A 57,671-nucleotide genomic window follows, 5' to 3' on the forward strand; every position below is an offset into this window, starting at 1 on the left:
GCGTGGGGCTGAAGCGCGCCCACCGCCACGTCGAGGCCGGCGACACTGGTCAAGCCGTTGTTACGGCCAATCCCGAAAAGATCCGAAGCGACATACATTAGCAGTTTCCCAAACAAGGGTGCTCCAGCACCACAACGTGGGAAGCATGGGTCACCGTTCGAAAATTGCGAAAAGCAATGAGCCAATATTATAAGATGAATTAATATCCTATAATACAAGCATTAGGGTATTGCTGTTTGCATAAATTTAATATGCTATTTGCAGAAGAATTCATGCGATTTCATCCAGGCTTTTAAAGCGTTTCATATCAAATGTGTGTCGCATTTAAGCAACGGAAGCAGGTGAAGTTTCGGTAACGTATTCGGCTCCGGACCCATAAGTTTGGCTTGGCGGGCGTGCCTGTGATTCCTTCGGGGTGAAGGAGGCGCCAAGGGCCGAGTTTTGATTGACGGAGGATCAGTTTGCGAAGATCGCTTCGCATCTGCCGATCGACACCCGGGGCAAGGTGCGCGTCGATGACCGACGCGTGATCAGCAGGATCAGCGACGAGTTGAAGTCCGGCGGGCGTTAGACTGACACCCCGCGTGAGATGTACGGCCCGAAAAAGACCCTGTACAATCACTTCGTGCGCGGGGCGGCCAAGGGGGTCTGGGGTGATCTCTTCAAGACCCAGACCCGGGCCGGTGGACCGCCCTCCCCGGTGCTGATCGACTCCTCGGTCGTGAAGGCGAATCGCTGCGCCTCCGGTGTAAAAAAGGGGGGGGGGGGGGCCAAAGCCAAGCCATTGGCCGCTCGCGGGGTGGACGCACGACCAAAATCCACGCCCTCACCGGCCGGTTCTGCCGCCCGCTCGCCTTCCTGTTGACGGGCGGACAGGTGGCCGACTGCAAGGCAGGAGCGCAACTTTTGGAGCGCGCGTCAGCGTGCCGGATCATGTTGGCCGACAAGGGCTACGACAGCGACGCCATCCATCGACAGATCGAAGTGACGGGGGCGGCGCCCAACATCCCGCCCAAGTCCAACCGGCGATGGAAGCCGTGTTTCTCTCCCGTCCTGTACAAGGAACGCAACGCCATCAAGCGCATGTTCGGGCGCCTCAAGGACTTCCGCCGCATCGCCACACGATACGACCGGTCGGCTATCAACTACCTGACTGCCGTCTGCATCGCCGCTACCGTCAGCTTCTGATCATGAGTTTCGAGTCGAACACTACCCTGATCTGGTCCAGAGTGTCGGGTTTCTATGACCGTAATCATCTGCCGGAGATAACCTCTTTCAGAAGAATCCCGACATACCCAAGCAAGGCTTCAATATGACGGATGGCGCCGCACCGGCCGTGCCAGCATTCGCACGGCTTGATTCGGCTTCAGTGTCTTCGAGGAGGAGCGCAGGGACGCCGATGGCGAGCACAGATGGGCCCGCTGTTCAGGGTATCGCATCTTCACCGAATGATGGCGGACCAGGCAACCGTCTGATAAGCGGCAGGCCGAAGGTTCAAGTCCTTCAACCGGCAACACTTTTTCGAGCCCGAGGTGAAACTTCCGTTTCCGGTTTCAGCTCGGGCTCAGAAAATGGCATCAGAGCCCGCCGCGCGTCGGTCCCATAATGGATGGGACCGACGCGTGCGATTCTGCCGAGAGAAACGGCGGGAATGCTGCCGCCGTGCTGTGGAAGAAGCCGTAGCCATGGCGATCACCGGGAGCCGGACGTGGCCTGATCGCCGCGACTCGGCGCGACGACGCGGCCAGGGACGACGGCGTCTTCGTCGGGCGGATCGACCGCGTGGAGATCGCTACGGGGCCAGCCCGGCTTTGGGCGGCGCATGGGATTCCCGCTGCACCACGGCACTGTCGGATGCGCGCTGAGCGGCCATGAGGCGACGAAGCAGGCTGTGGCGCACCCTGGTGAAGGCGGCCTGAGCGATGTGGCTGAACACGCAGACGCCCCGCCATCCATGACGGCCGCTGGGATTCGCCGAGACCTCGCCTGCGATCAGGGGAAGTTCGAACGCAAAGGGAAGAGTCGGCCATGAACGCGCATGAGGGGATCGCGACCTGAGGGCGTTCGCAACGGTCGATCGGCTCATCGGCGCGCAGACGAGGCCGGTATTCCTGAGGGTCAGGACTTCCTGGCGGCCAGGTATTCCTGGCGGTCGCGCACCGGGGCGAAGGCCTTCTGCATGACCGGGGGCACGAACTTGGGCTCTCAACCGCTGGGCTGACGCGGAACGTGTCTGACTGGACGGACGACATCCAGAGGGGGCACTGGTCATCTCGGGCCGGGCGACCGGGATCGCTGCGAGAACCCCGTCCATCGCGCCCGGGAGGTGCTGCGGCGGAGGCCGAAGGGACAAGCGTTCTGCGCGAACATGCGGGCCTCTCGCGATGGCGCTTCTCGGGAGTAAACCTGGGCTCAGATCCGAAAAAGCCCCACGCGGCGGGTGCCGGCGGGGCTGAGCAGGGTTCGGGCGCGTGAAGTGGCGTCACAGGCGGGTCTGCCGAATGCATCTCCTCAGCCCCGCGGCCCACGAAGCCGTATCCGGGATCACGAAGCGACGGGCCTCGACGCAGTCCGCGATATCGGGGCGGGTCCGGAGCACCCTGCGGATGCCCATCACGGCCACGCCCATGCCGACGGCGGCGCACGGAACGCGGCTCAAGGCTCGATGCGAAGGGGTGCCAGGATATCGGGAGAATGCGACCGAGACACGAACCGCGGACAAGGCGCGCTTGGCTCGTCAGGCTTCCATCTCTCCCGCACCGGTCGACATGGCGCAGGAAGAACCGCGGAAAATATCATGATTTCAGTGCGTTAGAAATCATGTGGTGCCCAGGAAAGGACTCGAACCTTCACCTCTTGCAAGACTGGTACCTGAAACCAGCGCGTCTACCAATTCCGCCACCTGGGCTCGCCGGGGCCGCTTGCGGCGCCGACGCGGGTTTCGTTTAGGCGGGGCGGGGCCGGTCGTCAATCCGGATCGCAGCGGATTTTTCGGCCGGCCCGTCGATTGTGGTTCAGGCCTCGCGGCGCCACTCGCGGATGTCGACGAATCGGCCGGCCACGGCCGCCGCCGCTGCCATGGCGGGGGAGACGAGGTGGGTGCGGCCGCGGTGGCCCTGGCGGCCCTCGAAGTTGCGGTTCGAGGTCGAGGCGCAGCGTTCGTTCGGGCTCAGGCGGTCGGCGTTCATGCCGAGGCACATGGAGCAGCCCGGCTCGCGCCAGTCGAAGCCGGCCGCCTTGAGGATGCGGTCGAGGCCCTCCGCCTCGGCCTGCTGCTTCACCAGGCCGGAGCCCGGCACCACCATGGCGGAGACGTTGGCGTGGACCTTCCGGCCCTCCACCATCTGGGCCACCGCCCGCAGGTCCTCGATGCGGCCGTTGGTGCAGGAGCCGATGAAGACCCGGTCGAGGGTGATGTCGGTGATCTTGGTGCCGGGGGTCAGGCCCATGTAGCTCAGGGCCTGCTCCTTCGACTGGCGCTTGTTCTCGTCCGCGATCCGCGACGGATCGGGCACGGCGCCGGAGATCGAGACCACGTCCTCGGGGCTGGTGCCCCAGCTGACGATGGGCGGCAGGTTGGCGGCGTCCAGGCGCACCTCGCGGTCGAAATGGGCGCCTTCGTCGGTGACGAGGCTCTCCCAGTAGGCCCTGGCGCGGGCGAAGGCCTCGCCCTGGGGCGCCTTCGGCCGGCCCTCGACATAGGCGTAGGTGGTGGCGTCCGGCGCCACCAGGCCGGCGCGGGCGCCGCCCTCGATCGACATGTTGCAGATGGTCATCCGGCCCTCCATCGAGAGGGCGCGGATGGCCGAGCCGGCATACTCGATGACGTAGCCGGTGCCGCCGGCGGTGCCGATCTCGCCGATGATCGCCAGGATGATGTCCTTGGCCGTCACGCCCGGCGGCAGGGTGCCGTCGACGCTGACGCGCATGTTCTTCGCCTTCTTCTGCAGCAGCGTCTGGGTGGCGAGCACGTGCTCCACCTCCGAGGTGCCGATGCCGTGGGCGAGCGCCCCGAAGGCGCCGTGGGTCGAGGTGTGGCTGTCGCCGCAGACGATGGTCTGGCCCGGCAGGGTGAAGCCCTGCTCCGGCCCGATCACGTGGACGATGCCCTGGCGGCGGTCGAGGGCGTCGTAGAACTCGATGCCGAAGTCGCGCACGTTCTCGGCCAGCGCCTCGAGCTGGATGCGGCTCTCCGGATCTTCGATGCCGAAGCGGCGGTCGGAGGTCTGCACGTTGTGATCGACCACCGCGAGGGTCTTCTCGGGGTGGCGCACCCGGCGCCCGGCCACGCGCAGGCCCTCGAAGGCCTGGGGGCTGGTGACCTCGTGGACGAGGTGGCGGTCGATGTAGAGGAGCGTGGAGCCGTCGGGCTCGACATCGACGACGTGGTCGTCCCAGATCTTGTCGTAGAGGGTGCGCGGCGCGGTCATGGCGTGGCTGTTCTGGTTGTTCGTCGGGAAACGGAGGTCGGTCTCCCTTTAGTAGTGTTCCAAGGCGTGCAGCGAAAGTGGGGGCCCGGCTGCGCCCGGCGGATGGCAGCCCGGAGGCGCCCGCATGGGGCGGCGCGCGGGCCGCCGAAGGTCACTGGACCGGTCCGGACCCGCGGCCTAAAGCTGTCGGCGCGGAGCCGCCCAGGCTTCGACCGGATCCCGATCGTCGCCGAGCCCCCCATGCCGCCCATCGACATCCTGATGCTCAAGGCGATGCATCCCGACGTCATGGATGCCGTCGCCGAGCGCTTCACCCTGCACCGGCTCGACACCGTCCCCGATCCGCAAGCCTTCCTGGCCGAGACCGGCCCGCGCATCCGCGGCCTCGCCACGGGGGCCCAGGCGCCGGTGGACCAAGCCCTGCTGGCGCGCCTGCCCGGCCTCGAGATCGTGGCGAGCTTCGGCGTCGGCTACGACACCATCGACACGGCGGCGGCGGCCGCCCAAGGCGTCGTCGTGACGAACACCCCGGACGTCCTCACCGACGAGGTGGCCGACCTCGCGCTGGGCCTGCTCCTGGCCACCGTGCGCCAGATCCCCCAGGCCGAGCGCCACCTGCGCGCCGGGCACTGGCCGCAGCGGACCTATCCGCTGACCCCGACCCTGCGCGGGCGCACCGTGGGCATCCTCGGCCTCGGGCGGATCGGTCGGGCCATCGCCCGGCGCCTGGAGGGCTTCGGCGTCGCCATCGCCTACCACGGCCGCCGGCCGCAGGCGGACGTCGCTTACGCCTACCACCCCACCCTGCGGGGCCTCGCCGAGGCCTCCGACGTTCTGATGGTGGTGGCGCCCGGCGGGCCGGAGACCAACGGGATCGTCGATGCGGCGGTGCTGGAGGCGCTGGGGCCGCAGGGCCTCCTCGTCAACGTCGCCCGCGGCAGCCTCATCGACGAGGCGGCGCTGATCGGGGCCCTCCAGGCGGGCACCATCCTGGGGGCCGGCCTCGACGTCTTCGCCCGCGAGCCGCACGTGCCCCCCGAGCTCGTGGCCATGGACCACGTGGTGCTCCTGCCCCATGTGGGCTCGGCCTCGGTGGAGACCCGGGCGGCCATGGGCCGGCTCGTGGTGGACAACCTCGTCGCCTGGTTCGACGGACGCGGCCCCCTCACCCCGGTGCCGGAGACGCCCTGGACGGCCCAGGCATGATCGGCCCAGAGAGGATCGACCGAGGCATGATCGGCGGAGGCATGAGCCGCGCTTGCCGCATCGCCGCCCTGGCCCTGGCGCTGGCGACACCGGCCCTGGCGCAGGAGACCGCCCCGCCCCAGGAGGCGCCCGCATCGAGCGCCGCGCCGGCGCCCGCCGCGCCCGAAGTGCCCTTCGTCGAGACCCTGCCCCGCGACATCGCCGGGGTGCCGGGCACCTGGGACCTGTCGCGGGACGGCAGCACCCGGCGCTGCGTCCTGACCCTAGCGGGCGCGAGCGGTCCGGCCGGCCGGCGTCTGTCCTTCCCGGCCGGGTGCCGGCGGGCCCTGCCGATCCTCAACGGCGTTGCCGGCTGGCTCTTCACCGACGGCAACCTGCGCCTGGTCGACAAGGACGTCCGGCCGGTGCTGCAGTTCAGCGCCCGGGTCGATGCCCGCAGCCTCGTGGCCGCCGCGGGCGACGAGCATTTCAGCCTGGTGCCGCTCCAGATCGTCGCGATGGTGCCGCCGACCGACGCGGTGCCCACCAGCCCCGGCGCCGGCTACGCCGGTGCCGGCTCTGCCGGTGCCGGCAGCGCCGCCCCGGACGCGCGCAGCGCCCCGGCGCCCGAGGCCGCGCCGGCGGGCGACGCCCCGGCCCCCGGCACCTACGCCCTCGACCGCTACCGCGAACAGGACGTCTGCCGCATCGAGCTGACGCCCGGCACCGCGCCGGCGCCGGTGCGCATCCTCGACCATTGCCGCGACGGCGGCCTGACGGTGTTCGATCCGGTCTCCTGGCGCTTCGCCAACGGGCACCTCACCCTCAACGCCCGCCGCGGCCACATCGTGAACCTGGTCGCCACCGGGGACGGGCGCTGGCGCCGCGACCCGGAGGTCGGCACCACCTTCGTGCTGCGCCGGGTGGAGCCCGCCGCCCCGTGAGCCCCCTCCCCTGAACCCCGAATCCAGTCCCTTGCCCCGCCGATCACCCCCGATGCCGCTGACCGTCGCCGCCCTCTACCAGTTCGTCGCCCTGCCGGACGTCGCCACCCTGCAGGCGCCGCTCCAGGCCCTGTGCACGGAACTCGGGATCACCGGCACCCTGCTGCTGGCACCGGAGGGCCTGAACGGCACGGTGGCGGGCCCGGACGCGGCCATCGACGCCTTCCTCGCCGCGCTGCGCGAAGGCCCGCTCTTCGGCGGCCGCCTCGCCGGCCTCGACGTCAAGCGCTCGCAGGCCGAAGCGCCGCCGTTCCGGCAGCTCAAGGTCCGGCTGAAGCGCGAGATCGTCACCTTCGACGACGGCGCCACCGACGCGGCCACGGGCGCTGGCACCCCCGTGGCGCCGGAGGCCTGGAACGCCCTTCTCGACACGCCCGGCCTGCTCCTGATCGACACCCGCAACGCCTTCGAGGTGGCGCTGGGCAGCTTCCCCGGCGCGGTCGATCCGGGCATCACCCGGTTCAGCGCCTTCCGCGCTTATGTCGACGGCCTCGATCCGGCGGCGCATCCCCGCGTGGCGATGTTCTGCACCGGCGGCATCCGCTGCGAGAAGGCCGGGGCCTACATGCGCGCGAAGGGCTTTCCCGACGTGCGCCACCTCGAAGGCGGCATCCTGCGCTACCTGGAGACGGTGCCGGAGGCCGAGAACCGCTGGACGGGCGACTGCTTCGTGTTCGACGGCCGGATCGCCCTCGGCCCCGCCCTGGTGGAGCGGCCCGACCACGCGCCCGAGACGTTGATGTCCGAGCCCCGGATATCCGAGCCCCTGATCTCCGAGACGCCGCGATGACCGATCTCTCCGCCCGCATCGACGCCCTGGAGATGCGCCTCACCGAGCAGGACGTGGTGATCGACGACCTCAACGCCACGATCACGGCCCAGTGGCGCCAGATCGACGCCCTCACCCGGCAGATGGCCAAGCTCGTGGAGGAGGTGGAGCAGGCCTCCCACCGCCCGGCCTCCGGCGCCCCGGAGCCGCCTCCACCGCATTATTGACGGGACGGTCGCCGCGGGATCCCTCTCCCCCCCTGCGGGAGAGGGTGGCCCGCGAAGCGGGTCGGGAGAGGGGAGCGCTGTTTCCGGAGAGGTCGACCCCTCTCCCGCCTGCTCCGCAGGCACCCTCCCCCGCAGAGGGGGGAGGGATGATCCGCGATGCGCGACGGCCCGACGTCCCCTACCCCACGACGCTCGCCTGGCTGACGAACTTCGTGGTCAGGTAGGCCTCCAGGGCCTCCGAGCCGCCCTCGCTGCCGTAGCCGGAATCCTTGACGCCGCCGAAGGGCGTCTCGGGGAAGGCGAGGCCGTGGTGGTTGATGCCCACCATGCCGCTCTGGACCCGCGCCGCGACCTCGACGGCGCGGAAGGCCGAGCGGGTATAGGCGTAGGCGGCCAGGCCGTAGGGGAGCCGGTTGGCCTCGGCATAGGCATCCGCGTCGTCGGAGAAGCGCTGGATCAGCGCCACCGGGCCGAAGGGCTCCTCGTTCATGATGCGGGCGGTGGCCGGCACGTCGCAGAGCACCGTCGGCGCGAAGAAGTTGCCGCGGTTGCCGATGCGCTGGCCGCCGGTGCGCAGCTCGGCGCCCTGCGCCACCGCGTCGGCGCAGAGGCTCTCCATCGCCTCCAGGCGCCGGGCGTGGATGAGCGGACCCATGGTGGTCTCGGGGTCGAGCCCGTCGCCGACCTTGCGCCCCTCGGCGAAGGCCACGAAGCCATCGCGGAACCGGTCGTAGACGGATTCGTGCACCAGCATCCGGGTCGGGGCGACGCAGACCTGGCCGGCATTGCGGAACTTGTTGGCTCCGAGCACCGCCACGGCGGTCTCGACGTCGGCGTCCCCGAACACGATCGCGGGCGCGTGGCCGCCGAGCTCCATCGTCGCCCGCTTCATGTGCCGGCCCGCCAGCGCAGCGAGCTCCTTGCCCACCGGGGTCGAGCCCGTGAACGACATCTTGGCGATGACGGGGTGCGGGATGAGGTAGCCGGAGATCGCGGCCGGATCGCCGTAGACCAGGGAGAGCACGTCGCCCGGGACGCCGGCGTCGAGGAAGGCCCGGATCATCGCCGCGCAGCTCGCCGGGGTGTCCTCGGGTCCCTTCAGGATCACCGAGCAGCCGGCGCAGAGGGCGGCCGCCACCTTGCGCACCGCCTGGTTGATGGGGAAGTTCCAGGGCGTGAACGCCGCCACCGGGCCGACCGGCTCGCGCAGAACCATCTGCACGACGCCGTCGGCGCGGGCCGGGATGATCCGGCCGTAGGCGCGGCGGCCCTCTTCCGCGAACCAGTCGGTGACGTCGGCCCCCGCCAGGATCTCCACCCGCGCCTCGGCCAGGGGCTTGCCCTGCTCCAGGGTCATGAGGCGGGCGATGTCCTCCACACGCGTCCGCAGGAGGTCGGCGGCCCGGCGCAGCACCTTGGCGCGCTCGTAGGCCGAGACCTTCCGCCAGGCGGCGAAGCCCCGTTCGGCCGCCGCCAGCGCCCGGTCGAGATCGGCCCGCGTCGCCACCGCCAGGGTGCCGAGGGTTTCGCCGGTGGCCGGGTTCAGCACCGGCAGGGTCTCCGCGCCGGCCCCGTCGGTCCAGGCCCCGGCGATGTGCAGCGTCACGTTCGGATACGTCATCGGCGTCTCCCGCATGGCAATCGAGCGGGGTTGTCCGCCCTTCGCACGCAGGCCGCAACCCTTATCCGGGAGGGCCGGGGCGTCGTCAGGCGGCGATGCGCGCGGCCACGGCCTCGGGGCCGGTGACGATCACCGGGCCGCCGCGGCGGGCCTGGAGCGTGCCGCCCTTGGGGACGACCTTCCAGCCGTCGCGGCAGCCGTCGATCGGCTCGGAGACGACGACGAGGCCGGTCTCGGTCTGGCGGTAGTACAGGCTGGGCGGGCTGCTGTCGCAGGCCCAGCGGAAGGCCGTGAGGGTGTCGCCGTCGGTGACGACGGCGGTGAAGCGCAGGGGCTCGGTCGCCTCGGCCGCCCGCATCAGCTCGCGCACCGTGGCCAGGGTCTTGTGCATGGCGCCGATCGGGTCCTCGGCGAGGCCGTTGCCCAGGGCCAGCAGGAAGATCGCCTCGGAATCGGTGGTGCCGCGCCGGTCGTCGTAGAGCGCGTCGGGGATCAGCGCCTCGATGCGGCGCTTGATGCGGTGATAGCCGCCGATCTGGCCGTTGTGCATGAAGAGGTGGCGGCCATGGGTGAAGGGGTGGCAGTTCGCCCGGGTGGTGGCGGTGCCCGTGGAGGCCCGCACGTGGGCGAAGAACATCCGCGCCCGCACCTGCTGGCAGAGGTTGACCAGGTTCTCGTCCGACCAGGCCGGGCAGACGTCGCGGTACAGGCCCGGATCGACCCGCTCGCCGTACCAACCGATGCCGAAGCCGTCGCCGTTGGTTTCCGTCTTCGCCTCGGCCGCGTGGAGCGACTGGTGGACCAGCGAGTGCGTCGGTGCGCAGACGAGGTCGGTCAGGAAGACCGGCTCACCGGAATAGGCGAGAAAGCGGCACATGACGGACGAACACCCCCTGATCTCGACGATTCGACCGACCCGGTCGCCGCCCTCGGGCAGCGTCCGCCTTATACAACCTGTGCGATCCGCACGACCATGATATTCACGCTAACGTAGTAAACGAATGGTTAACGCGCGCCACGGGCCCGGCCTCCTGCAGAACCCGTGATGCAAGAGGCGCACCGTCGGGCCCGGGCCCTGCCCGGTCGATGGCGGCCCGCAGCCCATTCATCATGCGAGCCCGGCGGGAATGCGGCGGCGAACGCGATCATCGATGCGGGAACCGCATGGCCGGAACATGGATTCGGACTCTTGCCCCCCGCACCGTGGCGGCGCAGCATCACCCGCCGAGAATCAGTCATTCGATTGGACAAGGCTGGGACGCGAACGGCGGCTCCGTGCCGCCCGCGTACCGCGTCCCGCCCTGCATTCCGCGCGTTCGCCACCCAAACGCCCGACGAGGAGACTTCATGGACCGCTCACACGCCCCCTGCCCGATCGCCCTCGTGGTCGAGGACGACGCCGATGTCCGCAACCTCGCGACGGCGGTCCTGGAGGAAAGCGACCTCGACGTCATCGCCTGCGACACGGCCGAGGCCGCGATCTCGGTGCTGGAGCGCGCCGGCGGCAACGTCGCCCTGCTCTTCGCCGACGTGCGACTGGGCGCCGGCATGGACGGGATCGCCCTGGCCAGCGCCGTCGGGCGGCGCTGGCCGGATGTCCGCGTCGTCCTCACCTCCGGCGGCGATGCCCGCGGGGTCGAGGCCCTGCCGGCCCAGGCGGTCTACATGCCGAAGCCCTGGCGCGCCCTCGACGTGCTGGTCCAGGCCGAGCACGCGACGGTGGCGGCCCGGGCCGCCTGAGGGTCTCGCCCCAACGCGGAAAAGCCCGGCCGCAAGGCGACCGGGCTTTTCCGTATGTCCATGACAGGCGACGGCCGGTGCAATGCGCACCGCGGCCGTCGCGGGCCGTGTCGCGCCTCAGGCGTTGCCGGCGGGCGGCAGCACGGTCGGAGCGGTCGGCGCGAACGGCGAACCGCCCGGACGACGCGGCGCACCGGCGCCGAAACGGGGCTTCGGCTTCGGCGCGGCGATCAGGCCCTCGCGGATCGCGGTCTTGCGGGCCTGCTTGCGGGCGCGGCGCACGGCCTCGGCCTTCTCACGAGCCTTGCGGACGGAAGGCTTCTCGTAGGCCTTGCGCTGCTTCATCTCGCGGAAGATGCCCTCGCGCTGCATCTTCTTCTTCAGGACGCGGAGGGCTTGGTCGACGTTGTTGTCGCGAACGAGTACCTGCAACGGTTTCAATCCTCTGAAACGATGTTTGTTGGGCGGCGCCGACCCTGAGACCCGCCCGGAGCCCCGCGACGCGAACTGCAAAACGTCCCGGACCCGGGATCTCCCCCGGGCGGGACGTCCATCAGACGGCCTCGAATCGGCGCAGAAACTGCACTTGGGGCAGGCTCATACACCAACCGCCCGCGAGTTCCAACACGCCTCGCCGTGGCCGGGGCGCATTATCGCCGCGCCGGTGGGACAAACCGCGGGCGCTGTCGCCTCCAGGACGCAGGCAGCACCGGGGGCGCGTGCTCCAAGGATTCCGAAGTGGTCGCCGACGTCCGATGCGGCAACGACGGGCGCTCGACAAGATGAAGCGCGCGTTCCGGGGCTTTAGCCCGGACAAGGCGGGTCACGCGAAGCACGAATGGTTGCCCAATCGGTTGTGGGAGCGCACGAATTTTCTGATCTTTAATTTTTGTGTCGGAGTTTCTGTGCGCAGCAGCGGACTCATCCGGCGCGATGACCGAGAACTGCGACCTGAGCCCTTCCGGGGTTCTGACTCTGGGGCGTACGATGCTGGGTCTGAGGACGAGGACGACCGCCGAGACAGCCGCGAAACTGGCGGCCCTCGACAAGTCGCAGGGCATCATCGAGTTCAACCTCGATGGGACGGTGATCACCGCCAATCCGAACTTCCTCGCCGTCATCGGCTACGACCTGACCGAGATCCGCGGGCAGCCGCACAGCCTCTTCGTCGCCCCCGCCGAGCGCGACAGCCCCGCCTACGCCGCCTTCTGGGCCAAGCTGCGCCGGGGCGAATACGAGGCCGCCCAGTACAAGCGCATCGCCAAGGGCGGGCGCGAGGTCTGGATCGAGGCCTCCTACAACCCGATCCTCGACGGGGCCGGCAAGCCCTACAAGGTGGTGAAGTTCGCCACCGACGTCACGCGGCAGAAGATGCAGGACGCCGACGTGCAGGGCCAGCTCGCCGCCCTGCACAAGGCCCAGGCGGTGATCTCCTTTTCCCTCGACGGCACCGTGCTCGACGCCAACGCGAACTTCCTCGCCGCCGTCGGCTACACTCTGCCGGAGATCGTCGGCCGGCATCACCGGATGTTCGTGGAACCCGCGGAGCGCGACGGCGCCGCCTATGCCGAGTTCTGGGACCGGCTGCGCGAGGGCACCTATCAGGCCGCCCAGTACAAGCGCGTCGCCAAGGGCGGGCGCGAGGTCTGGATCGAGGCCTCCTACAACCCGATCCTCGATGCCGGCGGACGGCCCTACAAGGTCGTCAAGTTCGCCACCGACATCACCGCGCAGGTGACGCTCCTCGAGAACCTGCGCCGGCTGATCGCCCAGAATTTCGGCGAGATCGACGGGGCGGTGCTCCTTTCCAACACGCAGACGCGGGACGCCGACGCCGCGGCCAGCACCACCGCCAGCAACGTCCAGACCATGGCGGCGGCCTCCGAGGAACTCGCCGCCTCCGTCGCCGAGATCTCGCAGAGCATGGCCCATTCGCGGATCGCCACCGAGGCGGCGCAGGGCCAGGTGGTGGCCGCCGCCGAGGCGACGCAGAAGCTCACCCAGGCCGCGGGTGCGATGAGCGGCATCGTCGGCCTGATCCAGACCATCGCGGGCCAGATCAACCTGCTGGCGCTCAACGCGACGATCGAGTCGGCCCGGGCCGGCGAGGCGGGCCGCGGATTCGCGGTGGTGGCTCAGGAGGTGAAGAACCTCGCCAACCAGGCGGCGCGGGCCACCGAGCAGATCACCGGCGAGATCGACAACGTGCAAGCGGTCTCCCGGCAGGTGGGCGACTCGCTCCAGACCATCCAGGCCTCGGTGGCGCAGATGCGCGAATACGCCATCAGCACGGCGGCGGCGGTGGAGGAGCAGAGCGTCGTCACCCAGGACATGTCGGGCAACATGCAGCACGCCGCGAGCGCGGTCGCGGCGATCTCGCAGAACATCCAGGCGATCGGCCACTCGATCGGCCAGGTCTCCCGCGCGGTCGGGACCACGAAGGACGCGGCCCGCGTCCTCGCCCGCTAGGCCCGCGCCGACCTCCCGGGATCAGCCCTGGGGCGCAGCGCCCTTGGGACGCGCCAGATCGGCCAGCAGGCTCGCCGCCACCGTCGCCTTGGAGACCGTGAGCCCCGAGGCCGTCACGGCCGCCAGGGTGGCGCGGGCATGGTCGAGGGCGGCGCCGCGGCTCCGGCTCCAGGCCGCCACCGCCTCGGGGCCGGCGCCCACCGTGCCGACGACCTCGGCGGTGAGCTGGCGATGCGCGATGGCGATGGTGGAGACGGCCCGCTCCAGGGCGATGCGGTCGTAGGTGTCGCCGGTGGCGACCTCCCGGGCCGCCGCCGCGAGGTCCGAGAGCCGGAGGGCCCGGTCCAGGGCGAAGTGGGTCGCGGCGATCTCGGGGATCGCGCCGCCGCCGGTCTCGGCGATCCGCACGATGTCGGGGGCCGAGGTCAGGGCGGTGAGCGCCGCGAGGCGCCGGGCCGGCGCCTCGGCCATGCCGAACCCGACGAGTTCGGCCTCGCGCGCGGCGCGCTGCCCGTTCACCGCCTCCCCCATCACCTCCGGCAGGGCCGCCTGCAGGGCGCTGATGCCCTCGCGGTAGCGGGCCACGAGGGGCGCGACGCTGCCCGAGAGGTCGAGGTTGCGCAGGAACCAGACGATCCGGCCCACGAGCAGGTCCTGCACCTCGGCGTAGAGGGCGATCTGTGCCTGACCGCCGATGGCGCCGGCCAGCCCGTCGATGGCGAGGTTCAGCTCCATCAGGCCATAGGCGTCGCGGGTGATGGCGTAGGCCTTGGCGATGGCGCTCGCATCGGCGCCGGTCTCCTCCACGAGGCGGGTGACGAGGGAGGGCCCGCCGCGGTTGACGATGATGTTAGAGAGGGCGGTGCTGATGATCTCCCGGCGCAGGCGGTGGCCGTTGACCGCGTCGGGGAAGTGCTGGCGGAGCGCCGCGGGGAAGTAGCGCTGCAGCTCCCGGTCGAAATAGGGGTCGTTCGGGGCCGGGCTCGCCAGGAGCGCGTCGTAGAGGGCGAGCTTGGCGTAGGCGAGGAGCACCGCGTATTCGGGCCGGGTCAGCCCCTCCCCCTTGCGCATCCGCTCCGCGATGGCGGCATCGTCCGGCAGCAGCTCCACGCCGCGGTCGAGGCGCCCTTCCGCCTCGAGGGCCTGCATCGTCCGCATGGCGAAGCCCGTCTCGGGCAGGCCCCGGTGCTGGGCCAGCGAGAGCGCCAGGGTCTGGAGCTGGTTGTTGCGCAGCACCAGGGCGGCGACCTCGTCGGTCATCGCCACCAGGAGGGCGCTGCGGGCTTGCCCGTCGAGGCGGCCGTCGCGCTCCGGGGTCATCAGGGCGATCTTGATGTTCACCTCCACGTCGGAGGTGTTCACCCCGGCGGAGTTGTCGATGGCGTCGGTGTTGAGGCGCACCCCGTTGCGGGCCGCCTCGATGCGCCCGCGCTGGGTCGCCCCCAGGTTGGCGCCCTCGCCGATGACCTTGGCCCGGACCATCGCCCCGGTGATGCGCACCGCGTCGTTGGCCCGGTCGCCGGCCTCCTCGTCGGATTCGGCGGTGGCGCGGATATAGGTGCCGATGCCGCCGAACCAGAGCAGGTCCACCGGCGCCTTCAGGATCGCCTGCATCAGCTCCGCCGGGGTCGCCGCGTCCTGCGCGAGCCCGAGCACCGCCCGGATCTCGGGGGAGACCGGGATGGTCTTCAGGCTGCGGGCATAGACGCCGCCGCCGGGCGAGATCAGGCCGGTGTCGTAGTCGCGCCAGGAGGAGCGCCCGAGATCGAACAGGCGGCGGCGCTCGGCAAAGCTCGCGGCGGCGTCGGGGTTCGGGTCGAGGAAGATGTCGCGGTGGTCGAAGGCCGCCACGAGGCGCAGAGAGCGCGACAGCAGCATGCCGTTGCCGAAGACGTCGCCCGACATGTCGCCCACGCCCGCCACCGTGATCGGGTCGCTCTGGGTGTCGATGTCCATCTCGAGGAAGTGGCGCTTCACCGCCTCCCAGGCGCCGCGGGCCGTGATGCCCATGCCCTTGTGGTCGTAGCCCTGGCTGCCGCCCGAGGCGAAGGCGTCGCCGAGCCAGTGGCCGCGCTCCGCCGAGAGGGCGTTGGCGATGTCCGAGAAGGTGGCAGTGCCCTTGTCGGCGGCCACCACCAGGTAGGCGTCGTCGGGATCGTGCCGCACCGTGTCGGCCGGCGGCACGATGGCGTCGCCGACGATGTTGTCGGTGAGTTCGAGCAAGGTCCGGATGAAGATCCGGTAGCTCTCGGTGCCCTCGGCCATCCAGGCCTGCCGGTCCGAGGCCGGCGGCAGGCGCTTGGGGAAGAAGCCGCCCTTGGCGCCCACCGGCACGATCACGGCGTTCTTCACCTGCTGGGCCTTCACCAGGCCGAGGACCTCCGTGCGGAAATCCTCCGGCCGGTCGGACCAGCGCAGGCCGCCGCGGGCGACGTAGCCGAAGCGCAGGTGCACGCCCTCGACGCGCGGCGCATAGACGAAGATCTCGAAGACCGGGCGCGGCAGCGGCATGCCGGCGACCTTGGCGCAGGCGAACTTGAAGGCGATGGCCTCGCGCCGCCCGCCGCCCGGGGCGACCTGGAAGAAGTTGGTCCGCAGGGCGGCCTCGATCAGGTTGACGAAGCGGCGCAGGATGCGGTCCTCGTCGAGGCTGGTCACGGCGGCGAGGTCCGTCTCGATCCCGGCGCGGATCGCGCCCTGGGCCGCCTCCCGGTCGCCGGCGGCGGCGGGGTCGAACCGGGCCCGGAACAGGGCGACCAGGGCGCGGGCCACGCCCGGATGGGCGCTGAGGGTGGCGGCGAGGTAGTCCTGGCCGTAGCGGATGCGGAGCTGGCGCAGGTAGCGGCCGAGGGCGCGCAGCAGGGCGACGTCGCGCCAGGGCAGCTCGGCCTCCAGCACGAGGCGGTTGTAGCCGTCGGATTCGGCCAGCCCCGTGCCCAGCGCCAGCAGGGCCTCCTCCAGCAGGATCTCGAGGCGGCCGAGGTCGATGGCCGCCCCCGTGGCGCGCTCCAGCAGCATGTCGTGCAGCCAGACCCGACCGGCCTCGTCGGCGCCGGGGGGCAGGATGCGGTAGGTCCGCTCGTTGATGACCCGGAATCCGAGGTTCTCCAGCACCGGCACCCGCTCGGACAGGGAGAGCGAGGCGCCCCGCGAGAACACCTTGAGACGGATCTGCGAGTCCGGGTCGGCGGCGCGCCGGCCGATATCGGCCGCCCGGGGCCGCGCGGGGCTGAGGCGCTCCACGGTCATGATGTCGGCGATGGCCACGCGCGGGGCGAAGCTCTCGCGATAGGCCGCGGAGAAGGCCTCGCCGTAGCGGGCCGCCAGGGCGCGGGCCTCCGGGCCGTCCAGGGTCCCGGAAAGGGCCACCCGCAATTCGTCGCCCCAGGTGCGCACCAGGGCGGCGATGCCGGCCTCCAGGGCGGCGGGGTCGCGCTCGGGCGCACCGGATTCGGGCAGGCCGATGATGAAGTGGGTGCGGGCGAGCGGCCCGTCGGGGAAGTACGGGTAGGCCGCCGAGACCCGGCCGCCGTATTCGCCGGCGAGGTAGGCGCCGATCCGCGCCCGCACGGTGGAATCGTAGCGGTCCTTGGGCACGTAGACGAGGAGCGAGACGAAGCGGCCGAAGCGGTCGGGCCGCGAGAGCACCCGCAGGCGCGGCCGGTCGGCGAGATGGGCGATGGCGAGGCTGAAGCGGTAGAGCCGGTCGGCGTCGATCTGGAACAGGTCGTCGCGCGGGTAGGTCTCCAGCACGTCGAGGAGGCCGCGCCCCGCATGGCTCGTGGGATCGAGGCCCGCGCGCATCGCCACCTGCGCCACGGTCTCGCGCAGGTAGGGGATCTCGCGGGTCGGCAGGGTGTAGGCGCTCGCGTTGAACAGGCCGACGATGCCGACCTCGCCGGTGAGGCTGCCGTCCGCGCCGAACAGCTTGCAGGCGATGTAGTCGAGATGGGCGGCCCGGTGGACCCGGGACTTGGCGCTGGCCTTGGTGATGATGAGGGCCTGCGGCCCCTCGAGGAAGGCGCGGATCTCGGGCGTCATGTCCACGAGGGCGCCGCCGCGCCGCAGCACCGCCACCCCCGGATCGCGCAGCAGGCCGAGGCCCGAGCCCTCCACCAGGGCATGCTCCGCCCCGGAGAGGCTGTGCTCGCGCAGGCCGAGCAGGGTGAAGTGCCCCGCGCCGAGCCAGGCGAGAAAGGCCCGCGCCTCCGCCACCTCGGCCGCCGACAGGGGCGGCGGGGCGTGGGCATAGGCCTCCGCGAGGCCGGCCAGGCGAGCGGTCATGGCGTCCTGGTCGTCGGTGGCCAGGGCGACGTCGTGGAACACGCGGGCCAGGCCCTCGACGAGGCGGGTGCGGGCCTCGCCGGCATCGAGCCGGTCGAGGTGGATGTGGATGAAACTCTCCCGCGCGAAGCCGGCCTGGGTGTCGGCGGTGGTCTCCCCCACCACCCGGACCAGGGCGCCCGCCCCGTCGCGTTCGACGCCGAGGATCGGGTGGGCGACGAGGTGGGGGGCCAGCCCCTGCTCCGTCAGCTCGGCCAGGGCGGAATCGAGCAGGAACGGACGGTTGTCGTTGACGACCTCGACGATGGTCAGGTCGCGGGTGCGGCCGTCGCGCAGGACGGCGCGGTCGCTGACGGACAGGTTGGCGGGTGCGCCCGGGTGCCGGGGCTCGGCCAGTCGCCCCCGGGCCGCCAGGGCGAGGTCGGCGAGATCCTGCGCCGTGTAGGGCGCGAGGTCCTCGGGCGGCACGCGCCCGAACAGGTCGGTGACGAAGCCGCCGGGGCCGCCCTGCGCCACGACCCGGTCGGCCGCGGCGCCGAGAAGGTCCGTGCGGGCCCCCCGGGCCTCGGGGCTGGACAGGGCGGCGTTCCGTTCCAGTGCCATGGTCATCGTGTCCTTGCGGGGGGCGTCGACGCGATCGATCCCGGGGGGGCCCGATCAGGGCCAGTTCGATCCGGCCCAGTTCGATCCGGGCAGGTCGTCGCGGCGATCGGGCGGGGATGGCCCGTCGGGCGGCAGGGGGCGGAGGGACGGTGGCTGGATCGCATCGCTGGGTCGCCGATCTCTTCGCTGGCCCGCGATTCGCTCGCGATGGCCGCCGCGCCCTCACTTGAGCATCGGGCTCCCCGTCTTTCCAGGGCCGGACGGCCGGATCGGGCGCGGGCCGCTACGACCGGCGGTCGATGTCAGGCTTTGCGGGCACCGCGCGGCGCGGGTGCCGCCCCCGGGCGGCCGACGCAGCCCTGCCAAGAGCGAGGGCAGGCCGGCCGGCTCGATCCGAAACGGGGTACGGGAAGGCGTTCGGGAAGCCGCTCGTCAATGATCGACCGTATCCGTTCGCGCTATTTTCATCCTCTGCTCGTATCTCATCACGAAGACTTGAAGACAACTCAGGGTTTAATTAGGGGTTTTCAGTTTTGGATACGCGTCAATTTCAGGCACATCCCTCGATCATCTGTCTGCAGAGGCCCGGAACCACTGTAAGCCAGCGGCCACCCGAGGAGAGAAGTCCTGCCCCCTTCAGCGGGCGCCCGCCTCACCGACCGGCGCAGCGTCCGTCTGCGGTGCCATCCGCCCGTGCGCCGAAGCCGCCGCAGGGTCTCCGACGCCGGTCGAGGGCAAACGCCGGACCTTGTGCCGGCGAGAACCAGTGCAGGACCCACGACCGTGCCGGCGCCGATCGGAGAAGGGTCCGGCGGCCATCAGATCCCCCGATCGCCGGGCGATCGAGACGCAGTTCCCGACCGCGCGGGACCTTTGGCCCGCGCGGGGCGCGTCGCCCCGAGGCGACGGTCCGCCCCGGGATCGCCCCCCTGGACGCGGCAGCGCATCCTAGGATTGGAAGCATCTGAGAGCTATTGTGAATGAATTTTAATGTAGCGCCCAGGCTTTTAACTGGACTTGCAGCGATGGCGTCTCATAATCCGGCCCGGTTCGGGCAACGCGTGCCTGCCCTTACATCGTCATGAGAGATGATTCTTTGTTTTCCGCGGGTGTGATCCGTTCCGGAATTTCCGTGCCGAGGGAGGAGCCGCGCCAGCCCGTTCCCGCCTCGCTGGCCCAGATTCTCCGGCTGGTCGAGGAGCTGGCCCAGATCGGGCTCTGGTCCATCGACCTCCGCTCGGGCGTGCTCTCGCTGTCGGACGGCGTCGTGCGGCTCACCGGCCTGTCGCAGCAGACCACCCGGATGGAGGCGCTGCGCGCCCTGGTCCATCCCGAGGACAGCCCGATCTTCGACGAGGTCTCGGCCGCGCTGCGCACCGGGATCCCGGTCGATCGCGGCTTTCGGATCGTTCGGCCGGATCGGACCGTGCGCTGGGTCGAGTTCAGGGGGAACGTGGTGCTGGGGACGGATGCCCGTCCGGTGCGGGCCGACGGCCTGATCCTGGACGTCACCAGCCGGCACGAGACCACGCAATCGGTCCTGCGCAATCAGGCGCGCTACGAGGGCCTCGTCCAGGCGATCGCGGCCGTGGTCTGGCTGATGAGCCCGGACGGGGTCCGTCAACCATCCCCGAGCTGGTGCGCCCTGACGGGTCAGACCCCGGAGGAGTGGCATGCCGGCGGCTGGCTCTCGGCGATCCATCCCGAGGACCGGGAGCGCGCGGCCAGCGCCTGGGCGACGGCCTTCCGCCGGCACGAACCCTACGAAGCCAATTACCGCCTGCGCCGCGCCGACGGGCATTACCGCTGGGTCAGCAGCCGGGCCGTCCCGGTGCTCAACCCCGACCGCTCGGTCCGGGAATGGATCGGCCTCGTCATCGACATGACCAGCACGGCCAGCATGATGACCCAGCCCCCGGCCCTGGCGCTGGCCGACATGTCCGGGCCGCTGATCCGGAGCGCCCGGGCGATGCTCAACTGGTCGATCCCGGACCTCGCGGCGGCCGCGGAGGTCTCGGGCTCCAGCATCAAGCGATTCGAGGAGAGCGGGGGCGCCGTGCTGCGGCCGCGGACGCGCGCCGCCATCCGGAACGCGCTGGAGGCCGCCGGCATCACCTTCGTCGCGCGCCTGTCCGGCGAGGTCGGCCTGGTCTACCGGCCGGTCGCGCCCGAGGCGCACCCGGAGTCCCGACCCGACACCGCCGCCTGAGGCGGCGCGGGGCCGCCGGTCGCGCGACCTCGACGCGACCGGCGTGGTATACTAGCGGGCGCCGAGAAGCTCGACGTCGAAGATCAGGGTCGCGTTGGGCGGGATCACGCCGCCGGCGCCGCGCGGGCCGTAGCCCTGGTCGGGCGGGATGATCAGCGTGCGCTTGCCGCCGACCTTCATCGTGGCGACGCCCGTGTCCCAGCCGGCGATGACCTGCCCGGCGCCGAGGGTGAAGGTGAAGGGCGTGCCGCGATCCCGCGAGGAATCGAACTTCTTGCCCGGCTTGCCACCGTCGTCGAGCCAGCCCGTGTAGTGGACGCTGACCTTCTGGCCGGCCTTCGGCTCGGGGCCGGTGCCCACGACCTCGTCACGGTACTGGAGGCCCGAGGGGGTGGTGACGGTCTCGGCGGATGCGGATGCAGTCATGGCGAGGATCAAGGCTCCGGTGAGGGCATAGAGGGGACGGCGCATGGTAGGTCCTATCTGGCATGCCGAGGCGGCGCAGTAGCACGGACTCGCCAGGACGTCACAATCCCCGCTCTGCGCCGAGCCCCGCGCCCTCAGCGCCGAAGCAGCCGCCGCGCCTCGCCCCGGGCCGTCTCCTCGAAGCGGGCGAGGCGGAGGCGCCGCTCCAGCCCGATCAGCCCGCGCGCCCTCTCCGGCACGGCGACGATCTCCGCGACGGTGTCGCGCTCGCGGTAGAGGCTCTCCAGGGCCGAACCGGCCAGGGTCGCGGAATCGAGGCGGTCGGCGAACCCCTCCGCATGCAGCGCCCGCACGATCTCGGCCTCCAGGACGAGGCCCGGCGCGAAGGCGCGGGCGGTCTCGTCATAGGCGGTCTTCAAGAGGTAGGCGGTCCCGCCCGCCACCAGGGCGAGGCTGACGGCCAGGGTCGTCCCATCCCGGCTCAGGGTGTCGGCCCGGATGCCCACGGGGCCTCCCTCGGCCCGGAACAGCGCGCGGGCGAAGGCGGCATGCGCCGGGCGGCAGGCCATGGCGGTGCCGGCGGCTCCCTTCCATCCGGCGGTCTCGACGTCGAGGAAACCCTCCACCGCCCGGGCGAGAGCCGGTCCCTGCGTCACGGTCTGAAGGCTCACCACACCGCCCTCGGCGAGGCGGCGCTGCCGGCGTCGCAGATCCTTGAGCCGCGAGGGATGCGGATGCCCGTCGAGGAAGGCGGCGTGATCGGGGCGCCTGTCGAGGACTGGACGGGCGAACCGCGCCACCTCGCCGAGATCCCAGCCGGCCTCCGCCATCGCGGCCATCAGGTCGCGGCCCGGTGCCGCCTCGACCGAGAGCAGCGGCCAGCGCCACGCCCGTCCGCCGGAAGCGGCGGCAAGGCCCTCGACCAGGGCCGCCAGGATCGCGGACCTGTCCGGGCCCTCTGCCACCAGCGGCGCGGACGCGGTGATGAAGGGCGACGCGAACGGCAGCAGCACGGATCGTCCGAGTCCGCAGATATCGTAGGAGCGGCGAAACGGCAGAACCGCCTCCAGGCGCTCCGGCCCGTGCACGACGACGACGCCCATGTCCGGGGACGCCAGGCCGCTCGCCAGATGGGCCTGCATCACGTGCCGACCGAAGAAGGGATGCGCCCTCCCCGCCCGGACCGAAAGGTCGTCCCAAGCCGCCGCCTCCCGCCCGAGAGACGCGAGCGACGTGATCGCGTGGGTATAGGCCGGCGCAACCCGCCGGGCGTGAGCGGCACTCATCGACCCCGTCTCCCGAACAGACCGATCCGGACCGGCGTGACCAGGCCATGCACCGCATGGGCCGCCCAGGCCATGGCGGCGGCTCGGACCACGGTCGCGAGCGCCATCGCCAGGGCGGCGCCGATCACCCCGAACACCGGGACCAGTATGAGGCAGAGGCCGCCGGCCAGACCCAGGATGCCGACGGCGACGCCGGCGGCCAGGCGCTCTCCGCCGAGCATGTTGAGCAGGTCCTCACCCGGACCGAAGGCGCTGGCGGCGACACTCCCGGCAACGAGGACGGCGAGGATGGGCAGGCTGTCCCGGAATTCGGAGCCGAACAGGCCTAACAGGAGGGGCGCGGCCGCAAGGACGGCGATCCCGATGAGCGTGGTGGCCGCGAGGGTGAGACGCGCCTGCAGGGCGATCAGATTGGCGAGCCGCCCCCGATCCCCGGCCGCATGGGCTGCGGTGAAGCGTTGCGCCGTGGCGGCGGTGGCGGCGAAATGGACGAAGACCACGAATTGCTGGATCCGCGTCGCGGCGAAGTACAGCCCCACCGTGGCCGATGGGGCGAGCAGGCTCAGCACGACGACGTCGATGAAGCTCGAAGCGGACGTGGCGAGGTCGCTGCCCGCGATCGGCAGGCAGGCGCGGAACCAGCGCCGCCAGGCATAGCGGCGCGGTCCGGTGGGCAGGATCGCCTGAAGGCGCCGCAGCAGCAGGGCCGCCTGGATCGACACCGCGATCCCGGTCGCCACGAGGGTGCACAGGACAGCGACGCGCGCCTCCGCCGGGGCGCCGAATCCCACCGCGGCCAGCATGGCAGCCATGATCAGACCCTGCCGAAGCAGGTACGGGGGCGCGATGGCGAGCACGGCCCAGTTCTGACCGCGGGCCACGCCCTCGCAGTAATCCTGAAGCGCGAAGAGCGGCAGCACCAACGCCGCCACGAAGAGCGGGGCGGCATAGGGCCCCTCCAGCAGGGAGCCTTCGACCCAGACCAGGGCAAGCCCCCCGAGGGCGACGGCCATTGCGCTCGCCAGGGTCACGGTCGTGCCGCCGACAAGGTAGGCGCGGACGGCAGCCAGGTCGCCCCGGGCCTGATCCGCCGGAATGAACCGGCAGGCGCCCTGCGACAGGCCGAGGGTGGCCGAATGACCGAGGATCGCGATCCAAACCCAGATCGCTGCGAAGATTCCGTACTCGGTGCCGCCCATCAGGCGCGCCATCAGCACCTGCCCGAAATAGGCGAAGCCGGCGGCGCCGATGCGGATCGCGAAGACGTGGATCGCCGCCCCGGCGGCACCACCGCGCAGACGCGTCAACGCGCTCCACGCGCCGGCGGCTCCGATCCTATCCGTCGCTGTGCTCACCGAATGGCCCCCGCCCGATCGACACCGGTGTAGGGCCTACGCCATTGCGGCGCGGTTAAGCCGAGCGGTTAAGGCTTTGGTTCAGGGCCCGGCGGGCGCCGTCGCTGGTAGCTTGGTCCCAGCGGATTCCTTCGGCGGCGCCAACGTCAGGGCGGGTCGCCCGGCGCTGCCCGTCGAGGCCGGATCCGGCTGGAGCAGCGACAGGGTGATCGCGCGGGTGACGTGCTCGGCCATGCAGCGCAGACCGAGATCGTTCAGTCGAAACTGGCTGCCCAGGAGATGTCCCTCGCCCTTGTCGTTGCGGCGAGCGAGGTAGCGCATCGCTTCGTAGCGCTGCACCAGGGGCACGCCCTCCCGCAGGGCGACCTCCTGCACCTTGCGCACGAGGCTGGTGTAATAGTCGTCCGAGGCGAGACTCGCGGTATAGACCGGGCTGACCAGTACGACGTCGATCTCATGCCCCTTGATCCATTGAACGGTCTCGTCGAGGGCCGTGCCGAAGGCATCAAGATCGACCCGGGCGAGGGCATCGTGGGAGCCGACCTGCCAGATGACGAGGTCGGGCTCCACTTCCGCAACCATGCTGCGCAGGCGCTCGCCTGCCCCCGACGCGATCTCACCTTGCAAGCCCCGGCTCTCCACGACCACGTCGACATCCGGTAGGGAGCGCTCGAGGGCGGTCTCCAGCTTGACCGGATACGTGGCGGAGGACCCGAGTCCCATCGTCGAGGCGCCGATGGCGAGCACGCGGACCGGGCGTTTTTCCTTGAGGGCCGCCTTCACCGCGCCGAGGCGGGCCAGGGTATAGAGCTTCGAGCCCGGCACCCGGCATTCCGGCGAGAGGGTCACGTCGACGGCCTCTGCATCCGGCCCCTGACCGGCGGCGACGCTCGGAGGCGACACCACGGTCGGCGGCGGACCTCCCACCTTCGCGGGCTCTTGATGGGGCGCCGGCGCCTGCGCCCGGGCGCTGCCTCCGCCGAGGGGGCTGAGGAGGGCCAGGCTCAAGGCGAGGAGACCCGCGGCTTTCGGGAGCGCCATTCGACGAACCATGCGGTGAAACCCAGTGCGAACAGGCCAGACCCTACGACGAAAACGTCAACAACGACACCGCCGCCGGCCCAGAACCGTATGAGTTGCGCGGCCAGGCTGAGCAGTGAGCCGACAGAGAAGACCGCCAGCGAATTTCGCCCCAGACTGGCGAGGAAGGGCGTGATCCATCCGAGTCGCGGGGCGAGGAATCCGTAGAGCGTTTGGAAGGCGAGGAGAACGCCGAGGAAGTGGATCACCCGCGCCGGGGACAAGTAGGTCTTGTCAAAGGTGAAGACGAGGCGTGGATCGGGAACGAGGAGGGGATCCGGCCTGAGATCGAGCACCGACAGGACGATACCGGTGAGAACGATGACCACTCCCACCGGGACGAGCCGACGCGACCAGCGCTTCAGCCAGGGGGAGGTCCGACTCCAGTCCTGCATGATGAAGCCGAGAACGAGGAGAAGCTGCCAGCACAGCGGATCGAAGAACCAATCGCCCTCCCCCGGCCAGGACGGCAGGTTCCACTCGAACACCAGGCTTGAGGCATAGAGCGCGAAGGACAAGAGGAGGGCAGCGCTCCGGCTCACGCGCCCGATCAGCACGAAGACGGGTGCGATGCCGAGGAGCACGACGTAGAGCGGCAGGATGTTGAAGAAGCCCAGTTGGTGCGTCAACAGCACGAAGCCGACCATGGTTTGGATCGGATCGGCGAAGAAGCCTCCAGCATTGTGCCATTCGAGCAGCAACGGGTTATCGAGCACCAGGGCCGTGCCGGCAATCATGCCAAGGGCGAGGGCCATCGTGGTGATCTGAGCGCGGTAGACTTCGATGGTGCGCGACATCAGCCGCAGCACGGTCTTCAGCCGCGGCTCGGGGCTCCCATCACGATTGCGCGTGGCGATTCCGATCGACCAGCCGGCTAGGAAGACGAACAGCTCAGCGGCATCTGAGATGCTGTACTGCGAATAGGTGTAGCGCTCGAAAGTGTTGCCGGGAATGTGATTCACGAAGATCGTGACGAGGGCCAGCCCCCGCCAGAAATCCACCGCGTTCGGTTCGCGCATCGGGGCTCCGCACTCCGGTAGCTCGAAAGGACAGATGCGAGGCGGGCAGTATCTCGCGGCCGCGCGGCAAGGGCCGGCCCTGATACGGTGCCCTCGCGGTTCTGCAAAGGGCAACCTTCGGCGGCGATGACCGGAGGCCGAACTCGTCCTGCACGGAGGGCACGGCGGGCGCTCGGCGAGGTGCATACCCCGGCGGTGTGGCATAAATACCGGCGACGCCGAGGGGTCCCCCACCTATGGTGGATCCGATTTTCACGTTGCGGATTCATCCATGCAGAGCCCCGTCGCCGGCGACGCCGCGCCGATCCCGACCGGCGTGCCAGGCCTCGACGAGATTCTCCACGGCGGCTATGCGGCCCAGCGGGCTCATCTCATCGAGGGGCGGCCGGGTAGTGGCAAGACCACCCTCGGACTGCAATTTCTCCTTGACGGTGTAAATCGGGGCGAGCGGGGCCTCTATATCACCCTTTCGGAAAGCCGGCGCGAACTCCTCTCAGTGGCCGAGCGCCATGGCTGGTCCCTGGACGGCGTCGAGATCTACGAATTGGTGCCGCCGGAGCTCAGCCTGGATTCGGAGCAGCAGCAGACCCTCATCCACTCGTCCGACCTCGAACTCGGCGAAACGGTCCGGATGGCGCTGGCCGAGATCGAGCGCGTGAACCCGGTCCGGGTGGTGTTCGACAGCCTGTCGGAGATCCGCTTGCTGTCGCAGGGCTCCCTGCGCTACCGGCGGCAGGTGTTGGCGCTTAAGAGCTATTTCCTACTCAACAACGCCACCGTGCTGATGCTCGACGATCTGAGCTCCGAGGATGACGACCTCAACCTGCACTCGATCAGCCACGCGGTCCTGCGCCTGGAACAAGTGACGCCGACCTACGGTGCTGCGCGCCGCCGACTCCATATCATCAAGATGCGCGGCACCCCCTACGAGAGTGGCTACCACGACTTCGTGCTGAAGCGGGGTGGGGTTCGGATCTTCCCTCGCCTCGTGGCCGCCGATCACCATGCCGAGTTCGAGCCTGGGACGGTCGCCTGCGGGGTTCCTGAACTGGACGCGGTCCTCGGCGGCGGCCTGGACCGGGGTACCACGAACCTCATCATCGGCCCTTCGGGCGCCGGCAAGTCGACCCTGGCGCTCGGTTACCTGATGGCCGCCCTCGATCGCGGCGAACACGGGCTGATCATCAGCTTCGACGAGACCTCCGGCATCCTCCAGCGGCGGGCTACGGGAATCGGCTTCGCGATCGGCCCCCACATCCAATCCGGACGCCTGCGGATCGAACAGATGGACCCGGCCGATATCTCGGCGGGCGATTTCGCCGGGCGGATCCGCGATGCGGTCGAGACCGATGGGGCGCGCGTCGTAGTGATCGACAGCCTCACGGGCTACATGAGCGCCATGAGCGGGCAGCCGCACCTAGTGCTGCAGATGCACGAGATGACGACCTACCTGAACCAGCAGGGCGTGGTGACGATCCTAGTGCTGGCCCAGCACGGGATGGTGGGACGGATGGAGGCGCCGGTCGATCTCACTTATGTCAGCGACACGGTGGTGATGCTCCGCTTCTTTGAGGCGGGCGGCCACGTACGCCGCGCCCTCTCAGTGCTGAAGAAGCGCACCGGCCCGCACGAGAATACCATCCGAGAGTTCAGAATCGATTCGCAGGGGCTCCGGGTGGGGGCCGTGCTCAAGGATTTCCGCGGCGTGCTCACCGGCGTGCCAACCTTCGAGGGGAAGCACGCCGACCTTCTTGATGACCGGTCCGTTGCGTCGGCACAGATCACCGACAGTCAAACCGGCTCCCATGGCGCAGCCTGATCCCATCGCGCTAATCCTGGCGCCGAGCGGACGGGACGCGCGCATCGCTGCAGCGATTCTGGCTGAGGTCGGCATCGATTCACGGATCAAGGCGAACTTGGCGGACCTTGTGGCAGACCTCGATGTCGCGGCCTGCGCGGTGATCACCGAAGAGGCGCTCCTGCGCTCAGACCGACGGGCGATCGCCGAATGGTCGGAGCGCCAGCCCCCCTGGTCCGACTTTCCCTTTATCCTGCTCAGTCATCGCGGCGCCTCACCCGACGAACGCTTGAACGGCCTGCTCGGCAATGTGACCTTGCTGGAGCGGCCGTTCCATCCGGCGGTACTCGCCAACGCAGTGCGTTCGGCCCTGCGCGCCCGGCGCCGGCAGTGGGAGGTAGCGGCCCATCTGGACGAGCGCCAGAAGACTCATGAGCGCCAAGCCCTGCTGATTCGAGAGCTTCATCATCGTGTGAAGAACACCCTCGCCACGGTACAGGGCCTGCTCGGCGCGACCGCGCGGTCCACCCACGATGTCGAGACGTTCTACCAATCGTTCTCCAACCGGATCGTCTCCCTGGGCAAGACCCACACACTCCTCACGGAGGATTATTGGCAGACGGCCCCACTGCACGAGCTGCTTGAGAACGAGCTGAGCCCCTACAATGACGCCAAGAGCCAGCGCATCCGCCTCCAGGGACCGATGATCGAGTTGGCGGCCGACCTCGCCGTCCCGACCGGGATGGCGTTCCATGAACTGACCACGAACGCGGCCAAGCACGGAGCCCTCTCCGAACCGGGTGGCCGGATCTTTGTCAGATGGGATGTCGTAGCGGGTGAGGCCGGACGGCGCCTAACCCTCGACTGGACGGAGTCAGGAGGGCCGGTGGTGACACCACCGCAGCGCAAGGGCTTCGGCTCGACTCTGCTTCAGCGGGTTCTGGCACAGCAGTGCAACGCCGCCGTAACCATCGACTATGCAGAGAGCGGACTGCGCTTCCACATGGAAGCGCCGCTGCCGGAGGAACGGCTGGTCCCGAGCTACTGAGGAACCGCCGTCCGCGGGACCGCCGTCCCGACGCATTCAGTCGAGGTAGTCTCCGTACTTCTCGACGTGGCGGGCGAGGCCCAGGCCGTGCTCGCGCACGAGACGTTCGGCGCGCTCCGCATCCCGTGCTTCCAGAGCCTGAATGATCTCGACATGCTCCTTGATTGAGTTCGCCGCCCGGTCGCCCTGGCGCAGGGCCGTGTTCCGGATTCCGCGAACATGCATCAGCAGATTGCTGGTGATGTCTTTGATCACCTCGCAGCCGCCGAGCGAAATGATCTTCTGATGGAACCGGATGTTCGCATCCGAGTACTCGTCCATGTGATCGGTCGGGCGCCCCTCATAGAATTCGGGGAAATGAATACGCAGGCAGCCGAGTTGCTCGTCGGTGGCATGCTCACAAGCGAGCCGGGCAGCCATGCTCTCCAGGGCCGACCAAGCCTGGATCATCGCCACGATCTCCTTCTTCGACTTCTTGATCACGAAGACACCACGACGTGCTTCGAACCGGACGAACCCCTCCTGCTCCAGGACCGTGAGGGCTTCGCGGACCGGGGTGCGGCTGACGCCGAGATCCTGAGACAGCTTGCGCTCGTCGAGCCGGACCTCGTCGCGCTGGCTGTAAATGTTCATGTTGGTGATGGCTTCCTTCAGCGCATCGTAGGCAAGCGCACGCAAGCTCGACGTCGCGGCGAGCGGCTTGATCTGAAAGGTCGTGGACTCAACCATGCTTACACCTGGAACGATCGCTAGGACGCTGACGCGACGTCAATTTGATTAGGAACATGCCGAACCCGCTTCCGGAACACAAGGAAACCTTGGCGATTGAGCCGGGACACGATCTGAATATCCCCCCTGCAACAACAACATAGCTACGTCGACTCACCAAGGCGTGACGACGAACGGTTGCTCGTATTCCCGGAAGCAATGATTTTCCCATTCGGGGGCCGCCTCGGAGGTGCTGCCGCTGATGACCGATCCCGGGCGCGAGCGATCCGGTCAGATCCGGTTTGACACTTGGTATTTGGTATGCCACCATTCTTGGACTGACAACCGGCCGGTCGCGATTGGCAGCACTGCACCTAACACAATCCTAGAACCGGATCATCGCCCAGCGTACAATTATGCGAAGTGATCGATCGGCTGAAGACTGATTTACTCACGATTATACGCCTCATGGCTATATGAGTTGTCGAGAAATCCGACTGTGAGCCGCAGAGATCGTTGCGATCTGACTGATGCCTCGGCCGAAAACTCCGATCATTCCGGATTAAATTTAGTCCGACGCCCACCTCAAACGTTCGAAGACACTCAAAAATAGCGCGCCACCCAACAAGAAGCGCCCCAACTGGAGGAAACATGATGGATAGAACCGCTGGCTCCGAATCCCCGCAGGCCGTCCATGACGTCGCCACCGGCGTTGGTATCACGTCCGATCATGCGGGCGAGCAGATCGACGGCTTCCACCTCGTCATCGATGCCCTGAAGCTCAACGGCATCACCAACATCTATGGCGTGCCCGGCATTCCGATCACGGATCTCGGTCGCCTCGCGCAGGCCGCCGGTATGCGCGTCATCTCCTTCCGCCATGAGCAACACGCCGGAAACGCCGCCGCAATCGCGGGCTTCCTAACCAAGAAGCCCGGTATCTGCCTCACCGTTTCCGCGCCGGGCTTCCTCAACGGCCTGACGGCGCTGGCCAACGCGACCACGAACTGCTTCCCGATGATCCTGATCTCGGGCTCCTCCGAGCGCGAGATCGTCGACCTGCAGCAGGGCGACTACGAGGAGATGGACCAACTCGCTATCGCCAAACCCCTGTGCAAGGCCGCATTCCGCGTGCTGCACGCCTGCGATATCGGCATCGCGGTCGCCCGCGCCATCCGCGCCGCGGTTTCCGGCCGTCCGGGTGGCGTCTACCTCGATCTGCCCGCTAAGCTGTTCAGCCAGGTCATGGATGCCGAGGCGGGCACCAAGTCACTGGTCAAGGTGATCGACGCGGCCCCCGCGCAGCTACCGGCCCCGGCAGCCATCACCCGTGCCCTCGACGTGCTCAAGAGCGCCAAGCGTCCGCTCATCGTCCTCGGCAAGGGAGCCGCATACGCCCAGGCCGACGAGGAGATCCGCAACCTCGTCGAGCGCAGCGGCATCCCCTATGTGCCGATGAGCATGGCCAAAGGCCTCCTCCCCGACACCCATCCGCAATCGGCCGGTGCGGCACGCTCCCTCGTCCTCAAGGAAGCCGACGTGGTCCTCCTGGTCGGCGCGCGCCTGAACTGGCTGCTCTCGCACGGCAAGGGCAAGACCTGGGGCGCCCCGGGCTCGAAGAAGTTCATCCAGATCGACATCGAGCCGAAGGAAATGGATTCGAACGTCGAGATAGTTGCCCCGGTGGTCGGCGACATCGGCTCCTGCGTCACCGCCCTCCTCGACGGCATGGGCCAGAACTGGCAGGCGCCCCCGACGGCCTGGACCGACGCGATCCGGACCAAGAAGGATGAGAACCTCGCCAAGATGGCCTCGAAGCTGAAGAAGAACTCGGCTCCGATGGACTTCCACGGAGCGCTAGGCGCACTCCGGACCATCATCAAGGAGCGGCCCGACGCGATCCTCGTCAACGAGGGCGCCAACACCCTCGATCTCGCCCGCGGTATCATCGACATGTATCAGCCGCGCAAGCGCCTGGACGTCGGCACCTGGGGCATCATGGGCATCGGCATGGGGTTCGCCGTGGCTGCCGCCGTCGAGACCGGCAAGCCGGTCCTGGCGGTGGAGGGCGACAGCGCTTTCGGCTTCTCCGGAATGGAGGTCGAGACGATCTGCCGGTACGACCTGCCGGTCTGCATCGTGGTCTTCAACAACAACGGCATCTATCGCGGCACGGACACCGACCCCACCGGCCGCGATCCAGGCACGACGGTATTCGTAAAGGACTCGCGCTACGACAAGATGATGGAGGCCTTCGGCGGCATCGGCGTCCACGTCACAACCCCGGACGAACTCTCCCAGGCCGTCAACGCCGCGATGGACTCGGGCAAGCCCACCCTGATCAATGCGGTGATTGACCCGAGCGCCGGCACCGAGAGTGGCAACATCGGAAGCCTGAACCCGACGAGCACGGTGGTCCGCAAGAAAACCGCCTGAGGCGCGAGACCTCGCCCTCCCCGGAGACGAACTCCGTCTCCGGGGACACGACACGCGCAGGCGGCCTCCCGGTGGGCCGTCTCGCATGCTCCGAAGATCGTGGTATCGGCACTGTGCTGCAGGAGAGCATCCTTCACCCGCCGTCGCCCGAACGGATGCCCGTGCTGACGTCTCCCGGATAGGTGAGCCTGTGCCATGAAAGCCCTTGAAGGCGTCAAGATCCTCGACTTCACGCACGTCCAGTCGGGCCCGACCTGCACGCAGTTGCTAGCCTGGTTCGGTGCCGACGTGATCAAGGTCGAGCGGCCGGGCGTGGGCGATGCGACGCGCCAGCAGCTCCAAGACATTCCAGATGTAGACAGCCTCTATTTCACGATGCTGAACCACAACAAGCGCTCGATCACCCTCGACACCAAGAATCCGAAGGGCATCGAGGTGCTGTGGCGCCTGATCGGCGAGTGCGATGTCCTGGTCGAGAACTTCGCTCCCGGCGCGCTCGCCCGGATGGGCCTGACCTGGGAGGCGATCCACGCCGCCAACCCACGCATGATCCTTGCCTCGGTGAAGGGGTTCGGCCCCGGCGCCTACGAGAACTGCAAGGTCTATGAGAACGTGGCGCAATGCGTCGGCGGCGCTGCATCGACCACTGGGTTCCGCACCGACATCCCGATGGTGACCGGCGCGCAGATCGGTGATTCCGGCACCGGCCTCCACTTGGCACTGGGCATCGTCACCGCTCTGTACCACCGCACCCAGACCGACCTCGGCCAGCGGGTCGACTGCGCCATGCAGGACGGGGTGCTCAACCTCTGCCGGGTCAAACTGCGCGACCAGCAACGCCTAGAGCGTGGCCCCCTGCGGGAATACAGCCAGTTCGGCGAAGGCATTCCGTTCGGCGACTCGGTGCCGCGCGCCGGCAATGATTCCGGGGGCGGCCAGCCGGGCCGGATCCTCAAATGCAGAGGTTGGGAGACCGACCCGAACGCCTACATCTACTTCATCACCCAGGGCGCGGTCTGGTCGCAGATCTGCGACGTCATCGGCGAACCCGCCTGGGCGACACATCCCGACTATGCCTCACCGAAGGCTCGCCTGCCGCACCTGAACGAGATCTTCACCCGCATCGAATCTTGGACGATGTCGAAGACCAAGTTCGAGGCGATGGAGATCCTCAATGCGCTGCATGTGCCATGCGGGCCGATCCTCTCCATGAAGGAGATCGCGGAGGACGAGTCCCTGCGTAGATCCGGTACGGTCGTAGAGGTCGATCACCCCACCCGTGGCAAGTACCTCACTGTGGGCAACCCCATCCGACTCTCGGCCAGCAATACCGAGATCACGCGATCTCCGCTGTTGGGCGAGCACACCGAAGAGATTTTGACCGAGGTCCTCGGATACTCTGAAGCCGAACGTTTTGAGATTGCCGAGTCCGGGGCCATCGGCGTCGTCCAGAGGATCGCCGCCGAATAGGCAGTCTCCTCAACTCGACCTCTCTTCTCCCAACTTGCGCGGCCTCGATCCCTCGACGCCGCGCTTCCCTTTAGAAGGATCATTTATCCGTCTCAACCGCAAACAGCAAAACACCGCTTCTGTTTCCGACGACGACTTCGTTGTTTCTTTCGACGGAACTTCTGTCTTGTGACAGCCAGTCAGCGATCTTGATCACGCGTCCAACCTGCAGAGCCATATGGACGAGGATCGTGACAAGAAAGGATGCGAGCACGGACGGTGTTTCGAAAACATATAGTGGCGCAACATTTCCTGTTGCATCGCAAATTCACAGTGGTGGTCAAAGATCTTTCGCTCAATCCGCACCATCGTATCTGCTCTCAGGTCAAACGCCTCAGCGTTGTTTTCTCGCCCCAGGCTCCGAGGGTGCACGCTCCACTCACCTGCAGAGCTTCACTGGATCCTGCATTTGCTTCCGCTTGCCTGATGACCCCAAGGCCTGTCAGGACTCGGTGAACGACCGGGTCGGCTTCAGCCAGCGTCGGCACGAGACTGGTAAGTCGCCCGCTGTCGAGGCGCGCGAGGACACGGCCTGTGGCGTGATCGGCAAAGCGAATGGTGGTCATCCGGCGCAGGCAATCGCGCAGGAAACGCATCTCCCCTGGCGCATCCCGGGGTGGAACGCCGCGATAGACCGCCTCGGGATTGCGGGCCTGAATGTTGATGGCCTGATACCGATCGATGTCGAGCAAGACCTGAACGTCAAGAATGTTCATCACGCCATTCGCACCAAAAGCGACGGTCCGCGGAAGGCAACCCTCGGGTACACCGTTGTCCAGGAACTCGAAATGCACCTCCTTGTCCGGCCGCAACACCCAGGTGAAGAACAACCGTGGCATGCCTGTGTAAGCTTCGACATTGTGCGCCAGTAGGTCTTCCACCGCCTTGTAGCGACCGAACTGTTCGCCACGTTTCCAAGCCCGCTCGACAGTGGCATCCGGCGGCGTGATCATGAACTGCATGTAGACTTGGCGCCCGAAGCGCGTGAGGAGCTGGCTCCCAAGTTCGGTACCGGGATTGACTGCAAAACTGTCAAAGCGGAAGCGGTCGATGACGAGATGGGAGATCCGGCCAGCCTCAGCTTTCCGCGCCATGTAGCCATCGAGCTTGCGGTCAATGATCTCGACCTCGTGTCCTGTCAACGGCCCGGCATAGCGCCGCGCTGACCCGAGACTGTCGTAATCCAACAGGAACTTACGCCAGACATCAGGCGTGATGAGGGCGAAGTCGGACCAATTCAATCCCAGGGTCTCGACCAGAGCGCGCTGATAGGGACGGATGGTACTCTTGCCTGAGGCGGACGAGCCCTTCACGTTCAGGATGACAGGAGTGTCCTGCGGCTTAAGGCGCACGTAACCGCGCTTCGCCACCACTGCCTGCATCCAGGGCTCGATCAGCGCGCCGAGGGCAAGACTACCATAGCCGTTCGACACGAGCGTGACGGCAAGCCTTCCGAGCAGTGACGGGTCACGGATGAGAAAGCCACGTCGACCGATCAGACTCTCGACGACGCAACGCAGCGCGGCGCAGGCCGCCACGGCGAGAGCATCCTCTGCCGCGGCGACCCGCGCATGCCAGGCGTCAAGGTGATGCCAGACCTGATGTATAGGGTCCCGGCCAACGCAAGCAGAGCCGGAAGGTTTTGAGCTTTTCCGTCCGGTGCTGTGAGGCCAGAAACGACGCCAGAGAGCACCGCGCGGTGGCCACCCCTCGGCGGTGTGAAGGTACTCGCCCAATATTTTGTCGATCTGGCCATCGAGAAGTTCCGCGGCTGCGACCCGGATCTCCGCATGTCGCGCGGCGATCTCTCTGCCATGTTCGGCAATACCCTCGTTCAGGATGGCAGAGACGATGGCACGAAAATTTACCCCGAGATCGCCGTACGTCTGGCCGACCGGAACGGAAAGATCAGCCATGACGCGGATCAAAACTTCGTGGACCACCAGCCGCTCAGGCCGGAAGCAGACAAGCGATGTCAATGGCAGACCACTGACATCGCTCAACTCATAGGCATCGTTGAGGGAGGTCTCGACGTTTTCCTCGCGGAAAACGGTAGCTAAGGGCAGGAGCGCGCGCGGAAGGCTCGACTCGATACCCGGGCTCCAGGGCCCGTAACAGTCCGGATCGGCGCCGTCGCTTGCCGGACTCGCCAAGGCATGGATGGTCATGCCAGTAGACTTTGCATTCTGTGATGGTCCGAACGCACGAGATTCGAGCCCAGACCCCAATCCACCGCGGGTGCTCAAACGGCCTGCGGTTCCTCAATGACCTCCAGGCGAAGCTGGTACTCTTCTCCCCAAAGCTCCCCAGCTTTCTGGTACCACGCCGCATCGAAATACTCGCGACAGAGTACCTCGCCTGTCCAAATGCAGACAGCGATCAAGCGACCGTCAATCACCTTGACGTGGCGACTGATCAGGCCGTTCGTGATACCAGTCGAGGGACACATGTCGATACTGGTCATCCCGTAGCTGTTCTCACCGCTGAAGATTACCGGGCAGTCGAGGATTGCCAGGAAACGCATGGGGATCACTCCTTTATCTTCTTCACCACCGACGATGTCAGATTGCAGAGGCGCCGAGCGGTGATGCGCGCCGGCATGCAAACGCCAGCCTCGCCTTGCCCTACCCGTCGTCGAGCGAGCTTAAAAATGTGTATTTAAACGCATCAAGCGTCAAGTTCTGCGCATTGTTGAAGGATCTGCGATCAATCCAACTGCTTTTGCATCGCACGATTTTGTATCAATCTGTGTAATTCATGAACATCACCAAGGGGATCGGGTCCGACCCCACCTCGGACGCTGCGATTATACAGTCGAAGCGTGTGATGCATCTACAACACAATCCCAGATGCTCTGAATCGAATGAAGGCACATTCCATTCATGATCGCGATATGGTTGGTTTTATGCGTGCAAAACAGTTGCAACCGATCGGCGAGCGGCGTCCGAACGTCGGCGGAGACGAACTCCGGCGTAGTCAGCATCCAAACCAAGCTGTCGAGCGTCTCCAGGCCCTCCCTGGCCATTACGCGAAAGATCTCACGATCGCTCAGTATTCCGATAAATGAACCAGTGTCGTCGCATGGGCCGTCAACGACAATTAGCGCATCAACGTCTGGAGCGGCTAGAAGCCGAATTGCTTCCCGCACAGACCGATCCATACGAATATAGCGCACGCGGGAGGCTTCACTGCCAAGCTTCTGGCGCGCGCTCATGGCACCGCTCCTCTGATCTTATGGCATTTTTCACTCGCGAGCCTGGTATACAAAATATTTTCTGTCAATGGGTGGGGCGAAATATCATGCCGGAATGAGAGACAGATCTGCTGCTTTGTCGTTTCAAACTCGCGAACCGGCTTTGAAGAATCTTCCCCGCCTGGATGGCAAACAACAGTTTTCGCCTATCTGCTTGCTGCACTGCGTCATCGCGCACCCGTCCCCAGTGCAGGACCGCAACTAAAACGATTGGGACATCACACAATGCTCACGTGCGGATGCGCCGCCAGCATGTGCTTCGACCGGCACTATCGCGCATTAGGCGGCGAGGTAACTTCCTCTGCACATAAGCTTATCCGGCATCTGGGTATCGTCGAATAAGGATCCTTGCGTTTCGACGAGACGACACGCTGAGGTATCGCCAGGATTCAAATATCGTCTGCGCTCAGATCGCTGGTGCCCGTGCAAAGCAAGCAGATCGACCGCCTGGAAACACTAAGAGCGATCTCGCGGATGGAGCGAAACTACCAGCATTTGGCCACCACGCTGCAGTGCGGGATCGATTTCTCGGCAACCAACTCTTGACGATTGGTTCGCAGAGAGAGAGGCTGGTATTCCACATACCAAGCCGGCGATAAGTCCGGCGGTCAACGGCCCCTACGCTCAGCATCGGACGAAGAGCCGATCGCGTATCTCGTTTCATCAAGAGCCTATCGGAGGAAAAGCCATGTCGAGGGTGGAAACTACAACCGAGCACGTATCCGACAGTTATCGATGGGGTCAGCTCGTCATCGGCGTCATCTGCATGGTGATGATTGCCAATCTGCAATACGGTTGGACATTCTTCGTCCCCGACATTCAAAAAAAATTCGGATTTGATCGCGCCGCGATCCAATGGGCATTTACCCTGTTCGTGTTGTTTGAGACTTGGCTCGTTCCGGTCGAAGGCTGGTTCGTCGACAAGTACGGCCCACGGGTCGTAGTCCTATTCGGTGGTCTCCTTTGCGGGATCGGCTGGGTGATCAACTCCTACGCCAGCACCCTGAATATGTTCTATCTTGGCCAAGTCGTCGCCGGCATCGGCGCGGGCGCGGTCTATGGCACCTGTGTCGGCAGCGCCCTGAAATGGTTCCCGGACAAGCGTGGTCTCGCCGCCGGCATCATCGCCGCGGGGTTCGGTGCCGGCTCAGCCCTCACCGTCGCGCCGATCCAGTGGATGATCGCCGATCATGGTTTCCAGGCGGCGTTCTTCAACTTCGGCATCGGCCAGGGCCTCGTGGTCGCTGTGTTGGCTTTCTTTTTCACCTCGCCGAAGAAGGGGCAAGTTCCGGAGGCCGTCGCGAACACCAACGTCATCCAGACCCGGCGCAACTACACCCCCGGCGAAGTCGCTCGGCAGCCGATCTTTTGGCTGATGTACTTCATGTTCGTTATCGTGGGCGCAGGCGGCTTGATGATCACCGCCAACCTCAAGCCCATCGCTGCCGATATCGGCGTCGACAAGGTGCCGGTCACGATTATGGGCATCACCATGGTCGCCATCACCTTCGCAGCCACCATCGACCGCGTACTTAATGGCTTGACCCGCCCGTTCTTCGGCTGGGTCTCGGATAAGATTGGTCGCGAGAATACCATGTTCGTCGCCTTCGCCATGGAAGGCTTCGGCATCTACATGCTCTACCTCTGGGGCCATGACCCCCTGTGGTTCGTGCTGCTCTCCGGCTTCGTGTTCTTCGCCTGGGGCGAGATCTACTCCCTCTTCCCCTCGACCTGCACAGATACCTTCGGTACGAAGTTCGCTGCGACCAATGCGGGCCTGCTCTACACCGCGAAAGGCACCGCCGCGCTCCTGGTTCCGGTAGCGAACTATCTGCAGCAGGCGACCAACAGCTGGGACGGCGTCTTCCTGGTCGCCGCCGGCGCCAACATCCTCGCCTCGCTCCTCGCCATCGCGGTACTGAAGCCCTGGCGTAAGCGCGTGGTGGCGCAGGCGCTCGCTGTCTCCGACGAGACTAAGCCAGCCCCCCGCATCGTCGCGGCCTGACAGCCCATCTGAAGCGCCGAAGAAAGAGCTGCGGGGGCCGGACGCCAAGTCCTGGCCCCCGCGCCCGTTTCAGCCCACCCGATCGTCTCGCAGGAGATCTCCGATGCCGCCGACCTGGCGCCCGATGCAGACGGCCCCGCAGACCGTCAACCGGATTTGGCTTAACCACCTGACCCTAGGCCCGATTCTTGCGGAAGGCCTCCCTGGCCGCTGGTACTCCCCGAGCGCGACGCGTCAGGTCTGGCGCTGGTACCGCCCGGCCGAGCCGAACGCCCTGGAGCCCTTCAGCGGCTGGCTGCCCTACGATGCGCTCGCAGCGAACGGGATTGACGGCACCACGACGATGGACGATCCAAAGGACCGCTTCGCCATGTCATCCCACCTCGCGGGGCAGCAAGACAAGCCCGCATCCCTCAGGGTGTAGGTCGCGCGTGCGATGACAATACGGTCGGCGATGTATGCCGCATTTCCCGCCACACCCATCGTCCCATCCGGACCTCCGCATCGGCCATGTTAGACTTCGGCCACCGCCCAGGTAGGAGAGAAAGCTTGGCTGAGGCTCCACCGGTCCGACTTCTGCGCCCGCGCGAAGAGCTCGACTATAACGACACGCAGTCCGTAATCCTCCCGACGGCTGTCAGCCCGCTCGATGTCTGGAACGCTATCGCCTCGAAGCCGCGACCGCTGATGACCCTCGCCTTTCGCGTGAGGGATGCGATCGCAATCCGCTTCGGCGTCAAGGCCATCGGCGGCTTTTCCAGGGAGCGGCGGACCCATGTCTGCACGGGGGACAAACTGGATTTCTTCTTGGTGGAACAGAGTACGCCGGACATGCTCGTCCTGACCACGCGGGACCGGCATCTCGACGTCATGATCTGCTTCGCGACAGCTGGTCGCCGTCTCACGATCACCTCGTCGGTTGTGGTCCACAATGCGTTCGGCCGGGCCTACATGGCGCCAGTGGGGCCGATTCACCGGATGATCCTCGCCGCCGACCTGCGGCGCCTCGGGACGTCCCTCGCGCAAGATGCGTCTCGCTCCGGCATCTAACCCGTCACTGCGGCCCCGTGCCTGGATTTCCATGCCGCGGTCGTCCGGGCCGATGACGGACAAGCCGTATGGGCGAGCCTCGCTCCGGTACCACAAAACGGAAACGGCGCGCCTCAAGGCGCGCCGTCTTACTTGATTCAGCGGCCTGTCCGAGAACAGGCCGTTGGCGTCTCCGTTTCAGACGCCGCCTCAGACGGCGCGGGCCTGGTGCAACTGCTCGATCTGCTGCTGGGTGTAGCCAAGATCGAGCAAGACTTCGTCGGTGTGCTCGCCGAGCAGCGGGGAGGCCTTCACCTCGACCTGCATGTCGGAGAACTTGATCGGGCTGCCGACGGTCAGGTACGAGCCGAGCTTCGGGTGCGGCACCTCGACAACGGTGCCGCTGGCGCGCAGCGACGGATCGTTGGCGATCTCCTTCATCGACAGCACCGGTGAGCACGGGATGTCGAACTTGCGCAGGATATCGACGGCCTCGAACTTCGTCTTGTCGGCGAGCCAAGCCTCGATCGTGCCAAAGATGTCCATGATCTTGTCCTGGCGGGCGCGAGCGGTGTTGTAGGCCGGATCGTCGATCCACTCATCCTTGCCGATCGCCTTACAGATCGGGGCCCAGGCATGACCCTGGATCGTGAAGTAGATGTAGGCGTTCGGATCGGTCTCCCAGCCCTTGCACTTCAGCACCCAGCCTGGCTGTCCACCGCCACCCGCGTTGCCGCCGCGCGGCACCACATCCGAGAACTCGCCGTGGGGGTACTGCGGGTATTCCTCCAGGTAGCCGAGGGCATCGAGACGCTGCTGGTCACGCAGCTTGACGCGGCAAAGGTTGAGCACCGAGTCCTGCATCGAGACAGCGACCTTCTGGCCCTTGCCGGTCTTGTTCTTCTGGTGAAGCGCCGTGAGAATGCCGATCGCGAGGTGCATGCCGGTGTTCGAATCACCGAGAGCCGCGGCGCTCACAGTAGGCGGGCCGTCCCAGAAGCCAGTGGTGGAGGCCGCGCCGCCGGCACACTGCGCCACGTTCTCGTAGACCTTCAAGTCCTCGTAGTGGTGGCCATCCGAGAAGCCCTTCACCGACGCCAGGATCATGCCGGGATTGAGCTCCTGGATGCGGGACCAAGAGAAGCCCATGCGGTCGAGGGCGCCAGGGCCGAAGTTCTCGACCATGACATCGGATTGCTTGATCAGGTTCTCGAGGACTTCCTTGCCCTCAGGAGTCTTGGTGTCGAGCGTCAGGGAACGCTTGTTGGAGTTAAGCATGGTGAAGTAGAGCGCGTCGGCATCCTCGACGTGGCGAAGCTGCGTGCGCGTCACGTCGCCGGCCCCAGGGCGCTCCACCTTGATCACGTCGGCGCCGAACCAGGCCAGTAGCTGGGTACAGGCCGGACCAGCCTGGACGTGGGTGAAATCGATGATCTTGATACCCTCGAGCGGCTTGCTCATCGTGGCGTTCTCCCTGTTGGCTCAGACGATTGTCGAAGTTCGCGGCTTGCCCGGTCGATCCGGGTTCTGGGTTGGCCGGAAACCCGTGGTGGGTGATCCCGGCGGTCTGTCGCGCCTCGCCCTCAGGCGACGCGGGATTCGAGGGCCGCCAAGCGGCGGCGTAGTTCACGCTCGTCGTTCCAGCGCTGGGTTTCATCGCGGATGATCGCGGCGATACCCGTAACGGCGTTGTCGAAGCCGTGGATCAGCCCGACCGTGAAGGCGATGGAGAGCGTGTGGCCATCCTTATGGATGGCTGGGACTCGCAGGACGTCGGCACCGTACTTGGTGACGCCCGTCTTCATGGTCTTGGCATAGCCCTCCCAGTGGCGCCGGCGCTGACGCTCCGGGGTGATGAGATCGAGAGACTGACCGACCGCCTCCTCCGCCGCGTACCCGAAGATCCGCGTCGCGGCGGGATTCCACACGGTGATCGCACCGCTCGTGTCCGACACCACAACGGCATCGCCGGCTGCTGCCACCAGGACAGCAAAATCGATCGGGCTCGTCATGCGCTGACCCTCATCTCCCTGTCCGTGCTGCGGATATCGTCTCCGTCGCCCGGTTTATCGACCGGGCGGGCTCGAACCTGGGGCGAGACGATGGTCATCCATCGGCATGGAACACTCCCCTCTTTGTCCGTCAGACTTGAAGCCGTTCGATGGCGTCGGAAGGACTTGGTATTTTTCGCTGTTCCGATCGTTGGTATTTGGTATGCCAACGTAGATAAGGTGTCAACTCGCGGAGCTGACGTCAATTGCCCCAGGGAGCTCGGGCCTTGGTGACAGCGTTCTCGGATGACGCCGGCACGCTGCAGGCAACGAGAATCGGCAGGGGAGAGCCGCCATGGGTCCAGGCCCGAGCATCACGATCACTCAGATCGAGGGCTACAAGTTCGCGATCGATTTCGGTGGGATCCTGCCCCACCTCATGGTCGATGAGGCCATTCCCATCGGCAGCGGCGAAGGCCCGTTCCCCGAACAGCTCCTCGTCTCTTCGGTGACGAACTGCCTGTGCGCCAGCCTCGTCTTCGCGCTCGGTAAGTATAAGCAAGAGGCCGGCGGCATCCGGGCCGAGGCGTACTGCGAGGTCACCCGCAACGCCGAGAACCGTCTGCGCATCGCCGGCATCGCGGTCGCGATCAGCCTCGGGGCGACCGCCGACTCCGTACCCCGCATCGACCGGGTGCTGGAGCAGTTCCAGCGCTTCTGCACGGTTTCCGAAAGCGTGCAGGCCGGCATCCCCGTCGTCGTCTCTGTCCGGGACAGTGCCGGCACGCTGCTCACCTGAGCCTTATGCTTTTCCAAGAAGGAGTCGCCATGACGACATCACCGAAAGTCTCCGGCCAGAACCCGCCGATCGCCCACGAGCCGGAAGACCTCGCCCGCCTCTTCAACGAACGCGCCAATGCAGGCGACGTGGACGGCCTCGTTGCCCTCTACGAGCCCGATGCGGTGCTGGCGGCCGGGAAGGTCGTGGCCACCGGACACGGCGAGATCCGGCAATTCTATGCCGACCTCTTGGCGCGCAAGTCTGGTTTTCCGGCCGCCGAGACCCTCCCGGCGATCCGGAACGGCGATCACGCCATGACCTTCGCGCGACTGCCCAACGGGACGATCTCGGCTGAAACCGCACGGCGCCAGGCCGATGGCGGATGGCGCTGGCTGATCGATCAACTGAAGATCAAGCCCCTCCAGGCGGACAAGGCCGGTTGACTGACGCCTCCCCTCCGACTGCTTCCGAAACCCGGAGTCCCGCATGATCGATCCCCGCCTCGCCGGCCGGCTCGCCTTCGCGCACCGGCTCCCCACCAAGGAGCCTCTCCCCCCCGGTCGCCATTGTCTCGGGCTGTTCGCCGAGCGGGACGCGATCCTCGTGGTACCCGAAAGCGTCGATCCACGCCGGCCAACACCTCTCGTGGTCCTGTTCCATGGTGGTGGCGGCAGCGCAGAGAAGATCCTGCCGATGCTGGAGGCCCATGCCCAAGCGCGGGGCTTCCTACTGTTGGCACCCCAATCGATGTTCCCGACTTGGGATCTCGTCATTGGCGGCCATGGACCCGACCGCGAGCGCGTCGACGAGGCTTTGGCCGAGGTGAGCACCCGTTATCTACTCGATCCGACGCATCTGATTTTCGCGGGCCACTCGGATGGTGGCAGCTACACGCTCTCCCTCGGCCTAGCCAACGGGCATGTGGTCACCCATCTCCTCGTCTCCTCGGCCGGCTTCCTGTCCGTTCACCTGCAATCGGGCGTTCCACGGATCTTCCTTTCCCATGGAATCCGCGACGAGCAGATTCCGATCAATCGCAGCGCGCGGGTTCATGTCGCCCGGTTGCGGGAGGCCGGATACCCGGTCATGGCAGTCGAGTACGACGGCCCCCACGCCTACAGCCCAGTCATCGTCGCGCAGGGCGTCGATTTCGTTCTCGCCGCAGCATAGCTGCCGGAAACCGCAGGTAGCGCGGAGATCCATCCCGTCGAATCCGGTACGGGCCCTCTCTTCTATGTTGGTGCAGTGCATCGCGGATCGGCAACCTGCTCTGGGACCAGCGCAGTCACCACTGAACCCAGCTACCGCGGTAACCCCATCCGCCGGCGTATTCATGCCGACTGCGCCAGGGAATGCAGGCCTGCCGGACGGATCTCGCGCCGCCCTTGGCAGATCCGATGCGTGCGGTCCTGCGTGTTTGCACGATCATCCCACCATCTTGAAATATGCCCGCAATTCACAACGCAGCCTCTCGGAATTGACGATCGCGCTGATTTTAACCCGATTTTTACCAGATGAGTATTCTCTAATATTAGACTAGACTATCCTGGACTGGGGTGCATACGTGACGGAAGCAGCCGAGAAACTCGTCCTCGTGGATTCGCTCGATCAGGAAGCGGAGCGAATTCGGAATATCTTCAGCACTTCGTTCCCCCATTCGAGCGACGATCTGAATCGTCTGATTCCCGAGAACTTTACGGATACGTTGTCCCGTAGGTCTGAGCCCGCGCCGAAGGCGGAGACCGACGAGTTCGACTGGTCGATCACGCTCGCGAACATCGAAGCGATCGTCGATGCCAGTAACGCCAGCAAGAGCTCGGTGGCTGACGCGGAGCGGCGGGCCGAAATTGCCGAAGCCAAAGCCCGGGAGGCGATCCATTGGCTCCGCCTTCTCCATGAAGCCGTCCTGAAGGGGATGCCTGCTCCATCTGTCTAGGGCATCAGGCCTGCCCAGGATCATCGATTCTGCAGCGTCGCGCCGGTTGGAACGCTGGCAGCGTTGCGATCGAGAGCGACTTCGCGTGTCCCTCGGCGCTCAGCCACCGCGGCAGGGGCCGCGAAAATGATCCCCCGAAGCCTTGTGCCGACACAGCGTCCGCCAACGTCGTCGTCGATGCTTCGGGCGATTGTGGTTGATGTGACAGTGCTGACAGGAAGCGGCGAGGTTCATGCCCGCATTGTTAGCGATGGCTTGATCGCGATGCGCCGTCACCAAAACCACGCGTTCAGCGTACCTACTCGAGGCCGTCAGCTGTCCCAACCGAGACGGCGACCGCTGCGTCGGCGCAATCCCAGACCGTTGTCGTGACATCCCATCAGCGGCCATCACCAAGATGGAAGACGACCTCTCGATAAGCCGCCCACTCCCTCGCAACGATCGCGCGCTCGGAGCGGATCACGGCCGAAAGTTCCGACCAGTCGATTGCATAGGAAGCGCGGTCTACGCAGCGGATTGGCATCACCAGCAAAAGGCCACGCAGTTCGGGGACTGAAAAGTGCCCGCTCTCCGCTCAGTCCGTATTTGGCGGATGCGGGAGCGATCGAGACCGTTGGCGCGTTAATTCGCGTGGTTCGAAGGTGCCTGCCATTCCACGCCGGCATGCTCACGGATATCACCCGGTGCACTTCCGGTATCGGCATCGCTCGCCCAGCCGCTGGGTCCTGCGACATCAACGATCTCGTCTTCCGGATACGCAGCTTCCAAGAACAGCCGCGCTTCCCCTTCAGCAGCGGCCCGAACGGTCACCAAGGGCTTTGTCCCCGCGGCGGAACGGATCTTGGCAATGAACAGCTTCGTCATGGTCACCCTTCCTGAACGATCCCCCCTCTCACAGAGGGCAGCGCTGGCGAACAACAAGGGATTCCCGTCCCATCATTCAAAGTTACCGCTGACGTCTGATGGAATCGGTTGCATGCCTTGGAACGAGAACCGTAGCCGTCGCGACACAACTTGAGCTCATCACCGATGATTTTCACGATTTTCACGCGCAGCAACTTCACAGATGCAGACCCTTTGATCGGGGCGCAGACGCCAAACCATGCGTTGGATGATAGGCGGTCTGAGCGGCCCACGCTGCAATCTCGCGCTGCGCGTATCCTCATCAAGATTGCCAATTGCGAGTTGTGCCCTCGTTGACCACCCGTTGGGTGGAACACGATCGCGGGTCGTTGGCGTTCTGGGAATCCCCGATCGTTTCGTCCTGTAAATCCGATCCGTGCAACTTCCGGTACGGGTAGCTTGGCGCAACCCTGCCGAACTCCGCGTTGCGTTCGAGGGAGATTGATTCCCACACGGTCACGAAGTCAGTCCATCATCTGGCCTCGTCGCATCCGGCGGTCTCACCCGCGACATCCCCGGCTCGCCATTTCAGCGGAACTGGGGATAGCCGTCAGACCGGTTCCGTTTGGCGGTCTGCGGACGCTGCGGTCGCAACCAGTCCGAAACTTCCGCGACGGCATGCTGATACCGGCAAGATCGATCCAGGGTGAGCGATCCGTGTGCGAGGGACATGGCACAAACGTTCAGACGCCGCCTGTTCCTCGAACGGGTTTCCTGCCGGACATCTGCACAACCTCTCGCGCTTGAGGCCGAATTCACGCGGGACAACGTGGATATCGCCTGTCAGGCTCTGTCCTTGAAGCTCGTCTCGCTCGTGGAAGTGGATGATGAGAGCAACTACGCATTTCGGATCACGCGCCCCGGGCTTCTCCTGCTTGCCGGGCAGATCGAGGACGCGGCGGCGCTGATCGATCGGGGGCTAGGCATCAGGCGGCTTCCGATCCCAGCGCCTTGGGGCTTGATCGGCAACAAGCTCCGCCCCGGCGGCCCGGGAATGTCCCTGAAAGGAAGTGGACCTCGTGCCTACGCGACGCAGCTGATCCTGGCGGTCGCCTCCGGCCATGCGATCGTTCAGGGGGATGTCGTTCGCGGCAACGCGAATGCTCCACGTCCTGGCGCGTTCACCGAAGCGCCGCGCCAATCGGAGCGACTCGGAACGTCGTTGCCTTTTAGAGACTGGGGCCGAACCAAGGATCGGAATCACCCAGTGTGATCCGGGCTTGGCCGCTGCTGCCGCACGCGGTGTTCGCGCACCGGATAGGTGCCGGCCAGCGCCTCGACACTCCGTCTTGATCACCCAAGCGTCATCGAAAGGCTTGCCTGGATGTGCAAGCGGCATGTCCGATGTACGTTCAGGCCGATCAGGATTCCGCGTTAAGGAACTGCGTATTACGAATTTTCATATTGCGCTGGTCTGGAGCTCTGCCTGATTATCACCGCACTGCCGTGACCAACCCCAGCGCATGGAGGGCGCATTTCGGGGGTGAAGGATCGAGGTCACGCCACGTAGGAGATGCGAGCGTAGAATCCGCAGCGCCGCGGAAAGTCGGCGAACGCCGAGCCATCTCGGGGGCGTCGGATCGTCGGAAAGGCTCAGCGTAGGCCGCGCGCCGCCATTTCCTCGGGAGCCTGCAGCGCCGCGTCCAGACGCGCGATGAGCGTTGTCAGGTCGACTGGGCGGTAATCGCAGGCATCAGCGCCGACATCACAGGAACGGGTCGTATCCGGCAGGCAGGCATGCGTATGTCCATACAGGTGCCGGGTCTCCCGCCAGAAGCCCGGCCAGGACCGGTGCGGGTAATGCGAGAGAAAGAGCCGCAAAGCGAAGCCTTTGGAATTCTCTACGGTGATACGGGCGCTTTCCACCGGTGGCTCGCTCCAGGGCAGTTCGAGCACCCGGTTCGTATCATGATTGCCTCGCACCAAGCGCTTGATGCCATTCAGGCGAGCAAAGACAGCGGCACAATGCGCGCGGCTGGCATCAGCGGCGAAGTCACCGAGGTGCCAGACCTCGTCGGCCACTCCGACGACCGTATTCCAGCGGGCGATCAGGGCCTCGTCGTGGACCTCCACGGACCCGAAAATCTGACGTCGACGCTGAACCAGAGATGCGTCACCGAAATGCGTGTCGGCCGTGAAGTAGGTTGTCATGCATCCTGAGGACTAGTTGCGCTTCAAAGAGGAATGAAAGAGCCGGCGCTCTGCCACGCAACGAGGTTGTGCGACCTCTTTGGCGTTCAAGCTGGCGCAATGTCGCTTGTATCGAGACGACAATCTTCACGGGGTCGGCCGTTCAGCGCGCTGCCACGCGCAGGAACCCTGGCTCGTTGGCATCCATTTCCCCGACGCAGCCCTACTCAGAGCCTGTTTGAGCCCCTCCGCCGGCCGCCCCCATCTGTCTGATCTTGCAAGCGGGATTGGACGAGGTGGCCCGTTTCCTGATTCGAGCCGATCCGCCGGGCCGTCCAGAAGCGACGGCGGCGCGTCAATTGCTGGCGGGGATCGCATGGTACCTGCGAACGGGCGGAGGATGGCGGACGTTGCCGGCCGGCTTTCCGCCCTGGCGCACGGTCTACGGCTGGTTCCGGCGCTGGATCGAGAAGGGACTGTTCGAGAGCCTGATGCCGGCTCTGGCGCGCCGTCAGCGGCGGCGTTGCGGACGTCGGCCCGATCCACGGCTGGCGATCATCGACACGCAGACAGTCAAGTGCATCGGGGTACGCGGGCCGCGCGGCTACGATGGCGCCAAGAAGCTGGTCGGGCGCAAACGCGTGGCCCTGGTGGATGCCGAAGGGCACGTCCTGGCGCTGGCCGTCGTGCCGGCCAACGTGCAGGATCGCGACACCCTGCCGGCGCTGGGTGCGGACAAGCAGGCGTGGCCCAGCCTGCGTCCGGCTCTCCTTGACGGTGCCTTCATAGGCCGAGCGCTGCAAAAATGGTGCAACCTTCGAGGCATGCGCCATCGCGTGGTCTAAACGCAGCCGGACCAGAAGGGCTTCGTCGTGCTGGAGCGACGCTGGGTCGTAGAAAGGACCTTCGGCTGGCTCAGTCACTGGGGCGGCCGACACCGTGAGCGCGCTGGTCGCCTCGACGTCGCAAAGGGTCGCCTCGCCTGCGTCGCTAGCCTCATGGCCGCCAACGCCCTCAAGAATCCCGCCTGAAATCATGATCTCAAACAGGCTCTGAGGCGGACGCGCGCCCCGTCTCCGCCGGGTTCAGCGGACTTGGCCGGGCCGGACCGCTGGAACGAACGTGGGTTGTCTCCCATGCCGGCAGTCGCCGCACGGCTTCGTGAAGCAGTGAGTGAGCTGGGCATGGTCTACAGACAGCGCCTGTTGCCTCCCTGATGGCCGCGTCGTCCTCAGGGTCACCGGGTCCTCGGACGGAGGCGGCCAGCACCGTACGGGCAATTCCATGGTTCATACCGGCTACGACCCCGCCCTTGTGGCGCTCTCGATCGCCATCGCGGTCTTCGCTTCTTACACGGCGCTCGACCTCGCCGCGCGGATCCGCGGCGCGACGGCCGGCCTGCGCTGGGTCTGGGTCGGCGCCGCCTCCCTCGCGATGGGGGGCGGGATCTGGGCGATGCACTTCGTCGGCATGCTCGCCTTCGAGATGGGCGCTCCCGCCACCTATGATCTAAGCATCACGGCCCTGTCGCTGCTCGTTGCCGTGACCGCCACAGCGGCGGCCTTCGGCTGGGTCGCGATCCGAGGAACTTCGCTCCAGTCGCTCCTCGTCGCTGGGCCTCTGATGGGCCTCGGCGTTGCCGCCATGCACTATGCCGGCATGTCAGCGATGCGGGTCCCGGGCAACACGGTCTACGATCCGGCCATGGTGGCCGCCTCGGTCGCCATCGCGGTCTCGGCGGCGACCGCCGCTCTATGGCTCGCCTTCCGCCGCAACCGTCTCTGGCAGAAGCTGATCGCCGCCTGCATCATGGGGCTCGCCGTGGCCGGCATGCACTACACCGGCATGGCAGCGGCCAGTTTCACCCTTACGGCGGGCGGCGCCCCCGCGGCGCAGCGGGCGATGCCGGCGGCCGGCCCGCAGAACCTCGCCCTGGCCGTAGCGGGCGTGACTTTCGTTATCCTGTTTCTCGCAATGATGGCGGGCTCCCTCGAACAGGGACGGGTTCAACGACGCCTGCACGTCAGTGAGGCGCGGTTCCGCTCCGCCGTCAGGGCGGTCCACGGCGTCATGTGGAATACCAACGCGGCGGGCGAATTCATGGAGGAGCAGCCCGGCTGGGAGCAGATCACCGGGCAACCCTTCGTGGAATATCGTGGCGGCGGGTGGACGCGCGTCTTGCACCCCGACGACGCGGAGAATGCCCGCCTCGTCTGGGAATTGGCGGTCCGAACAGGCACGCCCTACGTCGTCGATCAGCGCGTGCGTCACCCGGACGGCGGCTGGCGCCATTATGCGGTGCGCGCCGTGCCGGTACACGACCTCGACGGTGCGATCCGGGAATGGGTTGGCGTCCATGTGGACGTCACCGAGCGGCATGCCTACGAAGCGGCGCTGCGGGAGGCGCGCGACGCAGCTGAGGAAGCGAGCCGGGCGAAGAGCCGCTTCCTCGCCAACATGAGCCACGAACTGCGAACCCCGCTCTCCGCAGTCATCGGCTATGCCGAGATGCTCGAGGAGGAGGCGGAAGACCTCAGGCAAGACAGCTTTCTTGCCGATCTCGGCAAGATCCGCACGAATGCTCAACACCTGCTCGGTCTGATCAACGACGTGCTCGACCTATCGAAGGTCGAGGCCGAAAAGATGGACGTGTATGCCGAGGACATCATCGTTGAGGCGTTCGCGCGTGACGCCGCCGCGACCGTCGAGGCACTGGTGGCCAAGAAGGGCAACCGCCTCGTTGTCGACCTCGCATCGGACCTCGGCGAGGCGCGCACCGACGCGGTGAAGCTGCGCCAGTGCTTGTTCAATCTGATCGGCAACGCCGGCAAGTTCACCGAGGAGGGGACCGTCACCCTCCGAGTCCGGCGCCACACAACGGCGACGGAAGATTGGCTGAGCTTTGCCGTCGCCGATACCGGCATTGGCATGTCGCCCGAGCAGGTGGCGGGGCTGTTCCAGCGCTTCGCCCAGGCGGACGAGACAACAACGCGCAAGTACGGTGGAACCGGCCTTGGCTTGGCCTTGACCAAGGCGTTCGCCGGCCTGATGGGCGGGGATGTCGTGTTGGAGAGTGCCGAGGGGCGAGGGACGACTTTCACCCTGACCGTGCCGGCCGTTCTCCCCGCCGTCGCGGTTTCTGACATTTCTGAGCCCGATGAGCGGTCCGAGCACGGGGCCGGGGGCAACCGGGGCCTCGTGCTCGTCGTCGACGATGAGGCGAGCCAGCGGGACCTCATGGCGCGCTTCCTGGTCCGGCAGGGGTTCTCGGTGCGAACGGCCGGCGACGGCCGGGCCGGCCTCGACTTGGCGCGCACCCTGTCGCCCCGGGTCATCCTGCTCGACGTGATGATGCCAGAGGTCGACGGCTGGACCGTCCTGGCAACCCTGAAGGCCGATGCGGCGACCCGCGACATACCGGTGGTGATGGTCAGCTTCGTGTCCGATGCGGCGCTTAGCGAGTCGCTGGGAGCAGCCGATGCGCTGCCCAAACCGGTCGATTGGGGACGCCTGAAAGCGGTACTCAGCCGGCTCGGCCCTGTGGGCGGCGGGGTGCTGGTGGTGGACGACGATGCGGGAATGCGCGAGCGCCTGCGCCATGTGCTGGAGCGCGACGGCTGGTCGGTGCGTGAAGCCGGCGACGGGGTCGAGGCCCTGGCGCGGGTTCACGAGACGCGCCCCGCCGTGATCCTACTCGACCTCACCATGCCGGTCATGGACGGCTTCTCGTTCCTCCTACGGCTGCGTGCTCTCACCGACTGCAGCGACATCCCGGTGGTGGTGCTCAGCGCCCGGGATATCTCTCCGGCCGAGCGTAACGAACTCACCGGCGTCGATCGCGTCGTACGGAAGGGGGATGCCAGCCTGCAGGAGTTGGCCGCCGAAATCGCACGGCTCGGACAGCCTGCGGAGATGTCGCCCGTCGAAACCTTGGGAGGCAGCCGGCAGAGCGGTTGACCAGCAAGAAGGCAGCGTCCACCCGGTCAACTGCGCGCGCTGGCGCGGGACGAGGTCCGGCTTCACCAGAACTTCGGGCGGACCGCCATCCTCCGCCTCGACCTGCGCGAAGGCCTGGGCACGACACGCTCGAGGCCCACGTCGACCGTGGTCAGGCGATAAGGAGGCCGGGCTGACCCCGCGATGTGGTCGTAACCGGCGCCCAGCACGCCCTCTGGACAGCGTAGACAGAATTTCGACCCTCAACGCGTCGATGGCGCTCATTGCCGCCAGATCGTTCTGGCAGCACAGGCCATCCGGCCCGATGGCGAAGGCATAGAGTGCCCTCACCGCCGCGGACCCGCCGCCGTGGTGGTGGTCTCCCTGCGCCCGGGCGCAGTCCGTGATGCCGAGTTCAGCGAGGCCTTGTCGGAAGGCGGCCTCACGGCGCTCCTGGGCAAGCGTTCCCAGCCAGCCCGCGATGTAGCCGAAGCGACAGGCGCCCTGCTCGTACAGATGCTGCGCGATCGTGTCGCTGGCCCCATGGTCGTTCGGCCACCACCGTGCGGACCCAGCGATTGGTGACCGAGGCGTTCATCGATCACGATTGGGAACGCCGAAGCGCGTCACGGCTTCGGGGGTATTCACCGAGAGCGCACCGAGCATGGCGTCAACCTGATTGTCCGACAGCAGGTCCACGGCCGAGGCGAGCACCCCCTCCATCCTCGACCAAGACGAGCATGACCCACTGTCCCTCCGTTGGCGGACGCGTCCTGAGCATCTGTCGAACGCCCCTAACGGCACCTGCGCGGAGCGCAAGGCATCCCTGCGCGTCTGGCTGCATCGCTATGCAACATCCGCTGCAGCGCACAGTTGTCGGGACACGCCTTTCGAAACCGCGGCGAGGCCCCCGGCCATGATCGCGACTCCTGACATGCTTCCCCCCTTCGCACCCGGAGATTCGCATGAGCCTCGCATCTGCCCTCGGCCTCACCTCGGTTCGAAAGGTTCGCTACGCTTTCGTCGCCCTCGGCGACATCACCCAGGAGGCGATGCTGCCGGGTGTGGCACACACCGGAAACTCCGAAGTGGTGGCTTTCGTCACCGGGGATCCGGAAAAGGCGCGGGGTGTCGGCAAGCAGTATGGCGTCACAAATTCCTATGGCTACGAGCAATTCGGCGAACTCGTCGACTCGGGCAAAATCGACGCGCTCTATATCGCCACCCCGAACTGGCGCCACGCGGAGTTCGCGATCCCCGCCCTGAAAGCCGGCATCCATGTCTTGGTGGAAAAGCCCCTGGAAATCTCGACAGCGAAGTGCCGCGAGATCCTCGACGTCGCGAAGGGCTCGCCGGCGAAGCTGATGGTGGCCTACCGGCTGCATTTCGAGCCCGCAACCCTCGCGACCATCGACCTGATCCGCTCTGGCAAGCTCGGCGACCTGCTGACCTTCGCCTCGACCTTCACCCAGATGGTCTCGCCTGAGAACCACCGGGCTCGCAGTGGCATTGAGGCCGGACCCATCTTCGACATGGGTCCTTACCCAGTGAACGCCGCCCGCTACGTTTTCGGGTCGGAGCCGACCGAAGTGGTCTCCGCCGTCGGCGTACGCCACCCTGAGGCAGGTCTCGGCGATTTCGACGACACGGTCGCCGTGACCTTACGCTTCCCGGGCAACCGCTTGGCGCAGTTCGTCCTATCCTATGTGGGCAATACGCTCGACACCTACACGGTGGTGGGTACGAAGGGGAGCGTCGAGGTAAACCCCGGCTACATGTACGGCAAGTCTCTCGAACGCACCGTTACCATCGGTGGAAGTAAGACCCACGAGAGTTTTAAGAACACAGACCATTTCGGTGGTGAACTGCGCTACTTCTCCGACTGCATCCTGAACGACCGCCACCCCGAATGCGACGGCGAGGAGGGCTATGCCGACGTGCGGGTCCTGGAAGGCATCGCCAAGGCGCTGAGGACCGGCGAATCCGTCCACCTCGATCCGTTCGACCGGAGCAGGCGGATCGACACCGACGCCCAGCGCCAGACGCTCCGCGCCAAGGCATCGCCCGAACTCGTCAACACGTCGAACCCTGGCAAAGGGAAGGAGAAGGTGCCGAAGAACTGATCGCAGCTCGTTCTCGCCCCCCCCGTACCGGACCCTAGAACCATGATCGCATCTACGAGGCCCGAGTGGGCCCCGATTCAAGGCCGGACCGGCACGCCCGGCCTAGAAGCGGCGCTGACCGGCGGAAGCCAGCGATGAGCGTCGTCGATCTCCGACAGACAACTCCTCTGGAAGCCGCGGCCGCGGCGGATCGCATGCCCGGCCTGCCGGCGCCTGCGTCGCATCCGAACCTTATTCTCGTCGCGCTGGCGACCGGGGGCTTCGCGATCGGCACCACCGAATTCGCCGCCATGAGCCTACTGCCCGCCTTCGCCCCCGATCTTGGGATCGATGCCGCCACGGCGGGCCATGTCATCAGCGCCTACGCCCTTGGCGTCGTGGTGGGCGCTCCCATCATCGCCGTGCTGGCGGCTCGCGTCGCACGGCGGACCCTCCTCGTCACCTTGATGGTTCTGTTCGCTCTCGGTAACGGATTGTCGGCGCTAGCTCCGAGCTACTCTTGGATGCTGGCCTTCCGTTTCCTCGCCGGACTGCCGCACGGCGCCTATTTCGGGGTGGCAGCCCTGGTCGCCGCCTCGCTTGTCCCGCGCGAGCGGCGCTCGCAGGCGGTTTCGCGGGTCATCGCGGGCCTGACCATCGCGACGGTGGTTGGGGTGCCGCTGGCCAACGGCATCGGCCAACTCGTCGGCTGGCGCTGGAGCTTCGGTCTGGTGACCCTCCTCGCCACGGTGACCGCGATCCTGGTTCGGATTCACGCCCCTCTCGGCGCACCGGCCCGGGGGGCCAGCGCCCTGCAGGAGCTTGGGGCTCTGCGGCGCGGTCAGGTCTGGCTGACCCTCGCCACCGGTGCCATCGGCTTCGGCGGGCTGTTCTCCGTCTACACCTATCTGGCTTCGACGATGCTGGAGGTCACCCACGCATCGCCGAGCGCCATCCCGCCGGTGCTTGCCCTGTTCGGCCTGGGCCTCACCCTCGGGAATCTCGTCTGTGCCTGGGCGGCCGATCGAGCGCTGATGCTCTCGGCCGGCGCGACCCTGGTCTGGAGCGCCTGCGCACTCGCTCTCTATCCCTACGCCACCGGGAGCCTCTGGACTCTCGGGCCGGTCGTCTTTCTCATCGGCTGCGGTGGCGGACTCGCCACGATCCTGCAGACCCGCCTGATGGATGTCGCCGAGGATGCACAGACGCTTGCAGCCGCTCTGAACCACTCCGCCTTCAACGTCGCCAACGCTCTCGGACCCTGGCTCGCAGGGTTCGCGCTCACGGCGGGGTTCGGCCTCCCCTCCACCGGCTGGGTTGGCGTCGCCCTGGCCTTGGGCGGTCTGGCGATCTGGGCGGCGTCGTTCCTCATGGAGCAACGCGTCGAACACCGGCTTGCCATCGACAGGCCGTGAAAGCAGCGAAGCCTGCGTTCCTTGCGGGATCGCGACGTCGCGGCGGTCGGCCCCGTGTGCGAGCCCGTATTACGCTGGTTCTCCATGGGTTCGGGGCGACGGCGAGCGACGGGACATGATAGCAGACGCTGCCTTTCGACATGCAGCATGAGGGACCGGACGATGGTGGGAGGCGAGGACGATCTGCTGAGATTTCTCGATCGCGACGCGGCGGATGCAGTCTTCCGCGAGCATGTTGCCAGAGCGACGGAGGCAGCGCCGTCGGCCGATGAAAAGGTTTCCATGGCGTCACCTGCGGTTTCCTTGATGATCACCAATCGTCAGAGAGCCGATCTCCGGGCCCTTGGATTTTCGGAGGATACCATTCGGTGCATGACGCCGGCCGAAGCGCATGAGCACCTTGGGCTCGACAAGCCCGGACGCTAGCGGATCGAATCCACGGCATGCCGATGCTCGACGGCGGGACGACCCTGCGCCGCAGCACTGGCAGTCTTCTGGGGATACTGAGCCGACACGGACTACCAGACCGCGCCGATCGGCGCATAAGCTCCGCCCCGGATCGCCCCGGTACGGGTTCGCGCGATCGGAGGCCTGCTGGACCTGGACAACGTGGCACCGACGCACGCCCTCGACGTGATCGCAGACGCCCTTGAGACGACGGGCGCGTACCGCGTCCTCCGGCAGTTCAGGCCCTTCGCGGATGCCGACGCGCGGCCGACTGAACCGACCTTCGTCGGCCTGATCGTCGACACGGAAACCACCGGGATCGATCACACCCACGACACGGTAATCGAACTCGGCATGATCAAGTTCGAGTACGGCGCGAGCGGGCGGGTCTACCGCGTACTCGACACGCTCAATCAACTCCACGACCCCGGCCGGCCCATCCCGCCCGAGATCACCCGCCTGACCGGAATCGGTGACGCCGATGTGGCTGGGCAGTGCATCGACGACGAGGCTGTGATGGCGATGGCGGCCGACGCCGCCGTGGTGATCGCCCACAACGCCAGCTTCGACCGCCAGATGTGCGAGACCCGCTGGCCAGTCTTCGCCGAGAAGAACTGGGCCTGCTCCTGCCATCAGGTGCCCTGGCGCGCGGAGGGCCACGAGGGGCTGAAGCTCGGCTACCTGCTCATCGATCACGGGTACTTCCACAAGGGCCACCGCGCCATCGACGATTGTCACGCGCTGCTGGCACTCCTCGCGGCGCCTCTGAAGGCCTCTGGGCGTTTGGCTCTCGCCTGCCTGCTCGAGACCGCGCGTAAGCCGACGGTGCGCGTCTGGGCCACGGGCTCTCCCATCGCCACGAAAGACGTCCTGAAGGGACGAAGCTACCGCTGGAGCGGGCGGCGACGCTGCTGGTACATCGACATCGAGGAGGAGCGTCTCGACCTCGAGCGCGCCTTTCTCTGCCAAGAGATCTTCCAGCGCGAGATCCACGACTTCGTGGCGGACCGGATCACCGCCCGGGATCGATTTTCCGTCCGAACCAATCCGGAAATCTGAGTCAGTCTGAGGTCGACCGCCTCACAACGGACGCTTGGCACGCCGCCCGAGAACCAGGGCTGTCGCCGTCGCGAGACCGGCGGCGATCGACAGGGTGGTCAGTGGATGGAGTGTGGCGCGCGTGTAGGCGCTGGTGCGCATCACGTAAATCGGCGAGTCGCCACGCTCTGCGCCGGCCTGAACCGGGGCGTGCAGGGCACCGGTCGGGTTCCGGGGCGTCTCGGAACGCTTCTGCAGGGCAATGATGGCGGGCGCGAGTTCGTCGTAGGCGCCGGGCACGAACTCCTTGCCCATGACGAACATTTTGCCGGCCCCGCCCACGAAGATGTCCCGCTGCGGATGTACGGCCGCGTGGAGGATGGCGTTGGCGACCTCGGACGGCGGATAGATCGGCGGGGGCAGCGTCGGCTCCCGGTCCATGTAATTGCGCGCCCGGTTCGGCAAGGGCGTGTCGATGGAGGTAGGCTTGACCAGGGTGACCGAGACTGGCGCGCCCTCGGCGATCAACTCCATGCGTAGAGTGTCGGTGAATCCCTTCACGGCATGCTTGGAGGTTGCGTAGAGGCCCTGGAACGGGAAGGCGAGGTCAGAGGCGACGCTTCCGACATTGATCAGGGCTCCGCCGTGCCGGCGCAGGTGCTCGACCGCGACGAGGGAGCCGTTCACCGTACCCCAGAGATTGGTTTGGATCAGGCGCTCATGATCGGCGTAGTCGATCGCGCTCAATGGGCCGTAGACGGTCAGCCCGGCAACGTTGACCCAGGTGTCGAAACCACCAAAGCTCGCCCGCGCCTCGTCGGCGATCGCCTGCACGTCGTCGCGCCGACCGACATCCGCCGTCACGGCGACGGCGTGACCGCCCTCGGCCTCGATCTCGCTGACCACGCGCGCGAGGACATCGGTGCTGCGGGCCGCCAACACGACTCGGGCGCCCCGCTGGGCGGCCATTCGCGCGGTCGTCAATCCGATGCCGCTAGAGGCCCCGGTGATGACGATAACCTGATCCCGCAGGGCCTTGTGTCTCATGCACCCGCCTCCTCATCAAACCCAGCGATCCGCCGGCTGAGGAACATACGCACGAAGCAGCCGGCTGTTGCGCGAAGGAGGCCAGCTTGCGTGCATTTCGCGCAGGCCGGCGTAGCCTGCGCTGGGCTCGTCCTAGAACTTGCGTAGGATGGGACGTGATCCCTCCGGCAGGTCCTTGTCTTGGTAAATCGGCACCGTGGCGCGCAGCCACCCACGGGTCTCGAGGCCTGCATAGTTGCGCTGAACGATGTCGCGCGTGACGTAGGCCTGAAGGTTCACGGGGCCGAAATTGTAGCCGACGAGCGCGCCCACCGCGACTTGGCCCTGACGTGCGTAGCTCGGATCGTGCGTCGGGAGATCGGTCGATCCGAAAGCGACCGGCCCGACCTCCCACCGGTCGAAATGTTTCGTGGCCGTGAGGTCGAGATTGAGGAAGTCCGGGTAAAAGGTCC

At 66.8% G+C, this 57,671-nt stretch carries 44 protein-coding genes, 1 tRNA gene and 2 pseudogenes (1 of these 47 running past the window's edge); 26 read left to right on the forward strand and 21 right to left on the reverse strand.

Translation table 11 applies throughout. The features are described from left to right. Positions 1-445: 445 nt before the first annotated feature. Positions 446-1,188, forward strand: a pseudogene (locus ASG51_RS23270) (IS5 family transposase). 1,635 nt (positions 1,189-2,823) lie between these two features. Here ASG51_RS23270 and ASG51_RS08350 read toward each other — a convergent pair. Both ASG51_RS08350 and leuC read right to left on the reverse strand, forming a co-directional pair. Further along, positions 2,824-2,908: transfer RNA gene (locus ASG51_RS08350), tRNA-Leu, on the reverse strand. A gap of 106 nt (positions 2,909-3,014) precedes the next feature. Continuing rightward, positions 3,015-4,430, reverse strand: a complete 1,416-nt coding sequence (gene leuC, locus ASG51_RS08355; protein WP_056216518.1) for a 3-isopropylmalate dehydratase large subunit — start codon at positions 4,428-4,430, stop codon at positions 3,015-3,017. A gap of 240 nt (positions 4,431-4,670) precedes the next feature. Here leuC and ASG51_RS08360 point away from each other — a divergent pair, with 240 nt between their 5' ends. From ASG51_RS08360 to ASG51_RS08375, 4 genes are read left to right on the forward strand one after another with little or no spacing between them, the layout of a single operon-like run. Continuing rightward, entirely contained in the window at positions 4,671-5,636 is a 966-nt protein-coding gene (locus tag ASG51_RS08360) for a 2-hydroxyacid dehydrogenase (RefSeq protein WP_056380213.1), read from the forward strand. A 41-nt stretch (positions 5,637-5,677) separates the two neighbouring features. After that, on the forward strand, positions 5,678-6,559 hold the full coding sequence (locus tag ASG51_RS08365) for an AprI/Inh family metalloprotease inhibitor (RefSeq protein WP_082504675.1): 882 nt from the start codon (positions 5,678-5,680) through the stop codon (positions 6,557-6,559). 52 nt (positions 6,560-6,611) lie between these two features. Beyond that, on the forward strand, positions 6,612-7,409 hold the full coding sequence (locus ASG51_RS08370; protein ID WP_082501519.1) for a rhodanese-like domain-containing protein: 798 nt from the start codon (positions 6,612-6,614) through the stop codon (positions 7,407-7,409). Next, positions 7,406-7,615 (forward strand): SlyX family protein, encoded by a 210-nt coding sequence (locus ASG51_RS08375; RefSeq protein WP_056277927.1) that lies wholly within the window; start codon positions 7,406-7,408, stop codon positions 7,613-7,615. Before ASG51_RS08370 ends, ASG51_RS08375 begins: the two co-directional genes overlap by 4 nt. Before the next feature lie 178 nt (positions 7,616-7,793). Here the strand turns inward: ASG51_RS08375 and ASG51_RS08380 are convergent, their stop codons facing one another. Together ASG51_RS08380 and ASG51_RS08385 are read right to left on the reverse strand one after the other, a co-directional pair. Continuing rightward, entirely contained in the window at positions 7,794-9,236 is a 1,443-nt protein-coding gene (locus ASG51_RS08380) for an NAD-dependent succinate-semialdehyde dehydrogenase (protein WP_056380257.1), read from the reverse strand. A gap of 85 nt (positions 9,237-9,321) precedes the next feature. After that, positions 9,322-10,113: a class II glutamine amidotransferase gene (locus ASG51_RS08385; protein WP_056216531.1), complete on the reverse strand. Its 792-nt coding sequence runs from the start codon at positions 10,111-10,113 to the stop codon at positions 9,322-9,324. A 470-nt stretch (positions 10,114-10,583) separates the two neighbouring features. Here ASG51_RS08385 and ASG51_RS08390 point away from each other — a divergent pair, with 470 nt between their 5' ends. Beyond that, a complete protein-coding gene (locus ASG51_RS08390; RefSeq protein ID WP_056216533.1) occupies positions 10,584-10,976 on the forward strand; it encodes a response regulator in 393 nt (130 codons plus the stop codon). 117 nt (positions 10,977-11,093) lie between these two features. On the opposite strand, the gene rpsU is transcribed toward ASG51_RS08390, so the two are convergent. Beyond that, positions 11,094-11,408, reverse strand: a complete 315-nt coding sequence (rpsU, locus tag ASG51_RS08395; RefSeq protein WP_055957071.1) for a 30S ribosomal protein S21 — start codon at positions 11,406-11,408, stop codon at positions 11,094-11,096. 555 nt (positions 11,409-11,963) lie between these two features. On the opposite strand from rpsU, the gene ASG51_RS08400 reads away from it, so the two are divergent. Beyond that, entirely contained in the window at positions 11,964-13,445 is a 1,482-nt protein-coding gene (locus ASG51_RS08400) for a PAS domain-containing methyl-accepting chemotaxis protein (RefSeq protein ID WP_056380218.1), read from the forward strand. 21 nt (positions 13,446-13,466) lie between these two features. Here ASG51_RS08400 and ASG51_RS08405 read toward each other — a convergent pair whose 3' ends face one another. After that, complete coding sequence (locus ASG51_RS08405) at positions 13,467-18,332, reverse strand: NAD-glutamate dehydrogenase (RefSeq protein WP_056380259.1); 4,866 nt, start codon at positions 18,330-18,332, stop codon at positions 13,467-13,469. Between the two features lie 1,132 nt (positions 18,333-19,464). Between ASG51_RS08405 and ASG51_RS08410 the strand changes: the two genes are divergently transcribed. Next, on the forward strand, positions 19,465-20,541 hold the full coding sequence (locus tag ASG51_RS08410; RefSeq protein ID WP_056380220.1) for a PAS domain-containing protein: 1,077 nt from the start codon (positions 19,465-19,467) through the stop codon (positions 20,539-20,541). Between the two features lie 51 nt (positions 20,542-20,592). Here the strand turns inward: ASG51_RS08410 and ASG51_RS08415 are convergent, their stop codons facing one another. The 5 genes from ASG51_RS08415 to ASG51_RS08435 all read right to left on the reverse strand — a co-directional run bounded on the left by ASG51_RS08415 (position 20,593) and on the right by ASG51_RS08435 (position 25,707). Next, positions 20,593-21,012, reverse strand: coding sequence for an FKBP-type peptidyl-prolyl cis-trans isomerase (locus ASG51_RS08415; RefSeq protein ID WP_056216539.1), 420 nt, complete (start codon positions 21,010-21,012; stop codon positions 20,593-20,595). An 89-nt stretch (positions 21,013-21,101) separates the two neighbouring features. Beyond that, complete coding sequence (locus tag ASG51_RS08420; protein WP_056380221.1) at positions 21,102-22,253, reverse strand: GNAT family N-acetyltransferase; 1,152 nt, start codon at positions 22,251-22,253, stop codon at positions 21,102-21,104. Beyond that, positions 22,250-23,560, reverse strand: coding sequence for an oligosaccharide flippase family protein (locus ASG51_RS08425; RefSeq protein ID WP_244480098.1), 1,311 nt, complete (start codon positions 23,558-23,560; stop codon positions 22,250-22,252). The genes ASG51_RS08420 and ASG51_RS08425 overlap by 4 nt, the downstream gene beginning before the upstream one ends. A 129-nt stretch (positions 23,561-23,689) precedes the next feature. Further along, the gene (locus ASG51_RS08430; protein ID WP_056380226.1) at positions 23,690-24,649 is read right to left on the reverse strand and encodes a GDSL-type esterase/lipase family protein; all 960 of its coding nucleotides are present in this window, start codon (positions 24,647-24,649) and stop codon (positions 23,690-23,692) included. Next, positions 24,613-25,707: an OpgC domain-containing protein gene (locus ASG51_RS08435; protein WP_056354653.1), complete on the reverse strand. Its 1,095-nt coding sequence runs from the start codon at positions 25,705-25,707 to the stop codon at positions 24,613-24,615. The genes ASG51_RS08430 and ASG51_RS08435 overlap by 37 nt, the downstream gene beginning before the upstream one ends. Positions 25,708-25,978: 271 nt before the next feature. Here ASG51_RS08435 and ASG51_RS08440 point away from each other — a divergent pair, with 271 nt between their 5' ends. Together ASG51_RS08440 and ASG51_RS08445 are read left to right on the forward strand one after the other, a co-directional pair. Next, positions 25,979-27,526, forward strand: a complete 1,548-nt coding sequence (locus tag ASG51_RS08440) for an ATPase domain-containing protein (RefSeq protein ID WP_056380228.1) — start codon at positions 25,979-25,981, stop codon at positions 27,524-27,526. After that, positions 27,513-28,553 (forward strand): sensor histidine kinase, encoded by a 1,041-nt coding sequence (locus ASG51_RS08445; RefSeq protein ID WP_056277910.1) that lies wholly within the window; start codon positions 27,513-27,515, stop codon positions 28,551-28,553. The genes ASG51_RS08440 and ASG51_RS08445 overlap by 14 nt, the downstream gene beginning before the upstream one ends. A gap of 36 nt (positions 28,554-28,589) precedes the next feature. On the opposite strand, the gene ASG51_RS08450 is transcribed toward ASG51_RS08445, so the two are convergent. Beyond that, positions 28,590-29,282 carry a GntR family transcriptional regulator gene (locus ASG51_RS08450; RefSeq protein ID WP_056216554.1) on the reverse strand — a complete coding sequence of 231 codons (693 nt, stop codon included), beginning with the start codon at positions 29,280-29,282 and terminating at the stop codon, positions 28,590-28,592. Positions 29,283-29,912: 630 nt separating this feature from the next. Here ASG51_RS08450 and oxc point away from each other — a divergent pair. Together oxc and frc (ASG51_RS08460) are read left to right on the forward strand one after the other, a co-directional pair. Next, complete coding sequence (gene oxc, locus ASG51_RS08455) at positions 29,913-31,697, forward strand: oxalyl-CoA decarboxylase (protein WP_244480099.1); 1,785 nt, start codon at positions 29,913-29,915, stop codon at positions 31,695-31,697. A 195-nt stretch (positions 31,698-31,892) separates the two neighbouring features. Next, positions 31,893-33,167: a formyl-CoA transferase gene (frc, locus tag ASG51_RS08460; RefSeq protein ID WP_056380231.1), complete on the forward strand. Its 1,275-nt coding sequence runs from the start codon at positions 31,893-31,895 to the stop codon at positions 33,165-33,167. 359 nt (positions 33,168-33,526) lie between these two features. On the opposite strand, the gene ASG51_RS08465 is transcribed toward frc (ASG51_RS08460), so the two are convergent. The 3 genes from ASG51_RS08465 to ASG51_RS08475 form a co-directional block, all read right to left on the reverse strand. After that, a complete protein-coding gene (locus ASG51_RS08465; RefSeq protein ID WP_082513932.1) occupies positions 33,527-35,374 on the reverse strand; it encodes a hypothetical protein in 1,848 nt (615 codons plus the stop codon). A gap of 74 nt (positions 35,375-35,448) precedes the next feature. After that, entirely contained in the window at positions 35,449-35,730 is a 282-nt protein-coding gene (locus tag ASG51_RS08470; RefSeq protein ID WP_056216559.1) for a hypothetical protein, read from the reverse strand. Between the two features lie 282 nt (positions 35,731-36,012). Further along, positions 36,013-36,420: a CBS domain-containing protein gene (locus ASG51_RS08475; protein WP_056354647.1), complete on the reverse strand. Its 408-nt coding sequence runs from the start codon at positions 36,418-36,420 to the stop codon at positions 36,013-36,015. Positions 36,421-37,147: 727 nt separating this feature from the next. Here ASG51_RS08475 and oxlT point away from each other — a divergent pair. From oxlT to ASG51_RS08490, 3 genes are all read left to right on the forward strand, one after another. Continuing rightward, the gene (gene oxlT, locus ASG51_RS08480) at positions 37,148-38,464 is read left to right on the forward strand and encodes an oxalate/formate MFS antiporter (RefSeq protein WP_056277899.1); all 1,317 of its coding nucleotides are present in this window, start codon (positions 37,148-37,150) and stop codon (positions 38,462-38,464) included. Between the two features lie 103 nt (positions 38,465-38,567). Continuing rightward, on the forward strand, positions 38,568-38,888 hold the full coding sequence (locus tag ASG51_RS08485; protein WP_056354644.1) for a hypothetical protein: 321 nt from the start codon (positions 38,568-38,570) through the stop codon (positions 38,886-38,888). Positions 38,889-39,013: 125 nt separating this feature from the next. Next, the gene (locus ASG51_RS08490) at positions 39,014-39,514 is read left to right on the forward strand and encodes a DUF2867 domain-containing protein (protein WP_056354640.1); all 501 of its coding nucleotides are present in this window, start codon (positions 39,014-39,016) and stop codon (positions 39,512-39,514) included. 189 nt (positions 39,515-39,703) lie between these two features. Here ASG51_RS08490 and frc (ASG51_RS08495) read toward each other — a convergent pair whose 3' ends face one another. Both frc (ASG51_RS08495) and ASG51_RS08500 read right to left on the reverse strand, forming a co-directional pair. After that, positions 39,704-40,954: a formyl-CoA transferase gene (gene frc / locus ASG51_RS08495; RefSeq protein WP_056217950.1), complete on the reverse strand. Its 1,251-nt coding sequence runs from the start codon at positions 40,952-40,954 to the stop codon at positions 39,704-39,706. Between the two features lie 122 nt (positions 40,955-41,076). Then, positions 41,077-41,505, reverse strand: coding sequence for a PAS domain S-box protein (locus ASG51_RS08500; protein ID WP_056354638.1), 429 nt, complete (start codon positions 41,503-41,505; stop codon positions 41,077-41,079). Positions 41,506-41,839: 334 nt separating this feature from the next. Here ASG51_RS08500 and ASG51_RS08505 point away from each other — a divergent pair, with 334 nt between their 5' ends. The 4 genes from ASG51_RS08505 to ASG51_RS08520 all read left to right on the forward strand — a co-directional run bounded on the left by ASG51_RS08505 (position 41,840) and on the right by ASG51_RS08520 (position 44,201). Further along, complete coding sequence (locus ASG51_RS08505; protein WP_056380233.1) at positions 41,840-42,283, forward strand: OsmC family protein; 444 nt, start codon at positions 41,840-41,842, stop codon at positions 42,281-42,283. Between the two features lie 29 nt (positions 42,284-42,312). Further along, positions 42,313-42,708: a nuclear transport factor 2 family protein gene (locus ASG51_RS08510; protein WP_056380235.1), complete on the forward strand. Its 396-nt coding sequence runs from the start codon at positions 42,313-42,315 to the stop codon at positions 42,706-42,708. A 43-nt stretch (positions 42,709-42,751) separates the two neighbouring features. Next, complete coding sequence (locus tag ASG51_RS08515) at positions 42,752-43,435, forward strand: esterase (RefSeq protein WP_056380237.1); 684 nt, start codon at positions 42,752-42,754, stop codon at positions 43,433-43,435. Between the two features lie 394 nt (positions 43,436-43,829). Beyond that, positions 43,830-44,201, forward strand: a complete 372-nt coding sequence (locus ASG51_RS08520) for a hypothetical protein (protein ID WP_156389633.1) — start codon at positions 43,830-43,832, stop codon at positions 44,199-44,201. Positions 44,202-44,822: 621 nt separating this feature from the next. Here the strand turns inward: ASG51_RS08520 and ASG51_RS23280 are convergent. Further along, complete coding sequence (locus ASG51_RS23280) at positions 44,823-45,065, reverse strand: hypothetical protein (RefSeq protein ID WP_082513933.1); 243 nt, start codon at positions 45,063-45,065, stop codon at positions 44,823-44,825. A 709-nt stretch (positions 45,066-45,774) separates the two neighbouring features. On the opposite strand from ASG51_RS23280, the gene ASG51_RS23995 reads away from it, so the two are divergent. Beyond that, positions 45,775-46,317: a hypothetical protein gene (locus ASG51_RS23995; protein WP_156389634.1), complete on the forward strand. Its 543-nt coding sequence runs from the start codon at positions 45,775-45,777 to the stop codon at positions 46,315-46,317. 380 nt (positions 46,318-46,697) lie between these two features. Here the strand turns inward: ASG51_RS23995 and ASG51_RS08525 are convergent, their stop codons facing one another. Beyond that, positions 46,698-47,255 carry a metallophosphoesterase family protein gene (locus ASG51_RS08525; protein WP_056380240.1) on the reverse strand — a complete coding sequence of 186 codons (558 nt, stop codon included), beginning with the start codon at positions 47,253-47,255 and terminating at the stop codon, positions 46,698-46,700. Between the two features lie 275 nt (positions 47,256-47,530). Between ASG51_RS08525 and ASG51_RS08530 the strand changes: the two are divergent. From ASG51_RS08530 to ASG51_RS08555, 6 genes and pseudogenes are all read left to right on the forward strand, one after another. Continuing rightward, positions 47,531-48,265 (forward strand): annotated as a pseudogene (locus ASG51_RS08530) (IS5 family transposase). 253 nt (positions 48,266-48,518) lie between these two features. After that, positions 48,519-51,191 carry an MHYT domain-containing protein gene (locus ASG51_RS08535; RefSeq protein WP_056380243.1) on the forward strand — a complete coding sequence of 891 codons (2,673 nt, stop codon included), beginning with the start codon at positions 48,519-48,521 and terminating at the stop codon, positions 51,189-51,191. A 944-nt stretch (positions 51,192-52,135) separates the two neighbouring features. After that, complete coding sequence (locus ASG51_RS08540; RefSeq protein WP_056275894.1) at positions 52,136-53,293, forward strand: Gfo/Idh/MocA family oxidoreductase; 1,158 nt, start codon at positions 52,136-52,138, stop codon at positions 53,291-53,293. Between the two features lie 194 nt (positions 53,294-53,487). Continuing rightward, positions 53,488-54,687, forward strand: a complete 1,200-nt coding sequence (locus tag ASG51_RS08545; RefSeq protein ID WP_056275905.1) for an MFS transporter — start codon at positions 53,488-53,490, stop codon at positions 54,685-54,687. A 162-nt stretch (positions 54,688-54,849) separates the two neighbouring features. After that, positions 54,850-55,113, forward strand: coding sequence for a hypothetical protein (locus tag ASG51_RS08550; protein WP_156389636.1), 264 nt, complete (start codon positions 54,850-54,852; stop codon positions 55,111-55,113). Between the two features lie 183 nt (positions 55,114-55,296). After that, positions 55,297-56,193 (forward strand): 3'-5' exonuclease, encoded by an 897-nt coding sequence (locus tag ASG51_RS08555; protein WP_056380247.1) that lies wholly within the window; start codon positions 55,297-55,299, stop codon positions 56,191-56,193. Between the two features lie 21 nt (positions 56,194-56,214). On the opposite strand, the gene ASG51_RS08560 is transcribed toward ASG51_RS08555, so the two are convergent. Both ASG51_RS08560 and ASG51_RS08565 read right to left on the reverse strand, forming a co-directional pair. Then, positions 56,215-57,219, reverse strand: coding sequence for an SDR family oxidoreductase (locus ASG51_RS08560; RefSeq protein ID WP_056217905.1), 1,005 nt, complete (start codon positions 57,217-57,219; stop codon positions 56,215-56,217). 132 nt (positions 57,220-57,351) lie between these two features. After that, positions 57,352-57,671, reverse strand: partial view of a transporter gene (locus tag ASG51_RS08565; protein WP_056217902.1) — the 3' portion only. The gene runs 529 nt beyond the window's last position; 320 of the gene's 849 nt are visible here — the last part of the coding sequence; its start codon lies off the right edge, out of view — the gene reads right to left on this strand; the stop codon is at positions 57,352-57,354.

Source organism: Methylobacterium sp. Leaf465 (assembly GCF_001424705.1).
Lineage (GTDB): Bacteria > Pseudomonadota > Alphaproteobacteria > Rhizobiales > Beijerinckiaceae > Methylobacterium.

What these genes read in the sequence shown, in the direction of transcription:
- ASG51_RS08405 (WP_056380259.1), bottom strand. Translation starts at nt 18,332, where the DNA reads ATGGCACTGGAACGGAACGCCGCCCTGTCCAGCCCCGAGGCCCGGGGG.
- ASG51_RS23995 (WP_156389634.1), top strand. Translation starts at nt 45,775, where the DNA reads ATGGCACAAACGTTCAGACGCCGCCTGTTCCTCGAACGGGTTTCCTGC.
- ASG51_RS08375 (WP_056277927.1), top strand. Translation starts at nt 7,406, where the DNA reads ATGACCGATCTCTCCGCCCGCATCGACGCCCTGGAGATGCGCCTCACC.
- ASG51_RS08550 (WP_156389636.1), top strand. Translation starts at nt 54,850, where the DNA reads ATGGTGGGAGGCGAGGACGATCTGCTGAGATTTCTCGATCGCGACGCG.
- ASG51_RS08540 (WP_056275894.1), top strand. Translation starts at nt 52,136, where the DNA reads ATGAGCCTCGCATCTGCCCTCGGCCTCACCTCGGTTCGAAAGGTTCGC.
- ASG51_RS08360 (WP_056380213.1), top strand. Translation starts at nt 4,671, where the DNA reads ATGCCGCCCATCGACATCCTGATGCTCAAGGCGATGCATCCCGACGTC.
- ASG51_RS08465 (WP_082513932.1), bottom strand. Translation starts at nt 35,374, where the DNA reads ATGACCATCCATGCCTTGGCGAGTCCGGCAAGCGACGGCGCCGATCCG.
- ASG51_RS08535 (WP_056380243.1), top strand. Translation starts at nt 48,519, where the DNA reads ATGGTTCATACCGGCTACGACCCCGCCCTTGTGGCGCTCTCGATCGCC.
- ASG51_RS08450 (WP_056216554.1), bottom strand. Translation starts at nt 29,282, where the DNA reads ATGGTTGAGTCCACGACCTTTCAGATCAAGCCGCTCGCCGCGACGTCG.
- ASG51_RS08500 (WP_056354638.1), bottom strand. Translation starts at nt 41,505, where the DNA reads ATGACGAGCCCGATCGATTTTGCTGTCCTGGTGGCAGCAGCCGGCGAT.
- ASG51_RS08380 (WP_056380257.1), bottom strand. Translation starts at nt 9,236, where the DNA reads ATGACGTATCCGAACGTGACGCTGCACATCGCCGGGGCCTGGACCGAC.
- ASG51_RS08545 (WP_056275905.1), top strand. Translation starts at nt 53,488, where the DNA reads ATGCCCGGCCTGCCGGCGCCTGCGTCGCATCCGAACCTTATTCTCGTC.
- ASG51_RS08485 (WP_056354644.1), top strand. Translation starts at nt 38,568, where the DNA reads ATGCCGCCGACCTGGCGCCCGATGCAGACGGCCCCGCAGACCGTCAAC.
- ASG51_RS08515 (WP_056380237.1), top strand. Translation starts at nt 42,752, where the DNA reads ATGATCGATCCCCGCCTCGCCGGCCGGCTCGCCTTCGCGCACCGGCTC.
- frc (WP_056380231.1), top strand. Translation starts at nt 31,893, where the DNA reads ATGAAAGCCCTTGAAGGCGTCAAGATCCTCGACTTCACGCACGTCCAG.
- ASG51_RS08400 (WP_056380218.1), top strand. Translation starts at nt 11,964, where the DNA reads ATGCTGGGTCTGAGGACGAGGACGACCGCCGAGACAGCCGCGAAACTG.
- ASG51_RS08470 (WP_056216559.1), bottom strand. Translation starts at nt 35,730, where the DNA reads ATGCGTTTCCTGGCAATCCTCGACTGCCCGGTAATCTTCAGCGGTGAG.
- ASG51_RS08440 (WP_056380228.1), top strand. Translation starts at nt 25,979, where the DNA reads ATGCAGAGCCCCGTCGCCGGCGACGCCGCGCCGATCCCGACCGGCGTG.
- ASG51_RS08365 (WP_082504675.1), top strand. Translation starts at nt 5,678, where the DNA reads ATGAGCCGCGCTTGCCGCATCGCCGCCCTGGCCCTGGCGCTGGCGACA.
- ASG51_RS08510 (WP_056380235.1), top strand. Translation starts at nt 42,313, where the DNA reads ATGACGACATCACCGAAAGTCTCCGGCCAGAACCCGCCGATCGCCCAC.
- ASG51_RS08505 (WP_056380233.1), top strand. Translation starts at nt 41,840, where the DNA reads ATGGGTCCAGGCCCGAGCATCACGATCACTCAGATCGAGGGCTACAAG.
- ASG51_RS08415 (WP_056216539.1), bottom strand. Translation starts at nt 21,012, where the DNA reads ATGCGCCGTCCCCTCTATGCCCTCACCGGAGCCTTGATCCTCGCCATG.
- ASG51_RS08445 (WP_056277910.1), top strand. Translation starts at nt 27,513, where the DNA reads ATGGCGCAGCCTGATCCCATCGCGCTAATCCTGGCGCCGAGCGGACGG.
- oxc (WP_244480099.1), top strand. Translation starts at nt 29,913, where the DNA reads ATGATGGATAGAACCGCTGGCTCCGAATCCCCGCAGGCCGTCCATGAC.
- ASG51_RS23280 (WP_082513933.1), bottom strand. Translation starts at nt 45,065, where the DNA reads ATGACGAAGCTGTTCATTGCCAAGATCCGTTCCGCCGCGGGGACAAAG.
- leuC (WP_056216518.1), bottom strand. Translation starts at nt 4,430, where the DNA reads ATGACCGCGCCGCGCACCCTCTACGACAAGATCTGGGACGACCACGTC.
- ASG51_RS08560 (WP_056217905.1), bottom strand. Translation starts at nt 57,219, where the DNA reads ATGAGACACAAGGCCCTGCGGGATCAGGTTATCGTCATCACCGGGGCC.
- ASG51_RS08475 (WP_056354647.1), bottom strand. Translation starts at nt 36,420, where the DNA reads ATGAGCGCGCGCCAGAAGCTTGGCAGTGAAGCCTCCCGCGTGCGCTAT.
- ASG51_RS08385 (WP_056216531.1), bottom strand. Translation starts at nt 10,113, where the DNA reads ATGTGCCGCTTTCTCGCCTATTCCGGTGAGCCGGTCTTCCTGACCGAC.
- ASG51_RS08420 (WP_056380221.1), bottom strand. Translation starts at nt 22,253, where the DNA reads ATGAGTGCCGCTCACGCCCGGCGGGTTGCGCCGGCCTATACCCACGCG.
- ASG51_RS08390 (WP_056216533.1), top strand. Translation starts at nt 10,584, where the DNA reads ATGGACCGCTCACACGCCCCCTGCCCGATCGCCCTCGTGGTCGAGGAC.
- frc (WP_056217950.1), bottom strand. Translation starts at nt 40,954, where the DNA reads ATGAGCAAGCCGCTCGAGGGTATCAAGATCATCGATTTCACCCACGTC.
- ASG51_RS08525 (WP_056380240.1), bottom strand. Translation starts at nt 47,255, where the DNA reads ATGACAACCTACTTCACGGCCGACACGCATTTCGGTGACGCATCTCTG.
- oxlT (WP_056277899.1), top strand. Translation starts at nt 37,148, where the DNA reads ATGTCGAGGGTGGAAACTACAACCGAGCACGTATCCGACAGTTATCGA.
- ASG51_RS08430 (WP_056380226.1), bottom strand. Translation starts at nt 24,649, where the DNA reads ATGGCGCTCCCGAAAGCCGCGGGTCTCCTCGCCTTGAGCCTGGCCCTC.
- ASG51_RS08435 (WP_056354653.1), bottom strand. Translation starts at nt 25,707, where the DNA reads ATGCGCGAACCGAACGCGGTGGATTTCTGGCGGGGGCTGGCCCTCGTC.
- ASG51_RS08370 (WP_082501519.1), top strand. Translation starts at nt 6,612, where the DNA reads ATGCCGCTGACCGTCGCCGCCCTCTACCAGTTCGTCGCCCTGCCGGAC.